We start from the raw sequence: 53586 nt of genomic DNA, 5'->3' as shown, positions 1-53586 counted from the left end.
TGACCGGTGAGCGAGTCGACGACGAGCAGGATTTCCTTGGGCGTCGCTTCGGCGGCGACCGCCTTCATCTCGTCCATCAGCTGCTGGTCGACATGCAGACGGCCCGCGGTATCGAGCATCACGACGTCGAACGACTGCAACTTGGCCGATTGCAGCGCGCGCCGCGCGATATCGACCGGCATCTGGCCCGCGACGATCGGCAGTGTGGCGACATTGATCTGCTCGCCCAGCACCTTGAGCTGTTCCTGCGCCGCCGGACGCTGCACGTCGAGCGAGGCCATCATGACCTTCTTGCCGTGCTTTTCCTTGAGCAGCTTGGCGATCTTGGCGGTGCTGGTGGTCTTGCCCGAGCCCTGCAGACCGACCATCATGATGACGGCGGGGGGCGCGACGGCGAGGTCGAGATCGCTGGCTTCGGAGCCCAGCATCTCGGTCAGCGCGTCGTTGACGATCTTGACGACCTGCTGGCCCGGCGCGACCGACTTGAGCACCGCCTGGCCGACGGCCTGTTCGGTGACAGTGTTGATGAAATCGCGGACGACCGGAAGCGCGACATCGGCCTCGAGCAGCGCGATGCGGACCTCGCGCATAGCGGCGCGGACGTCCTCTTCCTTCAGCGCGCCGCGTCCGCGCAGCCGGTCGAACACGCCGCCAAGGCGATCAGTCAGATTATCGAACATATCCGCTTCTCCTTCTGTCCGCCCAGATGGCTGCCCGCACCGGTACGATCAAGGACACCCCGGACCGCCGCACGCCAAACGCAAAAATCGCCGGTGGGCGAAACCTCGCCGACCGGCGCGCGCATGAACCGACAAGGCGGCATAAGCGGCTGAACTGGGTGCCATGAACGCAGAACCTGCGCGCAAGGCTGACGCGCCCATAGAGCAGCTTGCCTCATTTGGCAAGCCCCGACTATCGAGCGCCGAGCAACCCTGCCGCGCCGAAGCCAGCGTTAACCGGCGGTTTACCACCACATCCCGCAGATTTCCGCGCCTCACCCCCATATTGGCGGTATTCGTATAAACACTCTTTTAACGATCCTTGCTTAGGTTGCCACCATTCGACCGGACTCCACGTCTCGGTTGAGGGGAATGATTGTGCCGCATGAGACCATCGCCAATCCGGGCAACCGCCGCACCGACGATCTGAGCGGGCGCGTCACGCGCAGCCGCGATTTCGTTGCCGGCGGTATCATGACGGCGGCCATCGTCATGTTCATCGGCACGGCCGGCAGCATCATGCCCGACGCGATCCGCCACTATAACGGCGCCGCCGTCTCGCCCAACAGCATTGCGGTCAGCGCGCTGTTGCTCAACATCGCGCTGATCATCTTCGGCTGGCGGCGCTATAGCGAACTGCATCGCGAGATCGCCCATCACAAGAATGCCGAGGAACAGGCCAAGACGCTCGCTGTTACCGATCCGCTGACCGGCTGCCTCAATCGCCGCGCGATCGGCGAGGCCACGGCCAGCCTGATCGCGCAGGCCACGCGGCGCGACATGACCGTCGCGTACCTGATGCTCGATCTCGACAACTTCAAGAATATCAACGACATCCAGGGCCATGACGCGGGCGACAAGGTCTTGGTCGAGGTGGCACGGCGGCTCAAGGCGACGATGCCCCCCAACAGCCATGTCGCACGACTGGGCGGCGACGAGTTCGCCTGCACCTTCATTTTCGACGCGGACTTCCCCGAGACCGTGCAGCGCGTTGCCGAAGACCTGATCGAGCAAGTCAGCAAGCCGATCACCGGCCCCGCCAGCAGCGGCACCGCCGAACTCACCGTCACCGCCTCGATCGGCATCGCCCGCGCCGACCAGTGCGACAACAGCCTCGACGTGCTGATGCGCCGCGCCGATATCGCGATGTACGCCAGCAAGAAGCACGGACGGAACCGCTATTGCTGGTTCGATCCGCGCATGGAGAACGAGGTCCAGTTCCGCAACAAGATCGAATCGGGCATGCGCGTGGGCATCGGCCGCGGCGAGTTCGTGCCCTATTACGAACAGCAGATCGATCTCAACACCGGCACATTGATCGGTTTCGAGGTGCTGGCGCGCTGGAATTCGCCCGAGCTCGGCCAGGTCTCACCCGACATCTTCATCCCGATCGCCGAGGATACCGGCATGATCGGCGACCTTTCCGCCTGTGTCATCCGTCAGGCGATGGAAGATGCGCGCGGCTGGGACCAGAGCCTTTCGATCTCGGTCAATATCTCGCCCGTGCAGCTGCGCGATCCGTGGCTCGCGCAGAAGATCGTCAAGCTGCTGGTCGAGACGGGCTTTCCGGCCAGCCGGCTGGAAATCGAGATCACCGAAAGCTGCCTGTTCGAGAATATGGGCCTGGCGCAGTCGATCATCGGCAGCCTCAAGAACCAGGGCGTGCGCGTCGCGCTCGACGATTTCGGCACTGGCTACAGCTCGCTGGCGCATCTGCGCGCGCTGCCGTTCGACCGGATCAAGATCGACCGCAGCTTCGTCACCTCGATGAACGAGAGCAAGGAAAGCCGTGCCATCGTCCAGACCATCGCGTTGCTGGGCGAGTCCATGGGCCTGCCGATCACCGCCGAAGGCATCGAGGATGGCGACTTGATCGCGCATCTCGCCGAGATCGGCTGCGCCAAGGGCCAGGGTTTCCATTTCGGCCAGCCGCTGTCGGTCGAACAGGCACGTCGCCTGCTGGCCGAGCGCAACCTGCTCGGCCTGGGCTGGACACCCCAGCCGGCGGTCAACGCAGAGCCCGAACAGTTCACCGAACCGCAGCTGCGCGCCGCGCGCGGCGAGTGATCGCGCTTCCCTCACGGGCGCACCCGCGTTAAAGCGCCGCCATGGCGCAACACCGCTTCCACAAGATGCATGGCCTCGGCAATGACTTCGTCATTTTCGATGCCCGCGAACACGATCTCGCCCTGAGCGGCGATCAAGCGCGCGCGCTGGCCGACCGGCATCGCGGCATCGGCTGCGACCAGCTGATTGTCATGCGCCCTTCGCAGCGCGCCGATTTCTTCATGCAGATCTTCAATCAGGATGGCAGCGAGGCCGCCGCCTGTGGCAATGCCACGCGCTGCGTCGTCGCGCTGGCGGGGCGCGACGTCACGATCGAGACCGGCGCGGGTCTGCTCGGCGGGACATTGGCCGATGGTGCCGTGACCATCGACATGGGCTTGCCCGGCCTCGACTGGAACGCCATTCCGCTGGCCTATGCCATGGACACGCTGACCATGCCGGTGGGTTGGGAAGATCTGGCCGATCCGGTCGCGGTCAGCATGGGCAATCCGCACGTCATCTTCTTCGTGGCCGATACTCATGCCGTCGAGCTCGAACGGCTGGGGCCGATGATCGAGCATGACCCGCTCTTCCCCGAACGCGTCAACGTCAATGTCGCGCATCTCGCAGACGATGGCCTGCACCTGCGCGTGTGGGAACGCGGCGCAGGGCTGACCCAGGCCTGCGGCACCGGCGCATGCGCCACCGCCGTCGCCGCGATCCGGCGCAAGCTCGTGACCGGCCCGGTGCCCGTCCACCTGCCCGGCGGCACGCTGATCATCGACTGGCAGCCTGGCGGCCATGTGCAGATGACCGGCCCCACCACCCATGTCTTTACCGGCGAGATCGACCTCTGACGATCATGGCCGATACCGCCGCCCCTGTCCTTGCCGGTCCCGAGATCATCTCGATGGGCTGCCGCCTCAACATTGCCGAGGGCGAGGCGATGCGCGCGCTGCTCAACGGGCGCGACGATGTGGTGGTGATCAACAGCTGCGCGGTGACCAACGAGGCGGTGCGCCAGACCCGTCAGGCGATCCGCAAGGCGCGCAAGGCACGGCCCGATGCGCAGCTCGTGGTCACCGGATGCGCGGCCCAGACCGACCCCGCCATGTTCGCCGCCATGCCCGAGGTCGACCGGGTGCTGGGGAATGTGGAGAAGCTTTCGTCCGGCAAATATCCCCTTCCGTTTGTCCCGAGCGAAGTCGAGGGACGTACACGCGAGGGCAGCGAAACGTCCCTCGACTTCGCTCGGGAACTCGGAGTTGTTGGCGATCGCGTGAAGGTCTCCGACATCATGTCGGTGCGCCAGACCGCGCCGCACATGGTCACCAGCTTTGCCGAACATGCCCGCGCATTCGTGGAGGTGCAGAACGGGTGCGACCATCGCTGCACCTTCTGCATCATCCCCTATGGCCGCGGGAACAGCCGATCGGTGCCCGCAGGGGCCGTCGTCGATGCGGTGCGCGCGCTGGTCGAACGCGGCTATGCCGAGGTGGTGCTGACCGGGGTAGACGTGACCAGCTATGGCCCCGACCTTCCCGGATCGCCGAGCCTCGGGCTCCTGGTCGAACGCGTGCTGAAGCTCGTGCCCGAATTGAAGCGCCTGCGCCTCTCCTCGCTCGACGGGGTGGAGGTCGACGACCGGCTGTTCGAGCTGATCACCGGTGAGCCGCGGGTGATGCCGCATGTCCACCTGTCGCTGCAATCGGGCGACGACATGATCCTCAAGCGCATGAAGCGCCGCCACAGCCGTGCGCAGGCGATCGCGCTGGTCGAACGGATGAAGGCCAGGCGGCCCGAGATCGCCATCGGCGCGGATCTGATCGCGGGCTTCCCGACCGAGGATGAGGCGATGCACGCGAACAACCTCTCGATCCTCGAGGCGTGCGATGTCGTGCACGGCCATATCTTCCCCTTTTCCCCGCGCGCGGGCACGCCTGCCGCACGGATGCCGCAGCTTGATCGCGCGCTGGTCAAGGCGCGCGCCGCCGAGATGCGCGCCGCCGCCCAGGCGCGCGCCGCGCGCTGGCGCGCCGCGCTGGTCGGATCCCGGCAACAGCTTCTGGTCGAGCGCGACGGGCGCACCGGCCATGGCGAGAATTTCGTGCGCATCACTTTGCCCGCACCCGATCCTTCCCATATCGGGCGGATCGTGCCAGTGGCGATCACGGGACAGAGCGGCGACATGCTGACAGCGGAGATTGAAACATGAGCGAGGGCAGCTGGAGCGAGCGCCTGCTGGGCGGCTTTCGCAAGACGTCCGACAAGCTGACCCAGAACCTGACGGGTCTGGTCACCAAATCGCGGCTCGACGAGGACCAGCTCGACGAGATCGAGGAAGCGCTGATCGTCAGCGATCTGGGACCGCAGATGGCGGGCAAGGTGCGCGCGCGGCTTTCCGAAGGCCGGTTCGAGCGCGGGCTCGACGAGGACGGCCTGCGCGAGATCGTCGGCGAGGAAATCGCCAAGTCGCTGCGCACCGTGGCTGAGCCGCTCGACATCATCGCCTTTCCGCGCCCGCAGGTCATATTGGTGATCGGCGTCAACGGATCGGGCAAGACCACCACGATCGCCAAGCTCGCGCATCTGTTCCAGGAACAGGATTATGGCGTGATGCTGGCGGCGGGCGATACCTTCCGCGCCGCCGCGATCGGCCAGCTCAAGGTCTGGGCCGAGCGGCTGGGCATCCCGATCGTCAGCGGCAAGGAAGGCGGCGATGCGGCGGGCATCGTGTTCGATGCGGTCAAGCAGGCGACCGCCACCGGCATCGACGTGCTGATCGTCGACACCGCAGGCCGATTGCAGAACAAGCGCGAGCTGATGGACGAACTCGCCAAGATTCGCCGCGTGCTCGGCCGCCTCAACCCCGAAGCGCCGCACGACGTCGTGTTGGTGCTCGATGCAACCAACGGGCAGAACGCCCTGTCGCAGATCGAGACCTTCAAGGAGGTCGCGGGCGTTACCGGTCTCGTGATGACCAAACTCGATGGCACCGCGCGCGGCGGCATATTGGTGGCGGCGGCCGAGAAATTCGGCCTGCCGATCCACGCGATAGGCGTGGGCGAGACGATCGACGACCTGCGTCCGTTCGATCCCGAATATCTGGCGCATGTCATCGCCGGAGGCACCAAGTGAGCGAGGAAATGCCGCAGACCGCAGCCGCCCAGGCCGTGGCCGCGCCGAAGAAGAAATCCGAAGGCAGCCTGTTGCCGCTGCTGCTCGATTTCGGCCCGCTGCTGATCTTCTTCGCGGTGTTCAAGCTGACCCAGAGCGACGGCGCGGCGCTCGCCAGCACGCGCGCGGCGATCAACGGCACGCTCGCATTCATGGTCGCGATCCTCGTCGCGGTGGCAGTGTCCAAATGGCGGCTGGGCCGCGTCTCGCCGATGCTGTGGCTCAGCGCCGTGCTGGTCGTCGGCTTCGGCGCGCTGACGGTCTATTTCAACGACGAACGCTTCATCCAGATCAAGCCGACGATCATCTATTCGGGCTTTGCCGCGCTGCTGCTCGGCGGCTGGATGATGGGCAAACCGCTGCTGCGCTATCTGCTGCAAGCGGCGTATGACGGGCTGGACGAGACCGGCTGGCTCAAGCTCTCGCGCAACTGGGGGCTGTTCTTCGTGGTGATGGCGCTGATCAACGAGGGACTGCGCCAGTTCCTGACCTTCGAGACCTGGCTGACGGTCAAGGTCTGGGGCGTCACCGCATTGTCCTTCCTCTTCGCGATGAGCCAGATCCCGATGCTGATGAAGCACGGCCTGGCGCTTGAAGGTGCTGAAGCGAAAGATTAGAAGAGCGCGCTGCTGCCTCGGAACAACAAGGAATCGCAAGCCGGTCCGATGATCGGTGCAATGCGATCATGCTGGAATGATGAGGATGGCCAACAAGCTCTTGATATTTGCATCCCTCTTGGTCGTGTGTGTGCCGACACCGGGTTGGGCATCGCCCAAAGTCGATCGCGGCAACGGCTTTTTCTTCAACAAGCCCGGAGCAACTGCCGAACTTGCGACGCGCGAAACCGAAAGCTGTCGGAAGCTGGCGAGCGGCGCCGAATCGCAGATCAACACCATCGATGTCCTGGCCGGAGGCCTTGCCGCAGTCTTTGGCGGTGCTCTGGCCGATGGCGACCAGAAGCGGATCAACACGGAGAACTGCATGCTGATCCGCGGCTGGAACCTCTATGCGATGACGCGCGAGGAGGGCCGGGCGTGGAAGGCCTTGCCACAGGCTGAGCGCAACGCTGAGCTCGCCATTCTTGTCGGCGCCGAAAAGCCGACGCGCGGCAGTCTGCTGCGCACCTGGCACAACGACTATGCGGAGCCGGCGCTATGGCAAAAGAACTGATTGCCCTGATCGGCCTTGTGCTGGCCGGACCGGCCATGGCGCAACTGACCGAGCAGGTGGATTTGAAGAAACTCGAACGACCGGTCCCCGCAGCCAATGAGGCCATGATCGTGCTGCGTCCCCATGCGCCGGGCATGGTGGGCGACAACCGCATCCTGTTCTACCGCTATGACCCGGCCACCAGGAAGGTCGCGCTGGACGCGCAGGGCCAGCCGGTCGGCACCAAGATCACGTACAGCTATACGGTGTTCGGCGGAAAGAAGGGCGAAAAGGCGCTGCGCGTGGCGATTGTTCCCGCGGGCGATTACGTGCTGGCAGGCCGGACGTTCAACATGACCTATACCGACGTCTTCTGTCTTGGCGCGCCGCACTTTCGCGTCGAGCCGGGAAGCGTCACCTATATCGGCGACTTCGAGATGCTCGCGCTCGAGAAGATGGCGGACGGAGAACGGCGCAATGCCATGCGTTTTTCGTCTGACCTGGAATCGACCCGCCAGCAATTGGCCACATCCTATCCCGGATTATCTGGACGGCTCGAAAGCTGGCAACCGACAAACGGCTCGACCTTCCAGTGCCTGGGTGATGAGTTCGTAGCCTACAATGTCCCGGAAAGCGGCAAGCCCTGAAACGAAAAGCGGGGCCGCGACATCATCGTAGCCCCGCTCAATTCCCGGCCTGGCTTGCGGTCGATGAAGCAAGCCAGGCCATGACATCTGGGTTATCAACCTTCCTGGTCAGCCCTTTCAGTACCCTTGCCGTCGAGATTCTGCGCGACGAATTCCCAGTTGATCGCCTTGTCGAGCACCGTCGACAGGTAATCCGGGCGGGCGTTGCGATAGTCGATATAATAGGCGTGTTCCCACACATCGAGCGTCAGCAGCGGCTTCATGCCGTCGTGCGCGACCGGCGAGTCCGCGTCGTGCAGCGAGGTGATTTCCAGCTTGTCGCCGTTGAGCACCAGCCAGGCCCAGCCGCTGCCGAAATGGCCGACGGCTTCGGCCTTCAGCTTGTCCTTGAAATCGGCGACCGAGCCGAAATCGGCCTTGATGCGCTCTTCGAGCGAGCCGGGGATCGACTGGCCTTCGGGGCTGAGGCAGTGCCAGAAGAAGGTGTGGTTCCAGATCTGCGCGGCGTTGTTGAACAGGCCCTTGTTGCCCTTTTCCTTCGCGGCGACGATCACCTTGGAGAGGCTCGCGCCTTCCAGGTCGGTGCCCTTCACCATGTCGTTCGCCTTGCCGACATAGGCATTGTGATGCTTGCCGTGGTGATAGTCGAAGGTTTCCGCCGACATCACGTCGCCAAAGGCGGTCTTGTCAAAGGGGAGCGGGGGAAGCACGAAAGCCATGGGTCATCTCCTGTTTTGGAAAAGCGTTGGAACGATTGCCGCAACGCATATGGGCAATTGCGTAGCCGGGTAAAGGGCCAATGCGCGGGGTTGCCGCAATTACGGGAAGCACCTCATTCGGTTGCGATCCGCCAGGGAGGATAGCGCCGGTTCTCGCCGCCGAAATAGAGGCACAGCACATTACCCGCCGGGTCGCTCAGCCGCGCCTCGCGCCATCCCCAGCTCTCGTCGATTGGGTCTTGATCAATGGCGAAGCCTTCCGAGGCGAGCGCCGCGACGCGCGCGTCGAGATCGGCGCATTCGAGATAGACCATCGCACCGCCGACCGCCTCGCCGACATGGATCGAGAGCGTCGCGCCGTTGTCCGCCTCGAACCGGGCATAGCCATTGTCCGGACTGTCGACGATCTGGGTGAGACCCAGCGCGCGGTAGAAGGTGACCGAGGCGGCATAATCGGTCGCGCCCAGCGTCACCTGGTTGAGATGCCAGCCGGGGGCAAGCGCATCGTTGCGCACGCGCTGGTGCCCCATCGGGCCGTTGCTGGCGACCAGCCCCGGCGCATCGCGCAGCGCCAGCCGCACGAACCGGCGCGCGCGCTCGATCGCGGCTTCCATCGGCACGCCCTGCCCCAGCAGCGTCGCGATCGCAATGGAGAGCGTGCAACCGGTGCCATGGCTGTGCGGGCTGTCGATCCGCGGATCGCTCCAGCGCGCGACCTCGCCCTCGCGCGTCACCAGCCGGTCGGTGACGGTATCGCCCCCCGCATGGCCGCCCTTGACCAGCAGCGCGGGCGCAAGTTCCAGCACCGCCGCCTCGCCGCCCAGCGCCTCGAGCTCGGGCAGGTTCGGCGTGACGAGCGTGGCGCAGGCCATCAGCCGCCTGAACGCCGTAATGGTGGCTTCGTCCGCCAGCACCGCCCCGCTAGAGGCGATCATCACCGGATCAAAGATGACAGGAATGCCGGGATGCGCGACAAGCCAGTCGGCGAGTGCCTCGGCGATCGCGGGCGAGCCCAGCATGCCGATCTTGATCGCATCGAGCCCGAAATCGCGCGCCACCGCGTCGATCTGCGCGATGACCATGGCGGTCTCGAGCACCTGCACCGCATCGACCCCGCGCGAATTCTGCGCGGTGATCGCGGTGATCGCGGTCATCGCATGGCCGCCCAGCATGGTGATGGTCTTGATATCCGCCTGAATGCCCGCGCCGCCACCGGAATCGGAGCCTGCGATGGTCAGGATGCGCGCTTGATCAGTCATATACCTACATCCGTTTGTCCCGAGCGAAGTCGAGGGACCCAGCACGACCCTTTACGATCACGTCCCTCGACTACGCTCGGGACAAACGGAAGGGGTGTGCAGGGCAAGCTCACCCATGCTGCGTGAATTTCCGCACGGTCGAGCCGGGGAATTTCTCGAGCAGCTTCCTGGACCGTACCGGGCGGTCGACCAGCTCGCCGCCGCAATTGGGGCAGCGGTCGTCAAGCTCCTCCGCGCATTCGGCGCAGAAGGTGCATTCGAACGAGCAGATGAATGCGCCGGGGTCCTGCGCAGGCGTATCCGCGCCGCAGCGTTCGCAATCGGGGCGCATTTCCAGCATCAGAGCGCCACCTCCGCCACGACTGCGCAGATGCGGTCGACCACCGCCTCGACCTGCGCGGCATCGTCGCCTTCGGCCATCACGCGGATGACGGGCTCGGTGCCAGAGGGCCGGATCACCAGCCGCCCCTTGCCCCGCAGTTCCTCATCGGCATCGGCAATGACCTTCTGCACCTTGGGGTTTTCGAGCGGCTTGCCGCCCGAGAAGCGCACATTCTTGAGCAGCTGCGGCACCGGATCGAACAGATGGAGCAGCTCGCTCGCGGGCTTGCCCTCGCGTACCAGCTCGGCCAGCACCTGCAGCGCGGCGACCGTGCCATCGCCGGTGGTGGCATGGTCGGTCAGGATCATGTGCCCCGATTGTTCGCCGCCGACATTGTAACCGCCCGCGCGCATCGCGCCGAGCACATAGCGGTCGCCCACCTTGGTGCGGACGAGTTCGAGCCCCTGGCCCTTGAGATAGCGTTCCAGCCCCAGGTTCGACATCACCGTCGCGACCACGCCGCCGCCGCGCAGCCGCCCTTGGCGCGCCCAGCTGCCGCCGATCAGCGCCATGATCTGGTCGCCATCGACGATGGTGCCTTTCTCGTCGACCACGATCAGCCGGTCGGCATCGCCATCGAGCGCGATGCCGATATCCGCGCCCGAGGCAACGACCCGCTCCTGCATCGCCTCGACATGGGTGGAACCGACGCGGTCGTTGATGTTGAGCCCGTTGGGATTGACGCCGATCGCGATCACCTCCGCGCCCAGTTCCCAGAAGGCCGAGGGCGCGACCTGATAGGCGGCGCCATGCGCGCAATCGACGACGATCTTGAGGCCGTCCAGGCGCACCTGATCGGGCAGCGAGGCCTTGACCGCGTGGATATAGCGGCCGCGCGCATCCTCGATCCGGCGGGCGCGGCCGATCGCTTCGGAGGCGGCGAGCTGCGGATTGCCCGCTTCGAGCATCGCCTCGATCTGCATCTCGTCCTCGTCGGAGAGCTTGAAGCCATCGGGGCCGAACAGCTTTATGCCATTATCCTGGAACGGGTTGTGGCTGGCCGAGATCATCACGCCAAGGTCCGCGCGCATCGATCGGGTGAGCAATGCGACCGCAGGGGTCGGCATCGGGCCCACCAGCACCACATCCATGCCGACGCTGGTAAAGCCCGCGACCAGCGCATTTTCCATCATGTAACCCGAAAGCCGGGTATCCTTGCCGATGACGACGCGGTGCTTGTGGCTGCCGCGCAGGAAATGCGCGCCTGCGGCCTGGCCTACCGCCATCGCCATGGCTGCGGTCATGAAACCCTGATTGGTGCGTCCCCTGATACCGTCGGTGCCGAAAAACTTGCGTGTCACGCGTGAACCCCTGCCTGGTTTTTTCGCGGCTTAGCGGATTGGGCCGGGACTTGCCAACTCTGTCGCCAGCGGTCATGTCAAATCCCGTCATGCTGGACCCGTTCCAGCATCCATCGTGCCCCCGCAGCCGAAGCCGCGAGAGGCGAAATGGGCCCGGATTCAAGTTCAGGGTGACGGATCGCGCAATCCGTGTTCATAAGAAATCAGGATCGCAAACCAAACAGAATCATGAAGATACAAGGGCCCTGACTGAATGCTGAAAACCCTTCTGGTCCTGGGCGCTCTCGCCATCGGCATTGCGCTGGGGATGGCGATCGGCGGCAACGCGCCGGGCCTCGTCAACGGCGCGGATGTGGTCGGATCGCTGTGGCTGCGCGGTCTGCAGATGACGGTGGTGCCGCTGGTCGTCACGCTGCTGGTTACCGGCATCCTTCGCACCGCGCAGATGGCAAGCGCCGGTCGGCTCACGGTGCGCGCGATCGCGACGATGATCGCGCTGCTCTGGGCCTCGGCCGCGATGGCGGCGATCGTGACGCCGGCACTGCTTACCGCCTTTCCGCTGCCCGAGGCCGCGCGCGCCGCGCTAAGAGGTGCGCTCGCCACCGCCCAGCCGACCGGCGAGGTGCCCCCTTTCACCGAGTTCCTGCGCGCGCTGGTGCCGACCAATCCGGTCGCCGCTGCCGCCAATGACGCGATCCTGCCGCTCATCATCTTCACCCTCGCCTTCGCCTTCGCGCTCACCCGGCTCTCGCCCGATCAGCGCGCACCGGTACAGGGCCTGTTCGCCGCGATTGCCGATGCGATGATCATCCTGATCGGCTGGGTGCTCGCGCTCGCGCCGATCGGAGTGTTCGCGCTCGGGCTGGTGGTCGGATCGCGCGCGGGTGTCGCCGCGTTCGGCGCGCTCGGCCATTATGTGCTGGTCGTGACCAGCGTCGGCGGCGTGGTGTGGATTTCGGGCTTTGCCCTCGCCTGGATTGGCGGGCGTACGGGTCCGCTCACCTTCCTGCGCGCCTCGATCCCTGCCCAGGCCGTGGCGATCTCGACGCAATCCTCGCTCGCCTCGCTGCCCGCGATGCTGACCGGCGTGCGTGCGCTCGGCGTCGGCGAACGCACTGCCGATGTCGTGCTGCCGATCGCGGTCGCGCTGTTCCGCGCCACGGGTCCGTGCATGAACCTGGCCGTCGCCATCTATGTCGCGCATCTGATGGGCGTGGAGCTCGGCCCCGTGGCCCTGGCCGCCGGCGTCGCCGCCGCCGCGATCACGACCATGGGCGCGGTGTCGCTGCCCGGTTCGATCAGCTTCATCAGTTCGATCGCCCCGATCTGTATTGCCATGGGTGTGCCCGTCGAACCGCTGGCACTTTTGTTGGCGATCGAAGTCTTCCCCGATATCATGCGAACCTTGAGTAATGTAACCATGGACATGGCGGTCACGACGACTATTGCCCGCGCCGAAGGAGACAAGGAATGATCTATCGCAAACTGGGCGGGCTGCAGGTTTCGGCGCTGGGCCTGGGCTGCATGCCGATGGCGGGCATCGGCGCGGCGATGTACGGCAAGGCAGATCATCGCGAGTCCATCGCCACGCTCGAACGCGCGATCGAACTGGGCGTTACCTTTTTCGACACGGCCGAAGTCTATGGCCCCTATGTCAACGAGGAACTGCTGGGACAGGCTATCCGCGGACGCCGCGATCGGCTGGTGATTGCCACCAAGTTCGGCTTCCGGATCGAGGATGGCGGCTATCGCGGCGTCGATTCGAGCCCGGAGAATGTGCGCCGCGCCTGCGAGGGTTCGTTGAAGCGCCTCGGCATCGATACGATCGACCTGTACTACCAGCACCGCGTCGACCCCAATGTGCCGATCGAGGAGACGATCGGGGCGATGTCGCGGCTCGTCGAAGAAGGCAAGGTGCGCTATCTCGGTCTGTCGGAGGCAGGCGCCGACACCATCCGCCGCGCCGACGCCACGCACCCGATCACCGCGCTGCAAAGCGAATATTCGCTCTGGGAGCGCGGGGTGGAGGAGGAGATCCTGCCGCTGTGCCAGGATCTCGGCATCGGCTTCGTCCCCTACAGCCCGCTGGGCCGCGGCTTCCTGACCGGCCTGATCAGCCAGCGTTCGGATCTGCCCGAAGGCGATTACCGGCTCAACGATCCGCGCTATTCGGAAGAGAATTTCGCGATCAACATGGGCGTGGTCGATGTGGTAGAACAGATCGCGGTCGCGCACCGGGTATCGCCCGCGCAGATCGCTCTCGCCTGGCTGCTTGCGCAGGGCGAGGACATCGTGCCGATCCCGGGGTCGAAGCGCCGTGCAACACTCGAGGATTCGATGGCCGCGGTGAACGTGTCGTTGAGCGCCGCCGATCTCGACGCACTCGATGCCGCCGCGCCGCCGGGGTCGACCGCAGGCCAGCGTTATGGCGAAATGGGCATGAAGATGGTCCGGCTCTGAGCCCATTCGCGCGCGGGATCGGTCGATGGAGGCACCGGACAGTCCGCCGCCAGATTCGGAAACCCGCGATCGTGCATCGTCCGGTCCGCCCGGAGAGACCGCCGCCGTCAAGCTGTCTTGGATGCAAGTGGCTCTGATGGTGGCAGGACTGGCCGGGCTGGGCGCGATAGAGCTCGCGCTGTACCTGCATTTCTCGGACGTGACCGGCTGGCCGGAAGCCTATGGCATCGAATGCCGCCGCAAATGCTGGGGAACCTATCTGTTCCACAGCCCCCGGTTGCTGTTGCATAACGATCTGAACGAGATCGCGCTGTTCGCGGTGCTATGGGCAGTGGTCTGGGTGCCAGCCCTTGTGCTGTTTCCCATCAGCAAGCAGCTTCGCGCTCGCAAACGACTGAACTAGAGCACCTTCCGTCGCGTCCGCCGGACGATTGTCGCGATGTTACAAAACGAATTCCGAAACGCCATCAATCTGTAATTGTTGCGACGCACAAAAGACGCCGCTCGGATGCAGAGGGCGCGCATTCCACTCAATCTGAGGACATGCGCAATGCCCCGTTTCCCCCTTCGCGTCTCGATGCTCTCGCTCGCCATCGCCCTGTCGGCCAGCCCTGCCCTCGCCCAGGATCAGGCCGATGCCGAGAGCGGCAGCGACAACACCATCATCGTCACCGCGCAGAAGCGCGAGCAGTCGATCCAGGACGTGCCGCTGACCGTCTCTGCCATCAACGGCGAGCAAATGGACAAGATCGGCATCGACGAGTTCGACGAACTGTCCGCCTATATTCCCGGCCTCAACATCCAGGAGCAGAGCGCGAACAATCCGGGGTTCGTCATCCGCGGCATCACCTCTGATTCGGGCAGCGCGCAGATCGCGCCGCGCGTGACCATCTATCTCAACGGCATCGACGTCTCGCGCTCGCGCGGATCGTATTTCGACCTATTCGACATTGACCGGGTCGAGGTGGTGAAGGGCCCGCAGGCGACGCTGTTCGGCACCGCCGCGACGATCGGCGCGATCTCGGTGATCACCGCCAAGCCCGAGCCGGGCTTTTCGGCCGACCTGCGCGGCAGCTACGGCAATTTCAACCTTTATGAGGGCCGCGCGATGATCAATGTCGGCAACGACAGGATCGCCGGGCGCATCGCCGCATCGTACAAGAAGCGCGACGGCTATGTCCGCAACATCGCGGGCGAGCCCGGCACCACCTCGGCGCGCACCACGGCGAACAACCAGGCGGACCTGAACGGCATCGACCAGTTCGCCATTCGCGGATCGCTGCGCATCTGGCCGACCGCCGAGAGCACGATGGACTTCGTGTTCAACTACGAGCAGCAGCGCAACCCCGGCACCGCGTTTAAGTCCGGTTCGATCGCGCCCACCGGCGGCACCACCAGCCCGTTCACCTTCGCCGAACTGGGCGGCGCGCCCGCCGATCTCAGCCGAGCGATCCTGGGCCTGCCCAAGCTGGGTCTGAACCGCGAGGTCTATGATGCCAGCGTGACCTTCCAGACCCCGATGGGCGGCGGATGGTCGCTGACCTCGATCACCGGCTATCGCAAGTTCGACAGCCTCGAGACCTTCGATGCCGACGGCACCGCGCTGTTCTTTCTGGAATTTGCCGAGGACGCACAGGGCGAACAGATGAGCCACGAGACCCGCTTCGCCTATGACAGCGACCGGCTGCGCGGCTTTTTCGGCTTCAACGTGTTTCATGAAGAGGGCACGCAGGCCGTGCCGTTCCTGACCGATGAAGGCACCTATATCAGCTGCGCGCCGTTCCCTGCCTTTGCGCCGGTGCGCAACAACGTCGCTGCAGCGCTCGGCGTGCTCGGCGCCTCGACTTGCGCCGCGCTCAACAGCCCGAATCCGGCGCGCAATGCCACCGCGATCCTGACGCGCGGCGCGGCGACGGTGCTGCCCTATAGCAGCACCTTCACCAATGGCGGCAAGAACACGGTCTATTCGGCCTTTGCCGATCTGACCTTCGACATTTCCGACCGGTTCGAACTGTCGGCGGGCGTGCGCTATCTCTACGAGGAGCGCGCGTCGACCTATACGGCCGTGCAGCCCGGCAGCCAGATCTTCGCCTCATTGGGTGTGCGCGGCGTCTCGCTGCTCGGCGCGGTCGACACCGCAGGCCAGGTGTTCCGCGTCCGCGACAATTTCGATGCGTGGCTGCCGCGCTTCAATGCCCTGTATCGGGTCACCGACCAGGTCAACGTCTACGCCACCATCTCCAAGGGTCGCCGCTCGCCGGTGCTGAACCTCAGCGCCAGCGCGACGGCGGCTGGGCCGGTGCCCAATTTCACGCTCGTGGCAGAAGAAAAGATCTGGAACTACGAGGGCGGCGTCAAGGCGACGTTCGGTGGGTTCTCGGGCTCGATCGGCGCCTTCTACCAGGATTATTCCAACTTCCAGACCAGCTTCTTCAACCAGCAGGGCCAGACCGTGCCGGTCAACGCGGGCAATGCCGGCAATTTCGGCGTGGAAGTCGAAGGCGCGCTGCGGATCGGCGACAACGTCCGCCTGTTCGCCAACTATGCCTATATTGATGCCAAGATCGAATCGCCCAATCCGGCGTTCCAGGACAATCGGTTCCGCCTGCAATCCAAGCACAAGGCGGCCGCGGGCATCGACGTGACGCTGCCGGTGGGCGACAGCGCCGAGCTGTTCTTCTTCCCGACGGTGACCTATTCGAGCAAGCAGTTCTTCGAAATCCCGAACAGCGAGCGGCTGAGCGAGAACGGCTATCTGCTGATCAACGCGCGCGCAGGCGTCCGCTTCGACGAGGGCCGCTACGAAATCACCGCCTTTGCCCGCAACCTCACCAACGAGGATTATCTGATCGACGCGGGCAATACCGGCGGCGCATTCGGCACCGCGACCTTCATCGCGGGCGAACCGCGCCTCTACGGCGTTCAGGTCGCGGCGAAATTCTGACATCGAGACGCATGAAAAACCCTCCCCCTCGATGGGGGAGGGTTGGGTGGGGGTGATCTTCAGGGATCGCGCGCGGGTTTCGAGTTTGCGCTGCTAGCACTCGGCCGCACCCCTCACCCCCTCGCGCACACGCGAGCTTAGAGGTTACGCCTGCAGCACTTCGATCCCGCCCATATAGGGCAGCAGCGCCTCAGGCACGCGCACCGAGCCATCAGCCTGCTGATAATTCTCGACGATCGCCACCAGCGTTCGCCCGATCGCCAGTGCCGAACCGTTGAGCGTATGGACGAACTCGGTGCCCTTCTCGCCCTCGGGGCGGTAGCGGGTGTTCATCCGCCGCGCCTGATAGTCGCCGCAGTTCGAGATGCTGGCGATCTCGCGATAGGCATTCTGTCCCGGCAGCCAGACTTCCAGATCATAGGTCTTGCGGCTCGCCTGGCCCATATCGCCTGCGCACAGCAGCATCTTGCGGTACGGCAGCCCCAGCGCCTGCAGGATGGCCTCGGACGCGGCACACATGCGCTCGTGCTCGGCCTCGGACTGGTCGGGCGCGGCGATGGTGACCAGCTCGACCTTCTCGAACTGGTGCTGGCGGATGAGGCCGCGCGTATCACGCCCGGCAGAGCCCGCCTCGGAGCGGAAGCAGGGTGTCAGCGCGGTCAGCCGGATCGGCAGCTCGGCTGCGGTCAGGATCTGCTCGCGCACGCTGTTGGTCAGGCTGACCTCGGAGGTCGAGATCAGCCAGCGGCCGTCGGTGGTCTGGAACAGGTCCTCGGCGAACTTGGGCAGCTGGCCCACACCGAACACGGCCTCGTCACGCACCAGATAGGGTGTCGCACACTCGGCATAGCCACGCGCCACCTGGGCATCGAGCATGAACTGGCCGAGCGCCCGGTTGAGTCGCGCGATGCCTCCGCGCAGGAAGGTGAAGCGCGCGCCGGAAATCTTCGCGGCCGTCTCGAAATCCATGCCAAGTGCGGGGCCGATATCGGCATGTTCCTTCGGCTCGAAATCGAACTGCGGCTGATCGCCCCAGCGGACAAGCTCGACATTGCCGGTCTCGTCCGCACCATCGGGCACATCGGCAGCGGGCAGGTTGGGAAGCGCGGCGAGCCGCTCGGCCAGCGCGGCATCGCCTGCGCGTGCCTGTTCCTCGAGCTCGCTCAGCCGGGTCTTGAGCTCTGCCACCTCGGCTTTCAGCGCATCGGCCTTTTCGGCATCCTTCTGCGCCATCGCCTGGCCGATCAGCTTCGACGCCTCGTTGCGCCGCGCCTGCGCCGCCTGCGATTCGTTCAGCGCCTCGCGCCGCTTCGCATCGAGCGCGATGATCTCGGCCGCCACTGGCTGCTGCCCCTTGCGGACCAGTGCTGCGTCAAAGGCTTCGGGGTTTTCGCGGATGAATTTGATGTCGTGCATGGGCTGAGCCTATGCCCTGCCCGCCCGCCCCGATGCAATCCGCAATCGTGCGCCTTTCCATGCAAAAAGGGCGACCCCGGTTGGGATCGCCCTTTCCGCTAACGGTCGATGGCGGGCAGCGGTGACGGTCGCTGCCGGGCCGATCAGGCCGCGTTGCGCTTTGCGTCTTCCTTGCGCTTGGCGAAGCGGCGACGCGCTGCCAGTGCAACCGCACCTGCACCGAAGAGCAGGATGGCCGGCGGCGCGGGCACATCGGTGCCGCCATCGGGCGGCGGCGGACCACCGCTCGAACCCGAAGAGGTGCTCGACGAGGAGGAAGACGAAGACGACGAACTGGAGCTCGACGAACCCGAGGAGCCGGTGCTGCCGCTCGATCCGGTCGAGGTGCTGGTGCCGCCAAAGCTCGACGAGGTGCTGCTCGATGTGGCGCCCGACGAGGTGCTGGACGAGGTCGAGCTGCTGGACGACGAGGACGAACCGCTCGAACCGCTCGAGCCCGAGGACCCGGTCGAACCGCTCGATCCAGTCGAACCCGACGATCCGGTGGACCCTGTCGAACCGCTCGAACCCGAAGAACCGCTGCTGGTCGACGAGCTGGAAGAGCTGCTCGACGACGACGAGGACGAGCCGCTGGAACCCGAGGAACCGCTCGAGCCAGACGAACCCGACGAGCCCGAAGAACCGCTCGAGCCGGAAGAGCCGCTCGAACCGCCAGGCTTGCCCGGGTGACCGGGCTTGCCGGGATAGCCGGGCTTGTCGCCGCCCGAAGAGGACGAACTCGACGAGGAGGAACTGGAAGAGGAAGAGCTCGACGAGGAAGAGGACGACGAGGAGCTGGACGAGCTGACATTGCCCGAAGACGAGGAAACGTTGCCCGAGGACGTGCTGACGCCGCCCGTCGAGGTCGAAACGCCACCGGTCGAGGTCGAGACGCCGCCCGTGGAAGTCGAAACGCCGCCGGTCGAGGTCGAGATACCACCCGTCGAGATGTTGCCCGACGAGGTGCTGGTCGATCCGCCCGTGCTGGTGAAACCACCGGTCGAGGTGCTGGTCGATCCGCCGGTGCTGGTGAAGCCGCCGGTCGAAGTGCTGGTCGATCCGGTCGACGAGATCACGACGCTGCCGCCGCCACCGCCGCCGCCACCAAAGAAGCCGCCGAAGAAACCGCCGCCAAAGCCACCGCCGAAACCGCCGAGGCCGCCACCGACGACCACGGGGAAACCGCCACCGCCGCCCGAGAAGCCGCCCGAATCCTGCTGCGGATAGGCCGGCAGCGGCAGCGGGATCGGCGCCTGCTGCGTCGTCACGGTCACGACCTGCGGCGTGGCCTGGACCGGGGTGCGGGCAACCATGCGGCGCGCGCGCTTGACCTTGCGGACCGGTGCCTTGGCAATCTGGCGACCGCGAATCGGCTTGGTCGTCTTCGTCTGGCGATACTGCTTGACCTGGGCAGGCGGGGTGTCGGCGACATGGACAGCGCCACCACCGATGATCGCTCCGCCGCAAGTGCAGGCACACAGTTTTGCCAAGGCCATCCGTACAGACATTGTGTTTTCTCTCTCAGACCTGGGGCCATTCCGGGGCCCGTGGAGCAAGAACCAGGGCCGGGGTCAGCGTCCCGATATGCAATGCAAGCCAGAACAAAGCGTTAATCTCAATGGTGTTAACCTTGATTTGACAAGCTGCGCGACAAAAATCTGCGGCATTGCCGGGCACAGTGGGCCTGCTGTCCCGATTTGAAACCGAAAAACCGGACAAAATTAACCGATGCTATCTACCACGGCGCCTGGCAGGGCCGGATTTGGGATTGACGGTACGGCCTGCACCGATGTGTCCGAAAAAGCGTCGATTAGTCCCTGATTCTAAGGTTTTTGCCGCTTGTATGGCCCCAAGCCGGTGGCTATAGGCCGCTGCAACCAAAGGCCGACGGGACGTGCCTGATCTGGGCGCGGAGCGGCGGTGCTGCAAACACCACCGGGAGCATTCAATGGCGTCCATCTCCACGGCTATCGATGACATCGATGTGCTGGCCAAGGCGCGCAGGAACATCGCGGGCGATTATTTTCCATCGCCCGACGAGGAATACATGTCCCCGCGCCAGCTGGAATATTTCCGTACGCTTTTGCAGGAATGGAAGCGGTCCATCCTGGCCGCGTCCAAGGACACGCTGCAGCAGCTGCAGGACGGCCCGATGCGCGAGCCCGATCTTAACGATCGCGCGTCGAGCGAGACCGACTGGGGCATCGAACTGCGCACCCGCGACCGGCAGCGCAAGCTCATCGCCAAGATCGATTCCGCGCTGCGCCGGATCGACGAGGGCGAATATGGCTATTGCGAGGTCACAGGCGAGCCGATCGGTCTGGGCCGACTGGTCGCCCGCCCCATCGCGACGATGACGGTCGAGGCGCAGGAAGCGCATGAACGCCGTGAGAAAATCTCTCGCGACGACTGACGTCCGGCCCGCCCTGGCAGCCACCGGTTAACCAATTGGCGACACTCTTGGCGCTATAAGAGAGGCGTGCATCACTTCCCTCCATATTGGGGGGAACTGCCTCTCTTGCCACGCTGGAAGCCAGACCGATGAATATGCCTGTCAGCCCGAAATCTCTCGATGTTCAGGAGAGCCGTGCGAGAGACAGCTTGTTCCTGCTCGCCGAACTCACGCTGGAAGACAGCGGCGAGCGCCACAAGGTCAAGGTGCGCAATCTTTCCAGCGGCGGCATGATGGTCGAATCCGAGCTCGAGGTGACCCAGGGCCAGCGCATCGTCGTCGAACTGCGCAATATCGGCCATGTTCGCGGGCAGATTGCCTGGGTGCGCAGCGAGAAATTCGGCGTCGCCTTCGATCGCCAGATCAATCCCAAGCTCGCCCGCAAGCCGGTGGGCACCACGCAGGAAACGCCGCGCTTCCTGCGGGTGCTTGATGCGTATAGCCCGTCCTATCCGCGTCAGCGCTGACGCCGGGGGCCCCTCTCCTTACCCATCATTTGCCGCGCTCGGCAGCTCGCTATTCTGCGCGCCGATGCTCTGCGGGGCCAGCCGCTGATTGGCCGGGCTGCCGGTGAACGCGATCGGATGACGCAGCGTGCGATAGGGCCCGATATGCGGCGCTGCCATGTCCATGAAGAAGCCGGTGGCCTTGAGATGCGGATCGTCAGGCACCTTCTCGATCGGGTTGAACCGCATTGCCGGAATGTCTTCCTTGTCGAGCAGTTCGACCCATTCGTCGGTGGTCTTTGTCGCGGCGACTTCCTCGATGATCGCATAGAGGTCGCCTGTATGCTTGGTGCGCTCCTCATAGGTTGAAAAGCGCGGATCTTCGAACACGCCCGGTCGCCCCCCGATCTCGAAGAACCGTGCCCATTGCCGGTCGACATAGGGGACGATGGCGATGAAGCCGTCCTTGGTCGGATAGGGCCTGCGCCGCGGGTTGATCGACCGGGTATAGCCGAACTTGCCATCGCCGGGGAAAGTCTGGCCGTACAGGTTCTCCACCATGTTGAAGAAGGTGAAGCATTCGAACATCGGGACCGACACGAACTGCCCCTCGCCCGTACGCTGACGGTGCACCACCGCAGCGAGCGTCGCGATCGTGGCGAACAGCCCCACCGTCTTGTCCGCGACCAGCGACGGGGTGTAACTCGGCGGACCGTCCGACCGCTTGGCATAGAGATCGGCCCAGCCCGATGCCGCCTGGACCAGATCGTCATAGGCCTGGCGCTTGCCATAGGGGCCATCGGCGCCATAGCCGCAGCAATGGATGTAGATGATGTTCGGGTTGATCGCCTTGACCGATTCATAATCGAGCCCGAGCCGCGCCATCCCCGCCATGCGAACATTGTGGAAAAACACGTCCGCCTCGCGCAGCAGCGTCTCGAGCTGTGCCTTGCCCAGTTCTTCGCGCCCATCGATCGTCACCGATTTCTTGTTGCGGTTGAGCGCCATGAAGATCGGCCCCAGATCGCCGGTCGGCGACGATCCGGCATAGCGCATCATGTCGCCGGCATGGGTGCCGCCCTTGTTCTCGACCTTGATCACGTTCGCGCCCATATCGGCCAGCATCATCGTCGCCAGCGGACCCATGACCACGCTCGACATGTCCAGCACGCGCACCCCTGCAAGCGGCCCGGTCGCCGCAACATCGCCTATCGTCCAGATTGCTTCAGCCACTTGGGCATTCCTCCTTGCTGATTACTGTCATTTCGCCTGTCACTTTAGGGGCACATAGGTCGTAAAATCGTTCAAAATTGGGACCAAATCCTCGGAAATGCGCCATTTCGGTCCGACTTGCCCGTTGCGAATAACACCATTGTGGAGCTAATGTCCGCCGCGCCGGAAGGGGTGTTTCGGTTTCGCACGACGAGTCGCATCCGTTCCCGTTGGGGGCTTTATGATACTGGGACTTTTTGAGAGCGCTGAACAGCGCAGCAAGGACGCGCGCGACCTGGACAATATGTTCAAGCGCTATGGCGATGATATCCTGAACGTGCTGCAGGCACGCGCTGACGATACCAAGCTGCGCGACCGTGACCGCAAGCACTGGGCGCGCCTGCTGCGCAAGGCCAAGTCGCGTTTCGGCTGAGGCCGGCAGGCCAGGGCTCATCGCATCATCGCCTTTGGTCGAAGCGACGACCCACCATCGCGCTGGCGATATTGACCTTCTGGATATCGATAGCACCTCCGGCAATGCCCCAGCCCCAGGCGTCGCGCATGCGGCGTTCCATGGGATATTGGGTGGAATAGCCATAGCCGCCCATCAGCTGGACGGCATTGCCGGTGACCGAGCGCGCGATCTGGTTGGCAAAGCACTTGGCCGATGAGCTGTCGAGGATCGAGGGCAGACCCTGGTCCGAATTGGCCGCCGCGCGCCAGATCAGCAACCTGGCCGCCTCGACCTCGATCTGCATTTCAGCGAGCTTCATCTGCACCGCCTGGAAATCGACCAGCGGCTTGCCGAACTGCTGCCGGTCCTGGACATAGCCAAGCACGTCCTCCAGCGCACCCGAGGCCTGGCCCAGCGCCATGGTAGCATTGCCGCAACGCTCCAGGTCGAACGCCTCCATCAGCTTGGCAAAACCGCCTGCCGGGACGACGATATTCCCTTCGGGCACGACGCAATCGTCGAACATCAGATCGGCCGAGGGCACGCCGCGAAAGCCCATCAGCGTCTCGGGTTGGCCGAAGCTGAGGCCGGGCGTGCCCTTTTCCACCAGCACCGCGCCGATGCCCTTGGCGCCCGGCGCGTCGGAAAGGCGGGTATAGACCAGATAGGCGTCCGAATGCCCACCGCCTGAGCACCAGCGCTTGGTGCCGTTGATGGTCACCTTGCCATCGGCGATCACGCCGCGCGTGGAGAGGTCGGTGAGCGCGGTGCCCGCCGCCGGTTCGGACATCGATACGGCGACGATCATCTCGCCCGCGCAGACCTGCGGCACGATCCGCTGCTTCAGCGCATCGGGAGCGAAATGCTGGATCGCCCGAACGGGTCCGACACAGGCTTCGAATACGGGAAACGCGACGGCGGAACTAACCTTGGCCAGCTCTTCCAGCACGATCAGTGCGTCCAGATTGGTGAGCCCCAGACCACCCAGCGCTTCGGGCGTGTTGATGCCCAGCAGGCCCATTTCGGCATAGCGGCGCACCATGTCGCGCGGGACCGGGCGGTTGTCGCGCTCCAGCTCGGCGGCCAGCGGCACCAGCTCGGCCTGCGCGAACCGCCGCACCGTCTCGCGCAGCGCGACCTGCTCGTCCGAAAGGCTGAAATCCATCTCCACACCCCGTGTTAATCGTCCGGTTAACAACGGGATGCGGGAGAAAAGAGCCCGCGTCAATGCCCAGTTCTGTCAGGCAGCGATGCGGGGCTGGTCGCGGTCAGTCGCCGGTCAGGATGCGATCGACCAACTGCTTCACCGTTGGCACGAAGCCGTTCGAATAGAACGGATCGGTGCCGAAATTATAGGCGGCGTGCCCTGCGAACATCAGGTTCTTGTCCGGGTCGTCGCCATGCGCGATGTTCTGCAGCGCCTTCTGGATGCAGAAGCTGCGCGGATCGGCGAGATAACCGGTCGAGTTGTTATCATGGTCCTTCCACGACGAGAACGCGCAATGCGACAGACAGCCCATGCAATCGGTCTGGTCCTTGCGGATTTCGGCGCGTTCGTGCGGAGTGACGAAGATCAGCGTGTTGTCCGGCGTCTTGAGCGCGGTGGTAAAGCCTTGTGCATCCCAGCGGCGCGCGCGATCAAGATCAGCAGGCGCCACCCAGAAATTCTTGCCCTTCACTCCACAATCGAGCTGTGCGGTATGTTCGCCCGCCATTTCGGTGGAGAACGGAATCTGCCGTTCGGACCGGGCCTCGAGCGACTTGAGGAACGGGTTGCGCACCGCGCTCGAGTAAAAGCCGGTCGGGCTGAACCGCTGCAGCAGCACATCGCCTTCCTGGATCTTGGTCAGCTCGTCCTTCCACTTCTGCGGGATCGGGCTTTCCTGCGTCAGCAGCGGACGGGTGCCGTACTGGAACGCGATCTGGCCGAGTTCGGGATTGTCGATCCAGTGCTCCCAGTCGCGCAGATACCATACGCCGCCCGCCATGATGATCGGGACATCGTCCGAAATGCCTTCGGCGCGCATCGTGTCGCGCAGCGCCTTGACGCGCGGATAGGGGTCCTGCGGCTGGCGCGGATCTTCGGCATTGGAAAGGCCGTTATGCCCTCCCGCAAGCCAGGGGTCCTCATAGACCACCGCAGCCATCAGCTCGCTGACCTTGTGATAGGCGCGCTTCCACAGCGCACGGAAGGCCCGGGCCGAGCTGATGATCGGCAGGTAGTTGACGTTATACTGCGCAGCGATCTCGGACAGCTTGTAGGGCATGCCCGCACCGCAGGTGACGCCCGCGACCATGCCGCGCGTGCGCTCGAGGATGCCGTGCAGGATCTGCTGCGCGCCGCCCATTTCCCACAGCACGTTGATGTTGATCGCGCCCTGGCCGCCGGCGATCTCGAACGCGCGCTTGACCTGCGCGACACCGCCCTCGATGCCGTAGCGGATCAGCTCCTGGTGCCGTTCGGCGCGGGTGCGTCCGTGATATATCTGCGGGATGACATTGCCGTTTTCGTCATAGCTGTCGGCATTGACCGCCGACACCGTACCAATGCCGCCCGCTGCGGCCCAGGCGCCCGAACTGGCGTGATTGGTGGCGGAAACCCCCTTGCCGCCCTCGATCAACGGCCAGACCTCGCGTCCGCCATAGATGATCGGCTTCAAACCCTTGAACACGTATCCGCTCCCACTTTGCCCCATGCCGGTATAGGCATGCTGCGCACAAAAAGACCAATGAAAAACCGATGAATGCCGCTGCCGGTTACCTCTCAAGACCCGGGCTGATCGCAACCCCTGATCCTGCCCGGCTCCAGTGCCGGGCCAACCGCTTCGAACCGCGCGAAATAACCCGCGATGTCGGGCTTTTCGATGAACTCGACCAACTTGTAGCCCACCGCCTCGAACTCGCAGAACAAGAGCTTGGGCGGAATGCCGTGCCGGTTGGTCGGTCGGTCGACGTCGACCACGATCACCTGCCCGCCCTTTTTGAGCGCCGGCCGCAACCGCCAGATGAACGCATAGGGTTCGGTCACCTCATGATACATATGGACCATGAAGATGCGGTCGAAGCTGTTCTCGGGCAGGCGCGGATCGTCGATATCGCCGGGCTTGATCGAGACATTGTCGAGCCGCTCGCGCTCGACGCGCATGCCCAGCCGCTTGAGCGCCGCATCGTCGATATCCTGCGCCAGCACGCGGCCCTCAGCTCCCACGCGCTCGGCTAGGCGCACGGTATAATAGCCGTTGCCCGCGCCGATATCGGCCACGGTCATGCCCGGCGTGATCCCGGCCAGGTCCATGACCTTGGTCGCCTCGTTGCGGTCGTCGCGGGCTTCCTCGTTCGAGAATTCGTTGCTGACCACGCCCGCCACCGGGCGATCGGCGCGCGGGAAGGTACGCGCGGTCTCGGGTCGGTCGCTTTCGTCGCTGGCGGCCGGCTGACAGGCGGCGAGCACCGCCGTTGCCAGCAGCAACCACGCAAACCGACCCGGACGGTCAGTCGACATCTTCGACATCGACTTTCTCGCCGGTGACCTTCTGCGACAGTGCGGCCGCCATGAACGGATCGATCGCACCGTCGAGCACGTCGCCCGGCGAGGTCGAGGTCACGCCGGTGCGCAGGTCCTTGACCAGCTGATAGGGCTGGAGCACGTACGAGCGGATCTGGTGCCCCCAGCCGATCTCGGTCTTGGCGGCATATTCGCCCGAAGCCTCGGCCTCGCGCTTCTGCATTTCCGCCTCGTACATCCGCGCCTTGAGCATGTTCATCGCGGTGGCGCGGTTCTTGTGCTGCGACCGGTCATTCTGGCTGGCGACGATGATGCCCGAGGGAATGTGCGTGATGCGCACCGCGGAGTCGGTGGTGTTGACGTGCTGACCGCCCGCACCCGAGGCGCGATAGGTGTCGATCTTGAGATCGCTCTCCTTGATGTCGATCTCGAAGCTGTCGTCGATCACCGGATAGACCCAGACGCTCGAGAAGCTGGTATGCCGCCGCGCCGAGCTGTCATAGGGCGAGATGCGCACCAGCCGGTGCACGCCGCTTTCGGTCTTGGCCCAGCCATAGGCATTCTCGCCCTTGATGAGCAGCGTCGCGGACTTGATGCCCGCCTGTTCGCCCGCGTGATAATCGACCAGCTCGACCTTGTAGCCGCGCCGCTCGGCCCAGCGCGAATACATGCGCTGCAACATCTCGGCCCAGTCCTGGCTCTCGGTGCCGCCGGCCCCGGCATGGACTTCGAGATAGGTGTCGTAGCTGTCCGCCTCGCCCGCGAGCAGCGCCTGAACCTTGTCGCGCTCAGCGCGCTCGGAAAGCGCCTTCAGCGTCGCCAGCCCCTCGGCCACGGTCTCGTCATCGCCCTCGGCCTCGCCCAGTTCGACGAATTCGATCGCATCGGCCATTTCCTGGCTGATCTCGTCGACCGTGCCGATCGCCTGTTCCAGCCGCCGCCGCTCGCGCATCACCTCTTCTGCCGATTTGGGATCGTTCCACAGCGTCGGGTCCTCGACGCGCGCGTTGAGCTCGTCGAGGCGACGCAACGCGCGGTCCCAGTCCAGGAACTTGCGGACCAGCGCCAACGCGGCGTTGATGCTATCGATATGGGCCTGCCCTTCGGCACGCATGGGGGTCACTCCTGATTAAATCGTGCCGCGCTCTAGCCTATCGCCCGGCAATCGCAAAGCCCTGCGGATATGGTGATTGAACTTGGCCAGCGATAGCCTAGATTCGCAGGATGCACGGCACCCCCGGTCCGGTCACCATCGATCTCAACATGCTGATGCGGGCCTATGCCATCGGCATCTTCCCCATGGCCGATGCGCGCGACGATGTCGATGTCTTCTGGGTCGAGCCCGAAATGCGCGCAATCCTGCCGCTCGACGGCTTCCGCTTTTCCACCTCGCTGCGCAAGGCGGTGCGACAGGACCGGTTCACTGTCACCTGCAACCGCGCCTTTGCCAAGGTCATCGCGATGTGCGCCGAGTCAGCCCAGGGCCGCGAGCAGACCTGGATCAATCGCACCATCGAGGCGAGTTTCATCGCGCTGCACAATCAGGGACGCGCGCACAGCGTGGAATGCTGGCGCGAGGGCGAGCTGGTCGGCGGGCTCTACGGGGTAGAGATCGGCCGCGCGTTCTGCGGCGAGAGCATGTTCAGCCGCGCGACCGATGCCAGCAAGGTCGCGCTCGCCTGGCTGGTCGCGGCGATGCGCAAGGGCGGGCTGACATTGCTCGACTGCCAGTTCATCACCCCGCATCTCGCCTCGATGGGCGCGATCGAGCTGCCCCAGGGCGAGTATCTCAAGCTGCTGAACGAGGCGATCTGCGATTCGCCCTATGCGCCGCCGCGGGTACAACGGCCGCATCCGGTGATGCCGGGGCTTTATTCGGTATCAGTCGAGGGGGTCGCCGGGCCTGGCGCCGAATCGGGGCTGGTCGCGGGGTTTTCGGCACTGGCCGGAGCCGATGCGGTTGGCGCAGCCGACGAACCGCCCTTACCGGCTTCCTCGACCGGCGCATCTTCACCCGGATATTCCATCGCGCACTTCTTGACCCAGACGTCGTAGATCGGGTGCTCGACGACGTTGAGCGAGGGCGATTCCTTGAACACCCAGCCAGAGAACACGCGCTTCCACACCGGATCGGACGAGCGCGTGGCGCGCTCCTGAACCAGCAGCTGCACGAACGCGCCGGTTTCGGGCACCTGTTCCCAGGGCGCGGTGCGCTCGCAGGCCGAGAGGCGGACGATCGCATTGCCGACACGGCGCGATTCGCCCGGCTTCATTTCCAGATCGCGGGTTTCGCCGTTGCGCTTGTTGAGCAGCGCGATGGTCGCGACGCGCTGCGCCATGGGCGTAGCCTCGCCTGCCGCAGCCGCCTGGACCGGCGGCGGGGTGGAGGGGCGAAGCGCAACCTTCTTGGGGGCGGACTGCTGTCCGGACCTGAACAGCTGGTCGCCGAACTGCATCCAGCCATAGACGCCTGCCCCTGCGAGCGCGGCGACGACGATGAGAATGGCGAGGATTCGCCCGCGCGTCACGCCTCAGGCGTCCACGCTTCATAATCGCCGGTGGCAGCGGCGCGAACGCCGCCACGTTCCAGCGCGCCGGCAGGGCGATAAGCGGAAGGCGTGCCGGTCAGGTTGGGAACATAGTCCTTTTCCCAGATCCGCGGCGGCGGCAGATGGCTTTCGGGGATCGCATCATAGCTGTGATGCAGCCAGCCGTGCCATTCAGACGGAACGCGGCTCGCGTCGTTGGCGCCCTTGTACAGCACCCAGCGGCGCTCCTTCTGGCCCTTTTTGGGCTTGGAGCGGAAATAGGTGTTGCCCTGATGGTCTTCGCCGACCTTCTCACCGTTCAGCGCGCTGAACAGATGCGTTCCGACGGTCGCCCCGTCCCACCAGGTGAAGATTTTTGCCAATAGTCCCATGAGCGCCCGCTTAATGCCAAGCGACCGAAAGGGGAAGATGCTTTTGCACCGAAAAGACCGGGCAACACGCCTTTGCCGCTGCAGATAAAGGTGAAGCGGGATGGCAGGGCCATCCCGCTTCTATCCGTAGGTGCGACCCGTCAGGATAAGGTGACCAGGGCATTGCGGCCCCGGCAATCAGGTTCAGCCAGCCAGCGCCATCTGCTTGTCGGAAACAAGCCGGTGCATCGCCTTTTGCAGCTTCTCGAAGGCGCGCACCTCGATCTGGCGCACGCGCTCGCGGCTAACATTATAGACCTGGCTCAGCTCTTCCAGCGTCTTGGGGTCATCGACCAGACGCCGCTCGTTGAGAATGTGCCGCTCGCGCTCATTGAGCGATTCCATCGCTTCGCCGAGTAGCTTGTGGCGAATTTCGGCCTCCTGCGCATCGGCGACCGCAACATCCTGCAACGGTGCATCGTCGGTCAGCCAATCCATCCACTGACCGTCACCATCCTCGCGCACCGAAACGTTGAGCGAAGCATCGCCGCCCATCGCCATGCGGCGGTTCATGTTGACGACTTCGGTCTCCGACACGCCCAGCTTGGTCGCGATCGCCTTGACATCGTCGGGATGCAGATCGCCATCCTCGAACGCGCGCAGGTTGTTCTTCATCCGGCGAAGGTTGAAGAACAGCTTTTTCTGCGCGGCGGTGGTGCCCATCTTCACGAGGCTCCAGCTGCGCAGGATATATTCCTGGATCGACGCCTTGATCCACCACATCGCATAGGTGGCCAGGCGGAAGCCGCGATCGGGCTCGAATTTCTTCACGCCCTGCATCAGACCGATATTGCCTTCGGAAATCAGCTCGCTCACCGGCAGGCCATAGCCGCGATAGCCCATCGCGATCTTCGCCACGAGGCGCAGATGCGAGGTAACCAGCTGGGCAGCGGCCTCGGGATCCTGATGTTCCTGATAGCGCTTGGCCAGCATATATTCCTGCTCGGGCTTGAGCAGGGGATATTTGCGGATTTCGGTGAGGTAACGGTTCAGGCTGGCCTCTCCGCCAAGGGCGGGGATGGTGGCCGGGACACTACGGATCTCGCTCATTTTTTCCCTTTCTGCCAATCCGTTATGCGGGCCTCAATGGAGCGCCCGTCATGGGGATCGCATTTCGACTTGCAACCTAAACACGCAATCTATCCAAAAGTTCCGCCATGTCGGCCGGAATCGGACTAAAAAAGTCGCATTCAGATCCAGTCACCGGATGTATAAAGCCCAGCCGCTGGGCATGCAATGCCTGACGCCGGAAATCCGCCGCCCTGAGCAGATCGCGTAACGGCTTTGGTGGCCGGGAATAAAGCGGATCGCCGAGCAGCGCATGGCCGATGCTGGCCATGTGCACGCGCACCTGGTGTGTCCGCCCGGTCTCCAGCCGGCACTCGATCCGGGTCGCGTCCCTGAGCCGCTCCTCGGTGCTATAGTGGGTGACGGCATGCTTGCCCTTCCCCTCACCCACCAGCGCCATCTTCTTGCGGTCATGGTCGCTGCGGCCGATATTGCCGCGCACCGTACCATTGGCCGGATTGGGCCGCCCCTGCACGACCGCGACATAGCGCCGGTTGATCGAATGTTCGGCAAATTGTGCGGCAAGACCCAGATGCGCGGAATCGGTCTTGGCGACGACGAGCAGCCCTGAGGTATCCTTGTCGATCCGATGGACGATGCCTGGCCGCGCCACACCACCGATGCCCGAAAGCTGGCCCCGGCAGTGGTGCAGCAGCGCATTGACCAGTGTCCCATCGGCATGCCCCGCTGCCGGGTGCACCACCAGCCCCGCAGGCTTGTCGACCACCAGCAGATGCTCGTCCTCGAACACGATGTCGAGCGCGATGGCCTGCGCCTCGGCGTCGAGCGGCTGGGCCTGCGGCAGCGCGATCGCATAGGCCATGCCCGTGGCCAGCTTGACAGATGGCCGGTTGGCGATCCTGCCGCCCAGCGTCACCGCGCCTTCCAGGATCAGCGCCTTGATCCGCTCGCGCGACAGGTCGAGTTCGGCCTGGGCCAGCCCCGCATCGATGCGCAGACCTGCCGCGCTTTCGGGAATCGTGCCGGTCCTGACCTCGCCTGCCGAACTGGTACTGGATTGCCGGTCATTCATCGCTATCCTCTGGCCGATGCCGGTCCTGCTTTCAAGCGCGCTCCACCACCAGCTGCTGGCCGAGGCCGCAGCGGCATTCCCGCACGAATGCTGCGGACTGCTGTTCGGTTCACCTGATCGGATCGACGCGGCGCAGCCTTGCGCCAATGTCGCTGATGATCCGGCGCGCACCTTCGAAATCGATCCCGCAGCGCTGATCGCGGCCGAGCGGGTAGCACGCAGCGGCGGGAAACGCCTTGTGGGATATTATCATTCGCATCCCAATGGCCGCGCCGAGCCATCGCCGCGCGACGCCAGCGATGCCGCGCGCGACGACCGACTGTGGCTGATCGTTGCCGGCGACGGGATCACCGCCTGGCAAGCCTCAGCGCATGGGGCGCTGCACGGCGTGTTTGATCCCGTCGAAATCCTGCTGCCCGCCTCATGACCGGCTCGGTTGGACGTCCGCGTTACACGATGCTGCATTAAGGCTTGAACCCATGCGGCATTTTCGCCACATCGACCGCAAGCGGAATTGCCCCGTTATTTGCCCTTTTCTTTCCGATTATCGCCACAAGGCCAGCATCCCACCATGCCCAGCACCGCAGACATGAACGAAACCGAACTCGCCAGCCTGTTGTGCTCGCGACTGTGCCATGACCTGCTCAGCCCGATCGGCGCGATGAACAATGGCCTGGAACTGCTCGCCGACGAGACCGACCCGGAGATGCGCGCCCGATGCATCGAGTTGCTGAGCGACAGCGCACGCGCCTCTGCTAACAAGCTCAAGTTCTTCCGCCTCGCCTTTGGCGCAGCGGGAGGTTTTGGCGATAAGGTCGATGTCAGCGAGCCGCGCCAGCTGATCGAGGGCCTGGTCGCCGACAAGCCGCGTGTCGAGATGCAATGGCACGTGCCCAGCGCCATGCTCGCCAAGCCCGCGGTCAAGGTGCTCCTCAACCTCGCGCTGATCGGGCTCGATGGTCTGGTGCGCGGCGGGCAACTGATCATCGCGGCGGAAGAACAGGACGGCACGTGCGAAATCGCGGTCAACGCAACCGGCCCCAAGGTGGTGATCGATGAATCGCTGGTGGCAGCCTTGCAGGGCGATATCGGCGGCGCGGTGCTGAGCCCGCGCACCGCACCCGCGTTCATGATCGAGCGGATTGCCCGGTCGCATGGTGGCACCATCCAGCTTGCCGCTGCGCCGGAATCGCTGGTCATCGGCGCGATGCTGCGCGTCTGAGCCTTGAGCCCGGGTCGCACCGCAACCTGATCTTAACCATATTCGGCGCAAACCGTCCGCCAGCGCTTGCGGACGGTGACGATGGACGACCTAATTCAGGAATTTATTGCTGAGACCCGCGAAACGCTGGACGCGCTTGCCAGCGAGCTGGTGCTGTGGGAGCAGAACCCGCGCGACAGCGAGCGGCTCGATGCGATCTTCCGCTTCGTCCACACCGTCAAAGGCAGCTGCGGCTTTCTCAACCTTCCCCGTTTCGAGCGGCTGAGTCACGCGGCAGAGGACGTGCTGGCACAGGTGCGCGATGGCCGGCGCGATGCCTCGGCGCAACTGGTCGACGCGGTGCTCGCGGTGATCGACCAGATCGGCGAGCTGATCGTTGTCATGGAAACCGGCGAGGCGCTGCCCGACAGCACCGATGCCGACCTGATTGCTGCGCTCAACCGCGACATCGCTCCGCCCATGCCCGATCCGGACGTCGAGGACGTCGCCTTGCCATCGGAAACGGACCAGGCGCGCAGGCAGGCGGTTGTTCGGTCGATCCGCGTTCCGCTGGAGCTGATCGATCATCTGATGAACGGCGTGTCGGACATGGTGCTGGCGCGCAACGAAGTCGCCCGCTGCCTGCGCGACGAGCAGAACGGCACCACGCTGGAAAACGCTTTCGAGCGCCTCTCCGCCTGCATCGCCGACATGCGCGACGCCATCGGCCAGACGCGGATGCAGCGGATCGAGCGCATCTTTTCTCCGCTGCCCCGGCTGGTGCGCGATCTGTGCGCAGACCTCGGCAAGCAGGTCGATCTGCGCACATCTGGCAGCAATGTGGAGCTCGATCGCGAGATGATCGAGATGATCCGCGACCCGCTCACCCATATCATCCGCAACGCGATCGACCATGGCATCGAAACGCCCGCCGCGCGGCGGATTGTCGGCAAGCCCGAAACCGGGCGGCTGAGCATTGCCGCGCGCCAGTCGGGCAACCAGATCCTGATCGAGATCAGCGATGACGGCCGCGGAATCGATACCGAAAAGCTCGTTGCCCGCGCGCTGGCTGCGCGCATCCGCAATCCGTCCGAAGTCACGGGCCTTAGCGAACGCGCCCGGCTCGAACTGATCTTCGCGCCTGGGCTTTCCACCGCCGACCATGTCAGCGCCATTTCCGGGCGCGGCGTAGGCATGGACGTCGTCCGATCCAATATCGAGCGGATCGGCGGCTCGATCGATCTGGAAAACCAGCCGGGCCGGGGTCTTCGCGTGATCCTGCGCGTCCCGCTGACGCTCACGATCATTCCGTGTCTGACGGTGCGGGCCGGTGGGCAGGAATTCGCGATGCCGCGATCGGCGATCCGCGAGATCCTGTTCGACAGCAACAGCCAGGTGCGCATCCAGCAGGTCGGTGGCTGCGACCTTGCCTATCTTCGCGGCGAATGCCTGCCCTATGTTGCGCTGGAAACGCTGCTGGGACTGGATGTCGATCCGGAGCCGCAAGCGCGGCACCGCACGATCATTTCGGTCAACGCCGCATCGGACCTGCGCTATGCGCTGTCGGTCGAGGCGGTGATCGACCACGAGGAACTTGTGGTCCGTCCCGGCGCGCCCGTCATCATGGCCGATGGCCTCTACGCGGGCACCACCCTGCCCGACAATGGGCGGCCGATGCTGCTGCTCGACCCGCTGGGTCTGGCGCATCGCGCCCGCCTGAACGAAATGCCCAAGCCCGCGCAGGCCCTCGAGGAAGAGGAAGGCACATCACCGAAGATCGACGGCGGTTCGGCCTTGTTGTTCAAGGAACTAAGCGGCGAGTTGCGGTTGATCGCGCTGGCCGCGGTCGAGCGGGTCGAGGATGTCGACAGCACCCGGCTCGCCATGGCGGCAGGCCAGATGCGGCTGAGCATCGATGGCGAAAGCCGTGCCGTGATCGGCCTTTCGGCACGTCCCGAGGCCCCCTTCACCAAGTTGCTGCACCTCACCGATGGCCGCGTTCATGCGCTTTATGCCGTCGATGATGTCATCGATATCGTGCGGCTGCCCTCGCATGTCGAACCGGCGCCGCAGCCGGGCCTGATCGGCGGGGTCGCGCTGATCGGCGATCTGCAGCTCGAGGTGCTCGACGTGCACTGGATCTTCAGCATGCTGCCGGGCGCGGCCCCCGCCACCGACCGGCCCGTCTGCCGCCTGATCGGCGAGGACGATGCCTGGACGCGCAGCATTCTGGCACCGCTTGTGGCCGCGGCCGGCTATAACCCGGTCGTGGCGCGGCCCGGCGATGCGATTGACGGCGATGCCGCGATCAGCATCATCGTCGGCGACCTTCCCGTCGCCCCGTCCGCCGTCGGCGGTCAGGTCATCCGCCTGAGCGATACTCTGGCCTCCGCCAGCGCCGATGCGGACACCATCTACCGCTATGACCGCGCCGGCCTGCTGGGCCGCCTGATCGCGGGCCAGCAGAGGCAAAGCGCATGAAGGACCTCTTTCTCATCGCCATCATCGCGGGCGAGACGGTCGCATTCCCGTCCGAGCGGATCGACAGCGTCGTCAAGGTGCGCGAGTCGGTCCCGGTGCCGTCGGCCGCGCCGTTCATCTCGGGCCTGTTCGCGCTGCGCAGCCGGGTGCTGACGCTCATCGACTGCCAGTATTTCGTCACCGGCGAACCTGCCGAACTGATCCCCGGTCAACCCGCCATCGTGGTCAATATCGGCGGGTGCAGCTATGGCCTGCTGGTCGATGACGTGCTCGACGTCGTGCCGATCCGCACGGCGCCGCTGCCGCTTCCCAGCCAGCTGCCCGCAGGCTGGAGCGAAATCGGGCGCTCGCTGCTCGAGCATGAGAGCGAAACCCTGTTGCTCATCGATCCCGATTACATGGTCAATCCCGCCATGCGCCGCGCCGCCTGACCCGAAGCGGTGCATCCAAAATTCGAAAGCCTTTTCGCGCCGTTAAGCTGCTGCTTACCAATGGGCCATACATTCATCCGCAGCGCATGTGCCGCAGGGAGGCCGCTTTGATGAAAACGTGTCTGGTCGTCGATGACAGCAAGGTGATCCGCAAGGTTGCGCGGCACATTCTGGAAACGCTGGATTTTGCCGTGTCCGAAGCCGCCGATGGCAGCGAGGCGCTCGACCATTGCGGCAAATCGATGCCCGATGTCGTCCTGCTCGACTGGAACATGCCGGTCATGGGCGGCATGGAATTTCTCTGCGCGCTGCGCAAGGAAGAGGGCGGACAGCATCCCAAGGTCGTGTTCTGCACCACCGAGAACGGCCGGGGCCATATTCAGGCGGCCATCGAGGCGGGTGCCGACGAATATGTGATGAAGCCGTTCGATCGAGAGACGCTCCACAGCAAGCTGCAAATCGTCGGCTGCGCCTGAACCGCAGCGGAAGGAAAGCGGCCATGCCGGGGGCGGGACAGCAGGCGACAGCCCGAGCGGGATTTCACCGGGCGATGCCGCACGGTGCGCAAAGCCGCGTGCTGATCGTCGACGACAGCCTGGTCACCCGGTCGATCATCCAGCGCATCGTCGAATCGCTGTCGGGCTTCGAAGTGGCAGCGAGCGTGCCGTCGGCCGAAGCAGCGCTCGACTTTCTGACGCAGCACGGCGTCGACATCATCATCCTCGATATCGAGATGCCGAACCGTGACGGGCTCGACGCGCTGCCCGATCTGCTGCAGCGCAGTCAGCAGGCCTGTATCCTGGTGCTTTCGTCGCATTGCGGCGATGGCGCGCCGGCCAGCATTCGCGCGCTTGCGCTGGGTGCCAGCGACACCTTGTCCAAGCCCGACCGGCAATTCTACTCGCGCGAGTTCGTGGCCGCGCTGCACCAGCGCCTGCAACTGCTCGCCGATGGTCGCCGCTCCCGGCATGATCCGGTGCCGGTCGTGCTCGCCCGCCCCGCGCTCACTTTGTGTCCGCTGCAGTGTATCGCGATCGGTTCGTCCACCGGCGGCATTCCGGCCATCCACCAGCTGCTCACCGCGCTCGACCCGCGCGTCGATGCGCCGATCCTGATCACCCAGCACCTGCCGACCGATTTCATGCCGCATTTCGTGCGGCATATCGACGAACTGAAGCTGCGCCCGGTCAGCATGGCGGTTCAGGGCGCAAGGCTGCAGCGCGGCCATATCTACTGCGCGCCCGGCGATGCGCATCTGGGTCTGGAGAGAGCCGACGGCCAGGTGCGGATCAATCTGCTGCCCGACTGGCCCGCCAGCGCCTACAAGCCATCGGTCGATCCGATGATGCAGGCGGTGGCACGCTGGTTCGGCGCGAGCGGCGCCGGGGTGATGCTGAGCGGCATGGGATCGGACGGACTGGCAGGCGCACGTGCGCTCGCCGAACAGGGGGCTCCCGTTTACGTGCAGGATATAGAAACGAGTACCGTCTGGGGCATGCCCGGCAGCGTCGCGCGCGCAGGCCTGGCCAGCGTGATCCTGCCGCCCGCCGGGATAGCCGGGTTCATTGCCGATTGCTGGCTGGAGAGCGCAACATGATTCATGCCCAGCCCGCAGCCGATGCTACGCGCATCCTTGCCGGACTTCTGGAGACGCGGACCGGCCAGCAGATTGCGCCCAGCCGCTACTGGCGGATCCAGACCGCGCTCGCGCCGCTGCTCAAGCACCATGCCATTCCCGATCTCGACGCGCTCGTCGCGGTGCTCTCCGATCCCGAGAACGAGCGGCTGCTGCAGGAATCGCTCGAACTGATGCTCAACAACGAGAGCTTCTTCTTCCGCGACATCGCGCTGTTCGCGACACTGCGCAGCGAAGCCCTTCCCCAGCTGCGCGAGCGTCGCGCCGCGCGCAAGTCGCTGCGCATCTGGTGCGCGGGCTGTTCGACGGGACAGGAAGCCTATTCGGTCGCGATGCTGATCGATACCGACCGCGAGCTCTGGGATGGCTGGAACATCGAGATCGTCGGCACCGACATTTCCGCCTCGGTGATCGCCAAGGCAAGATCGGGCCGCTATACCCAGTTCGAAATCCAGCGCGGCCTATCGGTCGATTACATGCTGCGCTATTTCACCCAGGACGGCGAAGATTGGGTGATCGATCCGCGGCTGCAGCAGATGGTGCGCTTTCAGGAGGACAACATCCTCAAGCCTCGCACCGAAAAGGGCCGGTTCGACATCATCCTGTGCCGCAATGTGCTGATGTATTTTGCCCCCGAAACGCGCTCGATCGCCTATGCCAAGCTCGAACAGACGCTCGAGGACGACGGCCTGCTGATGCTGGGCGCTGCAGAAACGGTGATGGACCAGACCGCGCTGTTTTCCAGCGCGCGCGAGATGCGCGGGCTGCATTGCAAGGCGGTGCCGGGCCGCACCGGCCTGTCGGCGCTGCCCCCACCGCTCGCCTGATCGTTCGCAAGCGCAGCAAAATGCTGTTCTAGCCGGGCATTTGCCCTATGCCTGCGCGCATGCAGCCCGATTCGCACCTCCAGGACCTGCCCGAACGCGGCTTTGGCCGGCTCGACTGGGCCGTGGCGGTGATGATGATGCTGCTCTGGGGCTTCAACATCATCGCGATGAAATCGGCGGTAGACAGCGCAGGCGCCTTGCCCGGCGCGTTCCTGCGCCAGGCGATCGTCGCCCTCGTCTGCCTGCCGTTCCTGCGCATCGTGCCAGGGCGGATGAAGCTTATCGCGACGCTCGGCGTGCTCAGCGGCGGGCTGTTCTATGTCGCGGTCGGCCTGTCGCTCAAGGTCAGCAACAATGTCAGCGCGCTGGCGATTGCGGGTCAGCTCGGCGTGCCCTTCTCGCTGATTCTCGCGGTCATCTTCCTCAAGGAAAAGATCGGCATTCCGCGCCTGATCGGCATCGTGCTGGCGCTGTTCGGGGTGATGCTGCTGGTGTTCGATCCGGCGGCGGGCAAGGAACTGCCCGCGATCGCGATCTCCGCTGTCGGCAGCCTCATCTGGGCCACCGCGACGCTGATCCAGCGCAATCTGGGCGGTATCGGGGTGCTCAACATCAGCGGCTGGCTCGGGCTGATCGGCTCGCTCGTCATCCTGCCCTTTGCGCTGCTGCTCGAGCCCAATGGCATGGCCAAGCTGCCGCACCTCACCGCAGAAACCTATGCCTGGACCGCCTATGCCGCGATCGGGTCGAGCATCGGCGGTCATGGCGCAATGGTCTGGCTGCTGCAGCGGCACAGCGTCTCGACCGTGAGCCCGCTCACCATCCCCACCCCGGTCATTTCGGTCGCCTTTGCCACCTGGTGGTTCGGAACGCCGCTGACCTGGCTGATGATCGCGGGCGGATTGATCGCGCTCGTGGGCGTCTCTATCGTGGCCGTCCGCAATGCCCAGAAGGCACGCGAGCTCGCCAAGGCGCGGCTGATGAAGGAAGGGACCAGATCTTGATCGACACCCCGTCGCCGAATTTCGACGAGCGCAAGCTGCCGATCACCATGCTGGTGCTGCACTATACCGGGATGCAGGATGCGCCCTCGGCGATCGAATGGCTCGCCAATCCCGCGTCCAAGGTCTCCGCCCATTATGTCGTGACCGAGGACGGCCAGATCATCCGCATGGTCGACGAGGCTGACCGCGCCTGGCACGCGGGCCGTTCGCACTGGCGCGGGATCACCGATGTGAACAGCGCCAGCATCGGCATAGAGATCGTCAATCCCGGCCATGAATTCGGCTATCGGCCCTTTCCCGAAGAGCAGATGTCGGCGCTGATCCCGCTGGTCGCGGACATTGTCGACCGGTATAATATCCCGCGCGCCAATGTCGTCGGGCACAGCGACATCGCGCCTGCGCGCAAGCAGGACCCGGGCGAGCTGTTCGACTGGCAGCGGCTCGCGCGCGTGCGGCTGGCGCTACCGATCCCCGAGGGGCGGCTGGTCGATCCCTATTGGAGCGACGGCGCGTTCATGCTCGCGCTCGAGCGCTTCGGCTATGACATTTCCGACGGCAGGGCTGCGACCACCGCCTTCCAGCGCCGCTGGCGTCCGGGCACCATTACCGGCGAGATCGACGGCGAGTGCCGCGCGATCCTGTTCGCGCTGCTGCTCGACCGCGACGCCGGGCGCACGCGCTGATTGCGCTTCGCTCCGTTCCGCGCTAGGCCGCGCGCAGCCAGAGGGTCGGGCAGCCGCGGGTCATGCAAATGGCGCGAGGAAAGTCCGGGCTCCACGAAACAGGGATGCCGGGTAACGCCCGGCGGGGGAGACCCCAGGGACAGTGCAACAGAAAGCAGGTTGCCACAGGCTTCGGCCCGGTAACATTGAAAGGGTGCGGTAAGAGCGCACCGCGCGGCCGGCAACGGTTCGCGGCACGGTAAACCCCATCCGGAGCAAGACCGAATAGGGGCGGATTTGGCGATACGGTTTCCGCTTGCGGAGGCGCGTCCCAGGGGAGTTTCGGCCCCTTGCCGCCCGGGTTGGTTGCTTGAGCGGTGCAGCAATGCCCCGCCTAGAGGAATGGCTGCCCATGACCGGCAACGGTCAGGACAGAACCCGGCTTACAGACCCTCTGGCGATTTTCTGTAATTGCATGCGTATGGCGGATCAGGCGCACCGGATGCGGCGCTTCCGGGGCGGCGGTCCGCTCAGATCGAGGCGAGCACCAGCTTCGACGGCACCGAATAGTCGATCGCGGCCGGCGACTGTTCCAGCTCGTTCAGGTCACACTGCGCAAAATCCTGCGCCGCATCGCCACCGGCATAAGCCGTGGAGCCGAGCACGAACGTCGCCATCATCGCGATGGAGAGCATGGCTGCGAACATCAACTGGCGGCTCATTGGTGGCACTTCCCTGAAACGTCTTCAATTGCAATCTATGCTGCGAATGCGAGATAGATAGCAGGCAAGAGGTTTCAAGACCCTTAGCGTTCGACGAACGACATGGGGGAGCGATGAAGGGGCGGGCGCCGTTGCGCAATTGTCGCGCCGGCTGTAGTTTTCCTCCAGATCAGGGGGATCGCCATGGGGAAGCCTAAGTCGCTGGGTCACTTTCTGCTCGCCGGGGCAGCTCTGGCGCTGGTGGCCTTGGCGCCCTCATTAGCCTCCGCACAGACGCCTGCGGCCAAAATCGGCGCGGGGCGCAAGGAATGCGGCGCGGCTGCGCAGACGCAGCGGGTCGCGTTGCTCATCGGCAATGGCGGCTATGACGGGGCGGACTGGGATGGCCTGGCCAACGCACCCAATGATGTCGAGCGGCTGTGCGGCGTTTTCGCGAAAGCGGGGTTCCGGGTGATCCGGCTGGTCGACGTCGATGCTGTAACAGCGCGCAGGGCGGTCGAGGAATTCGCCACGCTCTCCGCCGCCGCTGACACCGCGCTGATCTATTATGCCGGTCATGGCTTCGAATTTGGCGGCGAGAACTATCTCGTCCCGGTCGATGCGCCGCGCCTCGCCAGCAAGAACGGCCTGGCCGAGCATTTCCTGCCACTCGATGCGCTGATGGGCGCGGCAAGAGCGAAGAGGTTCAACCTGTTCTTCCTCGATGCCTGCCGCTCCTTCGATGCGGTGGTCGAACTGACCGATCTCGACCCGGGCGGACGTGATGGCGCGGTGAGCACCATCGGCCTGCCGCGCGGCGGCAAGGGCGTGGTTTTCTATTCGACGGTCAAGGGCAGCCCAGCGCTGGACGACGCCCCGCCCGAGGCCGACGCGATCAGCCCATTCGCCGCCGCGATCGCCAAGTACAGCGCCACTCCGGGGCTGGAGCTCGACCAGTATCTCAAGATCGTCGCGCGCGATGTCGAGGAACGGACGCGCCCGGTCATCGATCCGGCACAATACCCGGTGCGCTACGGGCAGTTCCGCGAGGATTTCTTCCTGATGCCGCTGGAAGCAGGCAGCCCGGACGATTCCGTCGCCTCGCCCGGAGCCCCCGCCCCGCAGCGCCCGCGTGCCCGGACAGGCGCGATCCGCAGCGCACCGGGAGCCTTGCTCATGGCAATGCCGCAGACCGTCAATCTGCTCGCCGGATACACGCTCGACCGACTGGGCACCGAGGACGAACCTTATCTCGTCGCCGATCTGCTGACCAAGGCGAGCGTCCCTGCGCTGGTCAGTGCGGCGCAGGCAAACAACGATCCGGTCGCACAGTATCTGCTCGGCTATATGTTCGAGTTTGGCGTCGGGGTGCCCAGGGATCTCGCCGCTGCACGTACATGGCTGGAGCGATCGGCAGCGCAAGGACACCCGGCGGGCGAACTGGAGCTGGGCTATTATCTTCGCGCCCACGCGCCCGAAGAGGCTGCGCGCGCCCGCGAGCTTTACGAAATGGCGGCAGCGCAGGATTACGCCAAGGCCAAATCGCATCTCGGCGACTTGCTCATCGTCGAGTCACGCGGCGAGCGCGATCCCGTCAAGGTCGCCGCGCTCAAAGAACGAGCACGCAGCCTGTTCCAGCAGGCGGCGGACAAGGGACATCCGTTCGCGATGTTCGCTCTGGGCGCGCATATCGGTGATGCGGCCACAGCTTCCGCCATGCTCGATGCCCTTGCCGCCAAGGGCAATCGCGAGGGCGACCATTGGCTGTGCGAACTGGCCTATTTTCGCAATGACCTGGCAAGTGCCGATGCCGTGCGCCATTGCATGCGCGGCGCGAGCGGGGGCTTTGCCGGATCGCAATTTCTTCAAGCGCGACGCTATGCCGACGGTCTTGGTGTGCCCCGATCGCCGCGAGAAGCCGATTACTGGGCAAGGCTTGCCCTTTCGCACAAGGAACTGGACCCCGGCAGGCGCGCCGTGCTGGCGAGCATCGTTCTCCCCGAACGCGCAACCCCCTAGCCCTTCCCCGCTCGCACCGCTACATGCCGCACATGGCAGGCAGACGATCCACCGACTGGGGTTTTCCGCGATGGCGGGGCTATGGCGCTTCCCGCGAAGCGCAGCAGGTGCGGATGTGCGATCGGCATGGGTGCGATCAGCCGGGCAATTGCCCTGCGCCCAAATCGCCCAACAGCCGCGACCGCTGGTATTTCTGCGAACGCCACGCTGCCGAATATAACCAGGGCTGGGACTATTTCGCGGGCCTCGACAAGGAAGAGGCTGCGGCGCGCGCTGCCGAGGAACAGCGCGACAATTCGGGCTATCGCGAATCCGCTTTCCACGGCTGGACGGGCTCTGGCGACGGATCGCGCAGCCGCGACGAAATGCGCGCGCTCGACGTGCTCGAATGCGATGTGCATGCCGAGTTCGAAGAGGTGAAAAAGGCCTATCGTCGTCTCGCCAAGGCCAATCATCCCGATACCAACCAGGGCGACAAGGAAGCCGCCGCGCGCTTTCAGGCGATCCAGGCGGCCTATGCGGTGCTGCGCAGCGCCGAAGAGCGAAAGACCTGGAAGGGCGTGTAATCGCGCGCCCGCGTTCCTATCTGCCCCCCATGAAAACCGAAATCCGAGCCAACTGGTCGCATGCGCTGCTGGTGTGCAAGAAATGCCAGAAACGCGCCAAGGCCAGCTTCGGTCCCGAGGGCGACCGCTCGCTCGCCAAGGCGCTCAAGCGCCGCCTGCCCGCGGGCAAGGGCCGCAAAGCGCGGCTCGGCGTGGTCGAGGTGCCTTGCCTCGACATCTGCCCGAAAAAGGGCGTGGTGCTGATCGACACCCGCCATCCCGATCGCTGGCAGATCGTGCGTGAGAATGCCGATATCGATAGGCTCGCCGAAGACCTCAGCGCATAGCAAAAGGCCCCTCCCGTTGCCGGGAGAGGCCCTGCATCACCAGGGTAGTGGTGAAATCAGCGGCAGCGAACGTTGCCGCGGTCGATCTCGCGACCGATCGCTGCGCCGCCCAGGCCGCCGATCACGGCACCGAGGGTCTTGTCGCCGCGGCCTGCAATCGCGTTACCGGCCAGGGCGCCGACGCCTGCACCGACCAGAAGACCGGTCGTGCCATTGTCACGGCGGCAATAATAGCGACCGTCATTGCCGCGCCAGTAGCGGTTGCGGGCTTCGCGGCGGCCGTCACGACGACCCTCGCGATAGGCGCGGCGTTCGTCGCGACGCTGGAATTCGGCGGCATCCTGCGAATAGAAATTGGTCGAGACCGGCAGGGCGACCGGAGCAGCCGGCGCGGGGTTCAGAAACGCAGCGGCACTGGCAAGGGCAAGGTTCAACATGGTCTTTCTCCACAATTGGCTCCGGACGTTTGGCCCGGCTCGAACCTAACAACATTCATCCTCAAAGGCAGTTTCATGAACGGGAAACAACAAGCGCGATTCCGGTCTTTTCGCCGACGAAACGAGCCATTTCAGCGATGAACCGTGAAAACTCTTGCAACGAAGTGCTGTCTTATCCATATAAGACACATGCTGAACATCCTCTCCATCATCATCGGCCTTGTGGCACTTCTGCTGGCCATCCCCGCTTTCCTGCCACTGCTTGGCGCGCTCAACTGGCTGATCGTTCCGATCGCGCTGGTCGGCGTGCTGCTGGGCTTCCTGTCGAGCAGCAACACGGGTCGCAACCTGTGCCTGATCGTGCTGGTGGTCTGCATTATCCGGCTATCGCTGGGCGGCGGCATCCTCTAACGCGCCGCCATGAGCGGTGAAGCCAAGCGACTGAACGGCCTGCCCGAGGCGGTGGGCGCCTATACCATCTGGGGCTTCATGCCGCTGTTCTTTAAGCAGCTGCAGGGGATTTCCCCAGTGGAAATCGTCGCGCACCGCGTGATGTGGTCGGTATTGCTGGTGCTTGCCATCCTGTGGGCGCGCAGGTCGCTGCACGAATTCCTGACCGCCATCCGCGACCCGCGCACCCGCCGCTTCATGATCGCCAGCACCACGCTGATCGCGGCCAACTGGCTGATCTATATCTGGGCCATCACCAACCAGCATATTCTGGCGGGAAGCCTGGGCTATTACATCAACCCGCTGATCAATGTCGCACTGGGCGTGCTGTTCTTCAGCGAACGGATGAACCGAACCCAGCTGATCGCGATCACGCTGGCGGCGGCAGGCGTGCTGGTGCTGGCGAGCGAATCGCTCGCCTCGATCTGGATCAGCCTCTCGCTCGCGGGATCGTTCGGCCTGTATGGCATGGTACGCAAGATGGCGCCGGTCGGCTCGCTGCCGGGCCTCGCCTGCGAGACGGTGCTGCTGCTACCCTTTGCGATCGGTTATGCCCTTTGGGCCCATCTCTATGACCCGACACCGGGCTTCGGCTATTCGCCCTATACCGACGCGTTCCTGATCGCGGGCGGCGCGATCACCACCATTCCGCTGCTGCTGTTCGCGAGTGCCGCGCGCAAGATGCCGTTGTCGACCCTGGGCTTCGTCCAGTTCATCGGCCCGACGATCCAGTTCATGCTCGGCGTATTCGTCTATGACGAGCCGTTCACACGGGCGCACGCGATCTGCTTTGCGCTGATCTGGAGCGCGGTCGCGGTATTCTGTCTGGACGGGGTGCGTCGATCATGGGCGGCGCGGGTGGCTCAGCAAGCGGCCTGACCGTCATTCCCGCGAACGCGGGAATCCCGCTCAGACTTCGCGGCCGGTAAGGAAGCGGGACCCCCGCTTTCGCGGGGGTGACGTGGAAAAAGATCAGCGAACCAAGGCTCAGCCCGCTGAAACCAGGCCCTTTTCCTGCATCAGCGTCTGCAGTTCACCGGCTTCGAACATTTCCATCATGATGTCCGATCCGCCGATGAACTCGCCCTTCACATAGAGCTGGGGAATGGTGGGCCAGTCGGAGAATTCCTTGATGCCCTGGCGAACTTCCATATCCTGGAGCACGTCGACGCTCTCGTAATCCACCCCCAGATGGTCAAGAATGGCAACGGCGCGGCTGGAAAAGCCGCATTGCGGGAAGAGCGGCGTGCCCTTCATGAACAGAAGGACGTCGTTCGCTTTCACGATCTCGGCGATACGGGCCTGTGCGGTGTCGGTCATCGGGATGCTTCCTTGAATATGCAGATGACAATTAGCTGGGAAGCGCGGTGGTCAGTTGCAAGGCGTGGAGCTCACCGCCCATGCGCCCGCCGAGCGCGGCATAGACCGCGCGCGTGCGGGCAAGCCGCGTCATCGGGCGGAAGCTCTCCGCCACGACATGGGCGGCATAATGGTCGCCATCGCCCGCAAGATCGGTGATCGTGACCTCGGCATCGGGGATGCCCGCCTTGATCAGCGCCTCGATATCGGCAGCGGCCATCGGCATGGCTCAGTTCGCCTCTTCGATGAACTGGCGACGCGCTTCGGCCATCTTGGCTTCCAGCGCGGTGCGCACGCCCAGCTCGTCGATATCGACGCCAGCCGACACGAGATCGCCCAGCAGCTTGCGGATCACGTCCTCGTCGCCCGCTTCCTCGAAATCGGCCTGAACGACCGACTTGGCATAGGCCTCGGTCTCTTCCGGGGTAAGGCCCATCTGCTGCGCGGCCCAATGCCCGACCAGGCGGTTGCGGCGGGCAGTGATGCGGAACTGGAGGTCCTCGTCGGCGGCAAATTTGGCTTCGAATGCGCGTTCGCGATCATTGAAACTGGTCATGTCGATCCCTTGTTGATCATGCAGGTCTGACGCTAGCGCATAGGCCGAGCCAGGCGCAGCGGCAAGCGCCAAACCGCATGATTCCGCTGGTTACATCGTCACGACAAGCTTGCCGATTGCCTCGCGATTTTCAAGCTTCGCGATGGCCTTGGGCGCGTCGGCAAAGCTGAAGCTTTCCGAAATGCGCGGGGAGATCTTGCCCGCAGCCCACAGATCGAACAGCTCGGAGATATTGGCGGCATTGCGCTTAGGCTCGCGCGCGGCGAACGCACCCCAGAACACGCCGCAGACATCGCAGCTCTTCAGCAGCGTGAGGTTGAGCGGCAGCTTGGCGATCCCTGCAGGGAAACCGACGACGAGAAAGCGCCCCTCCCAGGCCATGGCGCGCACCGCCGGTTCGGAATAGTCGCCGCCGACCGCGTCATAGACGATGTCCGCGCCATTGGGACCGACGGCCTGCTTGAACGCATCGGCCAGGGCCTTGGACTGCGCCTTGTCAAAAGGCTGGCGTTCGTAGACCACGGTCTCGTCCGCGCCCGCCTCGCGCGCAGCCTTGGCCTTGTCCTCGCTCGACACCGCCGCGACGACACGTGCGCCATAGGCCTTGCCGAGTTCGACCGCTGCCAGGCCGACACCGCCTGCCGCACCCAGCACCAGCAGCGTATCGCCCGGCTTGATGTGCCCGCGATCCTTGAGCGCGTGGATCGAGGTGCCATAGGTCATCAGCAGCGATGCGCCCTGTTCGAAGCTGAACTGGTCGGGGAGCTTATAGGCTCCGGCGGCCGGAACCGCCTTTTTCTCGACCAGCCCGCCAAAGCCGGTGCCCGCGATCACGCGGTCGCCCACCGCCCAGCCGGTGACGCCCTCGCCCACCGCCTCGACGATGCCGGCAATCTCGCTGCCAGGCGCAAACGGGCGCTGGGGCTTGAGCTGATACATGTCCTTGATGATCAGCGCGTCGGGGAAGTTGATCGAGCAGGCCTTGACGGCGACCAGCAGCTCACCAGGGCCGGCCACCGGCGCGTCGACCTCGGTCATTTCCAGCGTTTCGGGGCCGCCTGCGGCGTTCGACAAAAGGGCTTTCATCTTAGGGCTCTCTCCAGTTGTTTGTGATTATTCCCCGTCACCCCCACGCAGGCGGGGGTCCCGCTTTATCCAATGCTCGGCGCGGAAGCGGGATTCCCGCGTTCGCGGGAATGACGAATTCATGCAGCTGCAGGCACCAGCCAGGGCTTTTCGCTCGCCAGCTTCGCCTCATAGGCGCTGATCGCGTCGGTCTTGGCCAGCGTCAGGCCGATCTCGTCCAGCCCCTGCATCAGGCAGGTCTTGCGGAACGGGTCGATCTCGAAGCTGAAACGGTCCTGAAACGGCGTGGTGACGGTCTGGCTTTCCAGATCGATATGGATCGGATCGGTCGCAGCGACCTCCATCAGCCGGTCGACCGCGTCCTGCGGCAGCACCACGGTGAGGATGCCGTTCTTGAACGCATTGCTCGAGAAGATATCCGAAAAGCTCGGCGCGATCACGGCGGTGATGCCAAGGTCGGCCAGCGCCCAGGCGGCATGTTCGCGGCTCGATCCGCAGCCGAAATTGTCGCCCGCGATCAGGATCGGCGCGCCGGCAAATTCAGGATCGTCGAACACATTGCCGGGCTCGGCCCGTACCGTCTCGAACGCTCCCTTGCCGAGCCCTTCGCGGCTGATGGTCTTCAGCCACTGCGCCGGGATGATGATATCGGTATCGACATTCTTGCGGCCGAAGGGGATGGCCCGGCCTTCCACACGATCAATCGGTTGCATGGGGTCCCTCGGTCGCTTCGGCACCGGGCTCTTCGGGCTTGGGAGCCGCGCCGGTCTTAGGCTTGGTGAACTGCTTGCCGACATAGAGCAATGCCGCTGCCAGCGCCGCCGATCCCACCGCCGCGCCTGCCATGGCGCCGCTGGACCAGCCGTTCTTCTTGTCCTTGGTCACTATCCTACTCCGCTGCCTGGGGAAATGCCGGCAATTTCTTGATGTCTGCCGGTTCGTGCTGAATGATCACTGTCGCACCCAGATTGTCGGCCAGTTTCTTGAACCGGTCAAGCGAAGCGAGCGTTTCAGCCCGATCGTAATTGAAGGTGGGCACGCCGTTGCTCTTATAGTTTTCGCTGAAATGCGCGAGATCGCCGGTGAGCAGCACCGGCTTTCTCTTCAGGCGCACCAGCAGCCCATTATGCCCCGGCGTGTGCCCAGGCAGCCGCAGCATTGTGACCGAGCCGTCGCCGAACACGTCCTTGTCGTTCGCCACCGCCTCGACCTTGCTGCCGCCCTTGATCCACGCCTCGAACGGCTTGGGGTCGGCGCCATAGGTAACGGGATCGGTGGTCACCACCTGCCAGTCGTTCTTGCCGACGAGCAGCGTCGCACCGGGAAAATCGGCGAGCTGACCGATATGGTCGAAATGATAATGGCTGACCGCGACATATTTGATCGAGGCGGGATCGACATTCAACGTCGCCAGCTGTTCCTTGATCGTAAGGGTCACGGTCGCGTCCATCGCGGCCTTGCTGTCGAGCGGCTTGCCCTTCATCGCGGCGGGCAGCCCCGTATCCCAGAGCATGTAGTCGCTGCCATGCTGGATCAGATAGCAGCTGCTCGCGAGCTGCTTCGACTTGCCGGTATAGGCCTTCGTATCCGAAAAGGCGTTGAGGTCATTGGCCGCGACCGTGCCACAATCGAGCCGCCACAACTTGACCTCGGCCTGCTGCGCAATTGCAGGACTGGAGGCGAGGCCGATCGAAATAGCCATAAGGCTCAACAATTTGCGCATATCATCTTGCTCCTGTCGTCAATAAGCCGCGCCGCAAGTCTCCGCATGTTGCGCGGATTTGGCAACGAGCTGCGATCACACCAGTTCGCGCACGTCCGCAAGACGACCGGTCACCGCAGCTGCTGCCGCCATGGCGGGGCTGACCAGATGCGTGCGGGCGCCCGGCCCCTGGCGGCCGACGAAATTGCGGTTGGACGTCGAGGCGCAGCGTTCGCCGCTCGGCACCTTGTCCGGGTTCATGCCGAGGCATGCCGAGCAGCCCGGCTCGCGCCACTCGAATCCCGCCTCGATGAAGATACGGTCGAGCCCCTCTTCTTCGGCTTGGCGCTTGACCAGGCCCGATCCGGGCACGACCAGCGCCGACTTGATGCCAGGCGCATTGCGGCGGCCCTTCAGCACTTCGGCGGCGGCGCGCAGATCCTCGATGCGGCTGTTGGTGCAGCTGCCGATGAAGATATGCTCGACCGGTACTTCGCTCAGCGGCGTACCCGCAGTGAGCCCCATATAATCGAGCGATTTCTGCGCCGCGGCGCGCTTCGAAGCATCGGCGAAGCTTTCGGGATCGGGGATGACGCCGGTGATCGGCACGACATCCTCCGGGCTCGTGCCCCAGGTGACCGAGGGCGCGACATCGGCGGCGTTGATGACGACCGACTTGTCGAACACCGCGCCGTCATCGGTGTGCAGCGTGCGCCAATAGGCGACCGCCGCGTCCCAATCGGCCCCCTTGGGCGCCATCGGACGGCCCTTGAGATAGGCGAAGGTGGTGTCGTCTGGCGCGATCAGCCCGGCGCGCGCGCCTGCCTCGATCGACATGTTCGATATCGTCAGACGCCCCTCGATCGACATCTGCTCGAAAACCTTGCCGCGATATTCGACGACATGGCCGGTGCCGCCCGCCGCGCCGATCTTGCCGATAATGTGCAGGATCAGGTCCTTGGGACTGACACCTGCTGGCAAGTCTCCCTCGACGCGGATTTCCATCGATTTCGAGCGCTTGAGCTGCAGTGTCTGCGTCGCCAGCACGTGCTCGACCTCGGAGGTGCCGATGCCGAACGCCAGCGCGCCGAGCGCGCCGTGCGCGGCGGTATGGCTGTCGCCGCAGACCATGGTGCAGCCGGGCAGCGTGAAGCCCTGTTCCGGCCCGATGACATGGACGATGCCCTGACGGATATCGGTGGCGCTGATATAGGGCACGCCGAACGCGGGCGCGTTGCGTTCCAGCGCCTCGAGCTGCGCGCGGCTTTCGGGATCGGCAATCGGGATGCGGTTGCCCTGGGCGTCGACGCGCGCGGTGGTGGGCACATTATGGTCGGGCACGGCGAGCGTCAGATCGGGCCGGCGCACCTTGCGCCCGGCCATGCGCAGTCCCTCGAACGCCTGCGGGCTAGTCACTTCGTGCACGAGATGGCGGTCGATGAAGATGATCGCGGTGCCATCGTCGCGCTGATCGACGACATGCGCGTCCCAGATTTTCTCGTACAGCGTTTTTGCCTGAGCCATCGTGCAGATTACCCCTTCAAACCGGTCTTCGCTGGTCGCTTGGCAGAACCCTTCCCCCAAATCCAGCGCGGATTTGGTTGCCGTTGCAACCGGGACAATATGCCCTCTTCAATCGGGGGGCGAATGCGCCTATTCTTGGCGTTATGCAGGTCCTGATCAACTTCGGCATCGTAATAGCCTCTGTCGCGTTCATGGAATTCGTGGCGTGGTGGAGCCACAAATATGTGATGCACGGCTGGGGCTGGGGCTGGCACCGCGACCATCACGAGCCGCACAACAACACGTTCGAGAAGAACGACCTCTACGCGATCGTCGGCTCGGCGATCTCGATCAGCCTGTTCGTCATCGGGGCCTGGCTTTGGGAACCGGCGACCTGGATGGGCGTGGGCGTGATGATCTATGGCATCATCTACACGCTGATCCATGACGGGCTGGTGCATCAGCGCTATTTCCGCTGGGTGCCCAAGAGCGGCTATGCCAAGCGCCTCGTCCAGGCGCACAAGCTGCACCACGCGACCATCGGCAAGGAGGGCGGCGTGAGCTTCGGCTTCATCGTCGCCGAGGACCCGGTGAAGCTGAAGCAGGAGCTCAAGCGCCAGCGCGAGGCAGGGATTGCCGTCGTGCGGGACTCGGTCGGCGCAAGCTGAACATGGCAAAACGGGCCTGACGGCTTTTCGACCATCAGACCCGCTTTCTGTCCATCCGCCCCCGTAAAGGGGACGTGGCGATTACAGCCGCTCGATCTTGCGCGCGGCTTCGTCGAGGATTTCGGCGACCTGGTGCTTGAACTCGGTATCCACCTCGCCGCTGGCGAGACGGTGCGCCATCGCGGCCATCAGATTGCCGACCGCACGGCCGATCTGCGGGCCGCCGGCGCGCTGTTCGCGCTCCTCGCCCGCTTCCGTCAATCGGGCGATCAGCGCATCGGCCTCGTCCCGCTTTTCCGCCAGCTCCGCGACGCCCGCATCGGTGATGCGGAACGCCTTGCGCGATCCTTCCGTCTCCGCCGAAGCGATCAGGCCCGTATCCTCCAGCAGGCTGAGCGTGGGATAGACCACGCCGGGGCTTGGGGCATATTGGCCGCCGGTCATCTCCTCGATCGCCTTGATCAGGTCATAGCCGTGGCGCGGTTCCTTCTCAATCAGGGCCAGCAGCACGAGCCGCAATTCGCCGCCATCGAACATCCGCCGACGCCCGCGCGGTCCACGACCGCCGCCACCACGTCCGCCCCGGCCACCGCCTTCGAAGCTGAAATTGCCAAAATCCCAGTCGCCACCCCAGCCGCGGCCACCAGGGCCAAAGCTCATGGCGATAAAGGGCTTCATGCGGCCTTCCCAGCCGCCGCGCGGGCCACCGCCCATTCTGAAACGCATAGTCATATCGATTCTTACTCCTGTGTATCTCGATGGGTCTAAGATATATCTTTATGCATCTTCGTCAAGAGGCGAAATGCGACGACCTGCCCTTTCGCGATTTTGCGCGAGCGGCTAGCGTGCTCCCGATGAGCGACCTGTTCGACACCCTTCCCGCCGACAGCCAGGCTGACCCTGCGCCTGGCCCCGATGCGCCGCTGGCGGACCGGCTGCGGCCGCGATCGCTGGACGAGATCATCGGCCAGGATCATCTCACCGGACCGGAGGGCGCGATCGGGCGGATGGTCGCGGCGGGCAAGCTGTCCTCGATGATCCTCTGGGGTCCGCCCGGCACCGGCAAGACCAGCATGGCGCGGCTGCTGGGCGAGGCAACGGGGATGCGCTTCGTCGCGATCTCTGCCGTGTTCTCGGGCGTCGCCGACCTCAAGAAAGCCTTTGCAGATGCCGAAAGGATGGCGGGCGCGGGCCAGCGCACCCTGCTGTTCGTGGACGAGATCCACCGCTTCAACCGCGCGCAGCAAGACGGGTTCCTGCCCTTTGTCGAGCGCGGCACGGTGGTGCTGGTGGGGGCCACGACCGAAAACCCCTCGTTCGAACTCAACGCCGCCTTGCTCAGCCGCAGCCAGGTCCTGATCCTGCGGCGGCTCGACGAGGCGGCGCTGGCCGAGCTGATCGCGCGCGCCGAGCGGCTGACAGGCAAGACGCTGCCGCTGACCGAGGATGCCCGCGCCGCGCTGATCGCCTCGGCCGATGGCGATGGCCGCTTCCTGCTCAACCAGGTCGAGACCTTGCTGTCGATCCAGGTCGATGCCCGGCTCGACCCGGCGGAGCTGGCGGCGTTGCTGCACCGCCGGATGCCGGTCTATGACAAGGACCGCGAGGGGCATTACAATCTCATCTCCGCGCTGCACAAGGCGATGCGCGGCTCCGATCCGCAGGCCGCGCTCTATTATCTCGCGCGAATGCTGGTGGCGGGCGAGGAGCCGCTCTACGTCCTGCGCCGGATCACGCGCTTTGCCAGCGAGGATATCGGTATGGCCGATCCGCAGGCGCTGGTGCAGTGCCTTACCGCCAAGGACGCCTATGCATTCCTGGGCTCTCCCGAAGGCGAGCTGGCAATCGTCCAGGCCTGCCTCTATTGCGCGACTGCGCCCAAGTCGAACGCCGCCTATGCCGCGCAACAGGCCGCGTGGAAGGCCGCCAAGGCCACCGGATCACTGATGCCGCCGCCCAATATCCTCAACGCGCCGACGAAGCTGATGAAGGATATCGGCTATGGCCAAGGCTATGCCTATGACCATGACGCGCAGGACGGATTTTCCGGCGCGAACTACTGGCCCGAAGAGATGGAACCGCAAGCCTTCTACCAACCGGTGGAACGCGGCTATGAAGCCCGCATCGCCGAACGCATGCGGGTGTGGGAGGACTTGCGGAAGCAGCGGGGTTAGGCGGCCTGGGCGAAGCTACGCCGAATCTGGTCGGCAGCGGCCACTGCATCCACCATATTCCGATAGGTCTGGCCGCTTCGGGCCAGCAGCTCCCCCTCTTCGCCGTAAAACAGCCAGCACCAGTTCTGCTCGCCTCGATCAACGAATTTGAATCCGGGGCTATTCGATTGCAGATCAGCAGGCGTCAGAGCGAATGTATCTTCATCGGCAGCGATAGCCGCATCGATCTCGCTATCTGTCATGGCACCGACACGCGCCCAGTCTGACCGGGCTGCCTCATTCCCCGTGGCCGAAACGCGATCTGAAAACCTCTCGCTCATATCTGCTCGCTCGCCTGGCACTGATCAGCCTGATTGCACCGCTACGAACGGTATATACCACGGCAATGATCCTGTCGTCACCCCGAGAGA

Annotated in this window: 60 protein-coding genes, 1 other RNA gene and 1 pseudogene (2 of these 62 only partly in view); 34 read left to right on the top strand and 28 right to left on the bottom strand. The window is 64.6% G+C overall.

Features of this window, described 5'->3' with window-relative positions:
- A protein-coding gene (gene ffh / locus FG486_RS10975; RefSeq protein WP_181267518.1) for a signal recognition particle protein crosses the window boundary here: on the bottom strand, positions 1–680 show its 5' portion. The gene continues 829 nt to the left of window position 1, outside the view; 680 of the gene's 1509 nt are visible here — the first part of the coding sequence; the start codon lies at positions 678–680; the stop codon falls past the left edge of the window.
- Positions 681–1097: 417 nt separating this feature from the next.
- Between ffh and FG486_RS10970 the strand changes: the two genes are divergently transcribed.
- The 7 genes from FG486_RS10970 to FG486_RS10940 all read left to right on the top strand — a co-directional run bounded on the left by FG486_RS10970 (position 1098) and on the right by FG486_RS10940 (position 7738).
- Positions 1098–2786: an EAL domain-containing protein gene (locus FG486_RS10970; protein WP_181267517.1), complete on the top strand. Its 1689-nt coding sequence runs from the start codon at positions 1098–1100 to the stop codon at positions 2784–2786.
- A 41-nt stretch (positions 2787–2827) separates the two neighbouring features.
- Positions 2828–3622: a diaminopimelate epimerase gene (gene dapF, locus FG486_RS10965; RefSeq protein ID WP_181267516.1), complete on the top strand. Its 795-nt coding sequence runs from the start codon at positions 2828–2830 to the stop codon at positions 3620–3622.
- 5 nt (positions 3623–3627) lie between these two features.
- Positions 3628–4980 (top strand): tRNA (N(6)-L-threonylcarbamoyladenosine(37)-C(2))-methylthiotransferase MtaB, encoded by a 1353-nt coding sequence (mtaB, locus tag FG486_RS10960; RefSeq protein WP_181267515.1) that lies wholly within the window; start codon positions 3628–3630, stop codon positions 4978–4980.
- Positions 4977–5903, top strand: coding sequence for a signal recognition particle-docking protein FtsY (gene ftsY, locus FG486_RS10955; RefSeq protein WP_023836455.1), 927 nt, complete (start codon positions 4977–4979; stop codon positions 5901–5903). The genes mtaB and ftsY overlap by 4 nt, the downstream gene beginning before the upstream one ends.
- Positions 5904–5911: 8 nt before the next feature.
- Positions 5912–6559 carry an inner membrane-spanning protein YciB gene (locus tag FG486_RS10950; protein ID WP_181267514.1) on the top strand — a complete coding sequence of 216 codons (648 nt, stop codon included), beginning with the start codon at positions 5912–5914 and terminating at the stop codon, positions 6557–6559.
- An 85-nt stretch (positions 6560–6644) separates the two neighbouring features.
- Positions 6645–7112: a hypothetical protein gene (locus tag FG486_RS10945; protein WP_181267513.1), complete on the top strand. Its 468-nt coding sequence runs from the start codon at positions 6645–6647 to the stop codon at positions 7110–7112.
- The gene (locus FG486_RS10940) at positions 7097–7738 is read left to right on the top strand and encodes a hypothetical protein (protein WP_181267512.1); all 642 of its coding nucleotides are present in this window, start codon (positions 7097–7099) and stop codon (positions 7736–7738) included. Before FG486_RS10945 ends, FG486_RS10940 begins: the two co-directional genes overlap by 16 nt.
- 95 nt (positions 7739–7833) lie before the next feature.
- Here FG486_RS10940 and FG486_RS10935 read toward each other — a convergent pair whose 3' ends face one another.
- From FG486_RS10935 to glmM, 4 genes are all read right to left on the bottom strand, one after another.
- Positions 7834–8457, bottom strand: coding sequence for a superoxide dismutase (locus FG486_RS10935; RefSeq protein ID WP_181267511.1), 624 nt, complete (start codon positions 8455–8457; stop codon positions 7834–7836).
- 113 nt (positions 8458–8570) lie between these two features.
- Positions 8571–9716, bottom strand: coding sequence for a bifunctional hydroxymethylpyrimidine kinase/phosphomethylpyrimidine kinase (gene thiD / locus FG486_RS10930; RefSeq protein WP_181267510.1), 1146 nt, complete (start codon positions 9714–9716; stop codon positions 8571–8573).
- A 109-nt stretch (positions 9717–9825) separates the two neighbouring features.
- Positions 9826–10056, bottom strand: a complete 231-nt coding sequence (locus FG486_RS10925) for a DUF1272 domain-containing protein (protein ID WP_066281529.1) — start codon at positions 10054–10056, stop codon at positions 9826–9828.
- Positions 10056–11399: a phosphoglucosamine mutase gene (gene glmM, locus FG486_RS10920; protein ID WP_060977146.1), complete on the bottom strand. Its 1344-nt coding sequence runs from the start codon at positions 11397–11399 to the stop codon at positions 10056–10058. The genes FG486_RS10925 and glmM overlap by 1 nt, the downstream gene beginning before the upstream one ends.
- Positions 11400–11652: 253 nt before the next feature.
- On the opposite strand from glmM, the gene FG486_RS10915 reads away from it, so the two are divergent.
- From FG486_RS10915 to FG486_RS10900, 4 genes are all read left to right on the top strand, one after another.
- Complete coding sequence (locus FG486_RS10915; RefSeq protein WP_066281523.1) at positions 11653–12873, top strand: dicarboxylate/amino acid:cation symporter; 1221 nt, start codon at positions 11653–11655, stop codon at positions 12871–12873.
- Positions 12870–13859 carry an aldo/keto reductase gene (locus FG486_RS10910; RefSeq protein WP_181267509.1) on the top strand — a complete coding sequence of 330 codons (990 nt, stop codon included), beginning with the start codon at positions 12870–12872 and terminating at the stop codon, positions 13857–13859. The genes FG486_RS10915 and FG486_RS10910 overlap by 4 nt, the downstream gene beginning before the upstream one ends.
- Positions 13860–13884: 25 nt before the next feature.
- Positions 13885–14262, top strand: a complete 378-nt coding sequence (locus FG486_RS10905; RefSeq protein WP_181267508.1) for a hypothetical protein — start codon at positions 13885–13887, stop codon at positions 14260–14262.
- A gap of 147 nt (positions 14263–14409) precedes the next feature.
- Positions 14410–16803, top strand: a complete 2394-nt coding sequence (locus tag FG486_RS10900) for a TonB-dependent receptor (RefSeq protein ID WP_241695694.1) — start codon at positions 14410–14412, stop codon at positions 16801–16803.
- Between the two features lie 144 nt (positions 16804–16947).
- Here FG486_RS10900 and serS read toward each other — a convergent pair whose 3' ends face one another.
- A complete protein-coding gene (gene serS / locus FG486_RS10895; RefSeq protein ID WP_181267507.1) occupies positions 16948–18219 on the bottom strand; it encodes a serine--tRNA ligase in 1272 nt (423 codons plus the stop codon).
- A 231-nt stretch (positions 18220–18450) separates the two neighbouring features.
- Between serS and FG486_RS10890 the strand changes: the two genes are divergently transcribed.
- The 4 genes from FG486_RS10890 to FG486_RS10875 all read left to right on the top strand — a co-directional run bounded on the left by FG486_RS10890 (position 18451) and on the right by FG486_RS10875 (position 21177).
- A complete protein-coding gene (locus FG486_RS10890) occupies positions 18451–18948 on the top strand; it encodes a hypothetical protein (RefSeq protein ID WP_181267506.1) in 498 nt (165 codons plus the stop codon).
- A 24-nt stretch (positions 18949–18972) separates the two neighbouring features.
- Positions 18973–19485, top strand: coding sequence for a ribosomal eL19 family protein (locus FG486_RS10885; RefSeq protein ID WP_181267505.1), 513 nt, complete (start codon positions 18973–18975; stop codon positions 19483–19485).
- 721 nt (positions 19486–20206) lie between these two features.
- On the top strand, positions 20207–20671 hold the full coding sequence (gene dksA, locus FG486_RS10880) for an RNA polymerase-binding protein DksA (RefSeq protein WP_171007712.1): 465 nt from the start codon (positions 20207–20209) through the stop codon (positions 20669–20671).
- Between the two features lie 128 nt (positions 20672–20799).
- Entirely contained in the window at positions 20800–21177 is a 378-nt protein-coding gene (locus FG486_RS10875; protein WP_231750060.1) for a PilZ domain-containing protein, read from the top strand.
- Between the two features lie 18 nt (positions 21178–21195).
- On the opposite strand, the gene FG486_RS10870 is transcribed toward FG486_RS10875, so the two are convergent.
- On the bottom strand, positions 21196–22389 hold the full coding sequence (locus FG486_RS10870) for a CaiB/BaiF CoA transferase family protein (RefSeq protein WP_181267504.1): 1194 nt from the start codon (positions 22387–22389) through the stop codon (positions 21196–21198).
- Positions 22390–22609: 220 nt separating this feature from the next.
- On the opposite strand from FG486_RS10870, the gene FG486_RS10865 reads away from it, so the two are divergent.
- Positions 22610–22801: a hypothetical protein gene (locus FG486_RS10865; protein ID WP_060977153.1), complete on the top strand. Its 192-nt coding sequence runs from the start codon at positions 22610–22612 to the stop codon at positions 22799–22801.
- Between the two features lie 25 nt (positions 22802–22826).
- On the opposite strand, the gene FG486_RS10860 is transcribed toward FG486_RS10865, so the two are convergent.
- The 4 genes from FG486_RS10860 to prfB all read right to left on the bottom strand — a co-directional run bounded on the left by FG486_RS10860 (position 22827) and on the right by prfB (position 27441).
- Positions 22827–23987, bottom strand: coding sequence for an acyl-CoA dehydrogenase family protein (locus FG486_RS10860; RefSeq protein ID WP_181267503.1), 1161 nt, complete (start codon positions 23985–23987; stop codon positions 22827–22829).
- A gap of 103 nt (positions 23988–24090) precedes the next feature.
- The gene (locus FG486_RS10855) at positions 24091–25494 is read right to left on the bottom strand and encodes a nitronate monooxygenase (protein ID WP_181267502.1); all 1404 of its coding nucleotides are present in this window, start codon (positions 25492–25494) and stop codon (positions 24091–24093) included.
- A gap of 92 nt (positions 25495–25586) precedes the next feature.
- A complete protein-coding gene (locus FG486_RS10850) occupies positions 25587–26324 on the bottom strand; it encodes a class I SAM-dependent methyltransferase (protein WP_181267501.1) in 738 nt (245 codons plus the stop codon).
- Positions 26314–27441: a peptide chain release factor 2 gene (gene prfB, locus FG486_RS10845; protein WP_181267500.1), complete on the bottom strand. Its 1128-nt coding sequence runs from the start codon at positions 27439–27441 to the stop codon at positions 26314–26316. The genes FG486_RS10850 and prfB overlap by 11 nt, the downstream gene beginning before the upstream one ends.
- 110 nt (positions 27442–27551) lie before the next feature.
- On the opposite strand from prfB, the gene aat reads away from it, so the two are divergent.
- Positions 27552–28382, top strand: coding sequence for a leucyl/phenylalanyl-tRNA--protein transferase (aat, locus tag FG486_RS10840; protein ID WP_181267499.1), 831 nt, complete (start codon positions 27552–27554; stop codon positions 28380–28382).
- 35 nt (positions 28383–28417) lie between these two features.
- On the opposite strand, the pseudogene FG486_RS18180 reads toward aat, so the two are convergent.
- The 4 genes and pseudogenes from FG486_RS18180 to FG486_RS10820 all read right to left on the bottom strand — a co-directional run.
- Positions 28418–28600 (bottom strand): annotated as a pseudogene (locus FG486_RS18180) (DUF2155 domain-containing protein); the annotation flags it as partial.
- 251 nt (positions 28601–28851) lie between these two features.
- Positions 28852–29247 (bottom strand): NADH:ubiquinone oxidoreductase subunit NDUFA12, encoded by a 396-nt coding sequence (locus FG486_RS10830; RefSeq protein WP_023836434.1) that lies wholly within the window; start codon positions 29245–29247, stop codon positions 28852–28854.
- A gap of 183 nt (positions 29248–29430) precedes the next feature.
- Positions 29431–30336, bottom strand: coding sequence for an RNA polymerase sigma factor RpoH (gene rpoH / locus FG486_RS10825; protein WP_181267498.1), 906 nt, complete (start codon positions 30334–30336; stop codon positions 29431–29433).
- 76 nt (positions 30337–30412) lie between these two features.
- A complete protein-coding gene (locus FG486_RS10820; protein ID WP_181267497.1) occupies positions 30413–31387 on the bottom strand; it encodes an RluA family pseudouridine synthase in 975 nt (324 codons plus the stop codon).
- 16 nt (positions 31388–31403) lie between these two features.
- Between FG486_RS10820 and FG486_RS10815 the strand changes: the two genes are divergently transcribed.
- The 10 genes from FG486_RS10815 to rnpB all read left to right on the top strand — a co-directional run bounded on the left by FG486_RS10815 (position 31404) and on the right by rnpB (position 40091).
- The gene (locus FG486_RS10815; RefSeq protein WP_181267496.1) at positions 31404–31814 is read left to right on the top strand and encodes a M67 family metallopeptidase; all 411 of its coding nucleotides are present in this window, start codon (positions 31404–31406) and stop codon (positions 31812–31814) included.
- A 144-nt stretch (positions 31815–31958) separates the two neighbouring features.
- Positions 31959–32609: a histidine phosphotransferase family protein gene (locus FG486_RS10810; RefSeq protein WP_181267495.1), complete on the top strand. Its 651-nt coding sequence runs from the start codon at positions 31959–31961 to the stop codon at positions 32607–32609.
- Positions 32610–32690: 81 nt separating this feature from the next.
- Positions 32691–35069 carry a chemotaxis protein CheA gene (locus tag FG486_RS10805; protein WP_181267494.1) on the top strand — a complete coding sequence of 793 codons (2379 nt, stop codon included), beginning with the start codon at positions 32691–32693 and terminating at the stop codon, positions 35067–35069.
- Positions 35066–35500, top strand: a complete 435-nt coding sequence (locus tag FG486_RS10800; RefSeq protein ID WP_066278332.1) for a chemotaxis protein CheW — start codon at positions 35066–35068, stop codon at positions 35498–35500. The genes FG486_RS10805 and FG486_RS10800 overlap by 4 nt, the downstream gene beginning before the upstream one ends.
- Positions 35501–35610: 110 nt before the next feature.
- Positions 35611–35976, top strand: coding sequence for a response regulator (locus tag FG486_RS10795; RefSeq protein ID WP_181267493.1), 366 nt, complete (start codon positions 35611–35613; stop codon positions 35974–35976).
- A 23-nt stretch (positions 35977–35999) separates the two neighbouring features.
- Positions 36000–37097 carry a chemotaxis protein CheB gene (locus FG486_RS10790; RefSeq protein ID WP_137775314.1) on the top strand — a complete coding sequence of 366 codons (1098 nt, stop codon included), beginning with the start codon at positions 36000–36002 and terminating at the stop codon, positions 37095–37097.
- The gene (locus FG486_RS10785) at positions 37094–37963 is read left to right on the top strand and encodes a CheR family methyltransferase (protein ID WP_066278339.1); all 870 of its coding nucleotides are present in this window, start codon (positions 37094–37096) and stop codon (positions 37961–37963) included. The genes FG486_RS10790 and FG486_RS10785 overlap by 4 nt, the downstream gene beginning before the upstream one ends.
- A gap of 47 nt (positions 37964–38010) precedes the next feature.
- Positions 38011–38967, top strand: coding sequence for a DMT family transporter (locus FG486_RS10780; RefSeq protein ID WP_241695693.1), 957 nt, complete (start codon positions 38011–38013; stop codon positions 38965–38967).
- Between the two features lie 47 nt (positions 38968–39014).
- Entirely contained in the window at positions 39015–39650 is a 636-nt protein-coding gene (locus tag FG486_RS10775; RefSeq protein ID WP_241695782.1) for an N-acetylmuramoyl-L-alanine amidase, read from the top strand.
- 37 nt (positions 39651–39687) lie between these two features.
- Positions 39688–40091: RNase P RNA component class A (gene rnpB / locus FG486_RS10770), an RNA gene on the top strand.
- A 68-nt stretch (positions 40092–40159) separates the two neighbouring features.
- Here rnpB and FG486_RS10765 read toward each other — a convergent pair.
- Positions 40160–40351: a hypothetical protein gene (locus tag FG486_RS10765; protein ID WP_066279566.1), complete on the bottom strand. Its 192-nt coding sequence runs from the start codon at positions 40349–40351 to the stop codon at positions 40160–40162.
- 183 nt (positions 40352–40534) lie between these two features.
- Between FG486_RS10765 and FG486_RS10760 the strand changes: the two genes are divergently transcribed.
- Genes FG486_RS10760 through FG486_RS10750 form a run of 3 tightly spaced genes read left to right on the top strand, consistent with a single transcriptional unit; the run spans position 40535 to position 43241 of the window.
- Positions 40535–42349 carry a caspase family protein gene (locus FG486_RS10760; RefSeq protein WP_181267491.1) on the top strand — a complete coding sequence of 605 codons (1815 nt, stop codon included), beginning with the start codon at positions 40535–40537 and terminating at the stop codon, positions 42347–42349.
- Between the two features lie 32 nt (positions 42350–42381).
- Complete coding sequence (locus FG486_RS10755) at positions 42382–42915, top strand: J domain-containing protein (protein ID WP_066279570.1); 534 nt, start codon at positions 42382–42384, stop codon at positions 42913–42915.
- 29 nt (positions 42916–42944) lie between these two features.
- On the top strand, positions 42945–43241 hold the full coding sequence (locus tag FG486_RS10750) for a (2Fe-2S) ferredoxin domain-containing protein (protein WP_181267490.1): 297 nt from the start codon (positions 42945–42947) through the stop codon (positions 43239–43241).
- Positions 43242–43297: 56 nt separating this feature from the next.
- On the opposite strand, the gene FG486_RS10745 is transcribed toward FG486_RS10750, so the two are convergent.
- On the bottom strand, positions 43298–43678 hold the full coding sequence (locus tag FG486_RS10745) for a glycine zipper 2TM domain-containing protein (RefSeq protein ID WP_181267489.1): 381 nt from the start codon (positions 43676–43678) through the stop codon (positions 43298–43300).
- A 189-nt stretch (positions 43679–43867) separates the two neighbouring features.
- On the opposite strand from FG486_RS10745, the gene FG486_RS10740 reads away from it, so the two are divergent.
- Both FG486_RS10740 and rarD read left to right on the top strand, forming a co-directional pair.
- Positions 43868–44089, top strand: a complete 222-nt coding sequence (locus FG486_RS10740) for a hypothetical protein (RefSeq protein ID WP_060977173.1) — start codon at positions 43868–43870, stop codon at positions 44087–44089.
- A 9-nt stretch (positions 44090–44098) separates the two neighbouring features.
- Entirely contained in the window at positions 44099–45007 is a 909-nt protein-coding gene (gene rarD, locus FG486_RS10735) for an EamA family transporter RarD (protein ID WP_181267488.1), read from the top strand.
- A gap of 108 nt (positions 45008–45115) precedes the next feature.
- Here rarD and grxD read toward each other — a convergent pair whose 3' ends face one another.
- The 8 genes from grxD to leuC form a co-directional block, all read right to left on the bottom strand.
- Positions 45116–45448 (bottom strand): Grx4 family monothiol glutaredoxin, encoded by a 333-nt coding sequence (grxD, locus tag FG486_RS10730; protein WP_060977175.1) that lies wholly within the window; start codon positions 45446–45448, stop codon positions 45116–45118.
- Between the two features lie 31 nt (positions 45449–45479).
- The gene (locus FG486_RS10725; RefSeq protein ID WP_023836414.1) at positions 45480–45713 is read right to left on the bottom strand and encodes a BolA/IbaG family iron-sulfur metabolism protein; all 234 of its coding nucleotides are present in this window, start codon (positions 45711–45713) and stop codon (positions 45480–45482) included.
- A 3-nt stretch (positions 45714–45716) separates the two neighbouring features.
- Positions 45717–46043, bottom strand: a complete 327-nt coding sequence (locus tag FG486_RS10720) for a DUF1476 domain-containing protein (protein WP_060977285.1) — start codon at positions 46041–46043, stop codon at positions 45717–45719.
- A 90-nt stretch (positions 46044–46133) separates the two neighbouring features.
- Positions 46134–47129 (bottom strand): NADPH:quinone oxidoreductase family protein, encoded by a 996-nt coding sequence (locus FG486_RS10715; RefSeq protein ID WP_181267487.1) that lies wholly within the window; start codon positions 47127–47129, stop codon positions 46134–46136.
- 119 nt (positions 47130–47248) lie between these two features.
- Positions 47249–47842 carry a 3-isopropylmalate dehydratase small subunit gene (gene leuD / locus FG486_RS10710; protein WP_181267486.1) on the bottom strand — a complete coding sequence of 198 codons (594 nt, stop codon included), beginning with the start codon at positions 47840–47842 and terminating at the stop codon, positions 47249–47251.
- Complete coding sequence (locus tag FG486_RS10705; protein WP_060977178.1) at positions 47829–48014, bottom strand: hypothetical protein; 186 nt, start codon at positions 48012–48014, stop codon at positions 47829–47831. The genes leuD and FG486_RS10705 overlap by 14 nt, the downstream gene beginning before the upstream one ends.
- Before the next feature lie 4 nt (positions 48015–48018).
- Positions 48019–48852: an N-acyl homoserine lactonase family protein gene (locus FG486_RS10700; protein WP_181267485.1), complete on the bottom strand. Its 834-nt coding sequence runs from the start codon at positions 48850–48852 to the stop codon at positions 48019–48021.
- A gap of 75 nt (positions 48853–48927) precedes the next feature.
- Positions 48928–50355: a 3-isopropylmalate dehydratase large subunit gene (gene leuC, locus FG486_RS10695; RefSeq protein ID WP_181267484.1), complete on the bottom strand. Its 1428-nt coding sequence runs from the start codon at positions 50353–50355 to the stop codon at positions 48928–48930.
- A 143-nt stretch (positions 50356–50498) separates the two neighbouring features.
- Here leuC and FG486_RS10690 point away from each other — a divergent pair, with 143 nt between their 5' ends.
- Positions 50499–51002 carry a sterol desaturase family protein gene (locus FG486_RS10690; RefSeq protein ID WP_181267483.1) on the top strand — a complete coding sequence of 168 codons (504 nt, stop codon included), beginning with the start codon at positions 50499–50501 and terminating at the stop codon, positions 51000–51002.
- 81 nt (positions 51003–51083) lie between these two features.
- Here the strand turns inward: FG486_RS10690 and FG486_RS10685 are convergent, their stop codons facing one another.
- Positions 51084–51728 carry a PadR family transcriptional regulator gene (locus FG486_RS10685; RefSeq protein ID WP_066279615.1) on the bottom strand — a complete coding sequence of 215 codons (645 nt, stop codon included), beginning with the start codon at positions 51726–51728 and terminating at the stop codon, positions 51084–51086.
- Positions 51729–51856: 128 nt separating this feature from the next.
- On the opposite strand from FG486_RS10685, the gene FG486_RS10680 reads away from it, so the two are divergent.
- Positions 51857–53176 (top strand): replication-associated recombination protein A, encoded by a 1320-nt coding sequence (locus FG486_RS10680; RefSeq protein ID WP_181267972.1) that lies wholly within the window; start codon positions 51857–51859, stop codon positions 53174–53176.
- Here FG486_RS10680 and FG486_RS10675 read toward each other — a convergent pair.
- Together FG486_RS10675 and FG486_RS10670 are read right to left on the bottom strand one after the other, a co-directional pair.
- Entirely contained in the window at positions 53173–53418 is a 246-nt protein-coding gene (locus tag FG486_RS10675; RefSeq protein WP_181267482.1) for a hypothetical protein, read from the bottom strand. The two genes, FG486_RS10680 and FG486_RS10675, sit on opposite strands and share 4 nt — an antisense overlap.
- Before the next feature lie 34 nt (positions 53419–53452).
- A protein-coding gene (locus tag FG486_RS10670) for a BrnT family toxin (RefSeq protein WP_181267481.1) crosses the window boundary here: on the bottom strand, positions 53453–53586 show its final stretch. It continues 154 nt past the right edge of the window; 134 of the gene's 288 nt are visible here — the last part of the coding sequence; its start codon lies off the right edge, out of view; it ends in the stop codon at positions 53453–53455.

The sequence above is a fragment of the Blastomonas ursincola genome (genome assembly GCF_013607875.1).
Classification (GTDB): domain Bacteria; phylum Pseudomonadota; class Alphaproteobacteria; order Sphingomonadales; family Sphingomonadaceae; genus Blastomonas; species Blastomonas ursincola.
The sequence above is the reverse complement of the archived record's forward strand: the minus strand, read 5'-3'. Positions and strand labels throughout refer to the sequence as shown.

What these genes read in the sequence shown, in the direction of transcription:
- dapF (WP_181267516.1), top strand. Translation starts at nt 2,828, where the DNA reads ATGGCGCAACACCGCTTCCACAAGATGCATGGCCTCGGCAATGACTTC.
- mtaB (WP_181267515.1), top strand. Translation starts at nt 3,628, where the DNA reads ATGGCCGATACCGCCGCCCCTGTCCTTGCCGGTCCCGAGATCATCTCG.
- ftsY (WP_023836455.1), top strand. Translation starts at nt 4,977, where the DNA reads ATGAGCGAGGGCAGCTGGAGCGAGCGCCTGCTGGGCGGCTTTCGCAAG.
- FG486_RS10950 (WP_181267514.1), top strand. Translation starts at nt 5,912, where the DNA reads ATGCCGCAGACCGCAGCCGCCCAGGCCGTGGCCGCGCCGAAGAAGAAA.
- FG486_RS10945 (WP_181267513.1), top strand. Translation starts at nt 6,645, where the DNA reads ATGGCCAACAAGCTCTTGATATTTGCATCCCTCTTGGTCGTGTGTGTG.
- FG486_RS10940 (WP_181267512.1), top strand. Translation starts at nt 7,097, where the DNA reads ATGGCAAAAGAACTGATTGCCCTGATCGGCCTTGTGCTGGCCGGACCG.
- FG486_RS10935 (WP_181267511.1), bottom strand. Translation starts at nt 8,457, where the DNA reads ATGGCTTTCGTGCTTCCCCCGCTCCCCTTTGACAAGACCGCCTTTGGC.
- thiD (WP_181267510.1), bottom strand. Translation starts at nt 9,716, where the DNA reads ATGACTGATCAAGCGCGCATCCTGACCATCGCAGGCTCCGATTCCGGT.
- FG486_RS10925 (WP_066281529.1), bottom strand. Translation starts at nt 10,056, where the DNA reads ATGCTGGAAATGCGCCCCGATTGCGAACGCTGCGGCGCGGATACGCCT.
- FG486_RS10915 (WP_066281523.1), top strand. Translation starts at nt 11,653, where the DNA reads ATGCTGAAAACCCTTCTGGTCCTGGGCGCTCTCGCCATCGGCATTGCG.
- FG486_RS10910 (WP_181267509.1), top strand. Translation starts at nt 12,870, where the DNA reads ATGATCTATCGCAAACTGGGCGGGCTGCAGGTTTCGGCGCTGGGCCTG.
- FG486_RS10905 (WP_181267508.1), top strand. Translation starts at nt 13,885, where the DNA reads ATGGAGGCACCGGACAGTCCGCCGCCAGATTCGGAAACCCGCGATCGT.
- FG486_RS10900 (WP_241695694.1), top strand. Translation starts at nt 14,410, where the DNA reads ATGCCCCGTTTCCCCCTTCGCGTCTCGATGCTCTCGCTCGCCATCGCC.
- serS (WP_181267507.1), bottom strand. Translation starts at nt 18,219, where the DNA reads ATGCACGACATCAAATTCATCCGCGAAAACCCCGAAGCCTTTGACGCA.
- FG486_RS10890 (WP_181267506.1), top strand. Translation starts at nt 18,451, where the DNA reads ATGGCCGGCGGCGCGGGCACATCGGTGCCGCCATCGGGCGGCGGCGGA.
- dksA (WP_171007712.1), top strand. Translation starts at nt 20,207, where the DNA reads ATGGCGTCCATCTCCACGGCTATCGATGACATCGATGTGCTGGCCAAG.
- FG486_RS10875 (WP_231750060.1), top strand. Translation starts at nt 20,800, where the DNA reads ATGAATATGCCTGTCAGCCCGAAATCTCTCGATGTTCAGGAGAGCCGT.
- FG486_RS10865 (WP_060977153.1), top strand. Translation starts at nt 22,610, where the DNA reads ATGATACTGGGACTTTTTGAGAGCGCTGAACAGCGCAGCAAGGACGCG.
- FG486_RS10860 (WP_181267503.1), bottom strand. Translation starts at nt 23,987, where the DNA reads ATGGATTTCAGCCTTTCGGACGAGCAGGTCGCGCTGCGCGAGACGGTG.
- FG486_RS10850 (WP_181267501.1), bottom strand. Translation starts at nt 26,324, where the DNA reads ATGTCGACTGACCGTCCGGGTCGGTTTGCGTGGTTGCTGCTGGCAACG.
- prfB (WP_181267500.1), bottom strand. Translation starts at nt 27,441, where the DNA reads ATGCGTGCCGAAGGGCAGGCCCATATCGATAGCATCAACGCCGCGTTG.
- aat (WP_181267499.1), top strand. Translation starts at nt 27,552, where the DNA reads ATGCACGGCACCCCCGGTCCGGTCACCATCGATCTCAACATGCTGATG.
- FG486_RS10830 (WP_023836434.1), bottom strand. Translation starts at nt 29,247, where the DNA reads ATGGGACTATTGGCAAAAATCTTCACCTGGTGGGACGGGGCGACCGTC.
- rpoH (WP_181267498.1), bottom strand. Translation starts at nt 30,336, where the DNA reads ATGAGCGAGATCCGTAGTGTCCCGGCCACCATCCCCGCCCTTGGCGGA.
- FG486_RS10820 (WP_181267497.1), bottom strand. Translation starts at nt 31,387, where the DNA reads ATGAATGACCGGCAATCCAGTACCAGTTCGGCAGGCGAGGTCAGGACC.
- FG486_RS10815 (WP_181267496.1), top strand. Translation starts at nt 31,404, where the DNA reads ATGCCGGTCCTGCTTTCAAGCGCGCTCCACCACCAGCTGCTGGCCGAG.
- FG486_RS10810 (WP_181267495.1), top strand. Translation starts at nt 31,959, where the DNA reads ATGCCCAGCACCGCAGACATGAACGAAACCGAACTCGCCAGCCTGTTG.
- FG486_RS10805 (WP_181267494.1), top strand. Translation starts at nt 32,691, where the DNA reads ATGGACGACCTAATTCAGGAATTTATTGCTGAGACCCGCGAAACGCTG.
- FG486_RS10800 (WP_066278332.1), top strand. Translation starts at nt 35,066, where the DNA reads ATGAAGGACCTCTTTCTCATCGCCATCATCGCGGGCGAGACGGTCGCA.
- FG486_RS10795 (WP_181267493.1), top strand. Translation starts at nt 35,611, where the DNA reads ATGAAAACGTGTCTGGTCGTCGATGACAGCAAGGTGATCCGCAAGGTT.
- FG486_RS10790 (WP_137775314.1), top strand. Translation starts at nt 36,000, where the DNA reads ATGCCGGGGGCGGGACAGCAGGCGACAGCCCGAGCGGGATTTCACCGG.
- FG486_RS10785 (WP_066278339.1), top strand. Translation starts at nt 37,094, where the DNA reads ATGATTCATGCCCAGCCCGCAGCCGATGCTACGCGCATCCTTGCCGGA.
- FG486_RS10780 (WP_241695693.1), top strand. Translation starts at nt 38,011, where the DNA reads ATGCCTGCGCGCATGCAGCCCGATTCGCACCTCCAGGACCTGCCCGAA.
- FG486_RS10775 (WP_241695782.1), top strand. Translation starts at nt 39,015, where the DNA reads ATGCTGGTGCTGCACTATACCGGGATGCAGGATGCGCCCTCGGCGATC.
- FG486_RS10765 (WP_066279566.1), bottom strand. Translation starts at nt 40,351, where the DNA reads ATGAGCCGCCAGTTGATGTTCGCAGCCATGCTCTCCATCGCGATGATG.
- FG486_RS10760 (WP_181267491.1), top strand. Translation starts at nt 40,535, where the DNA reads ATGGGGAAGCCTAAGTCGCTGGGTCACTTTCTGCTCGCCGGGGCAGCT.
- FG486_RS10755 (WP_066279570.1), top strand. Translation starts at nt 42,382, where the DNA reads ATGGCAGGCAGACGATCCACCGACTGGGGTTTTCCGCGATGGCGGGGC.
- FG486_RS10750 (WP_181267490.1), top strand. Translation starts at nt 42,945, where the DNA reads ATGAAAACCGAAATCCGAGCCAACTGGTCGCATGCGCTGCTGGTGTGC.
- FG486_RS10745 (WP_181267489.1), bottom strand. Translation starts at nt 43,678, where the DNA reads ATGTTGAACCTTGCCCTTGCCAGTGCCGCTGCGTTTCTGAACCCCGCG.
- FG486_RS10740 (WP_060977173.1), top strand. Translation starts at nt 43,868, where the DNA reads ATGCTGAACATCCTCTCCATCATCATCGGCCTTGTGGCACTTCTGCTG.
- rarD (WP_181267488.1), top strand. Translation starts at nt 44,099, where the DNA reads ATGAGCGGTGAAGCCAAGCGACTGAACGGCCTGCCCGAGGCGGTGGGC.
- grxD (WP_060977175.1), bottom strand. Translation starts at nt 45,448, where the DNA reads ATGACCGACACCGCACAGGCCCGTATCGCCGAGATCGTGAAAGCGAAC.
- FG486_RS10725 (WP_023836414.1), bottom strand. Translation starts at nt 45,713, where the DNA reads ATGCCGATGGCCGCTGCCGATATCGAGGCGCTGATCAAGGCGGGCATC.
- FG486_RS10720 (WP_060977285.1), bottom strand. Translation starts at nt 46,043, where the DNA reads ATGACCAGTTTCAATGATCGCGAACGCGCATTCGAAGCCAAATTTGCC.
- FG486_RS10715 (WP_181267487.1), bottom strand. Translation starts at nt 47,129, where the DNA reads ATGAAAGCCCTTTTGTCGAACGCCGCAGGCGGCCCCGAAACGCTGGAA.
- leuD (WP_181267486.1), bottom strand. Translation starts at nt 47,842, where the DNA reads ATGCAACCGATTGATCGTGTGGAAGGCCGGGCCATCCCCTTCGGCCGC.
- FG486_RS10700 (WP_181267485.1), bottom strand. Translation starts at nt 48,852, where the DNA reads ATGCGCAAATTGTTGAGCCTTATGGCTATTTCGATCGGCCTCGCCTCC.
- leuC (WP_181267484.1), bottom strand. Translation starts at nt 50,355, where the DNA reads ATGGCTCAGGCAAAAACGCTGTACGAGAAAATCTGGGACGCGCATGTC.
- FG486_RS10690 (WP_181267483.1), top strand. Translation starts at nt 50,499, where the DNA reads ATGCAGGTCCTGATCAACTTCGGCATCGTAATAGCCTCTGTCGCGTTC.
- FG486_RS10685 (WP_066279615.1), bottom strand. Translation starts at nt 51,728, where the DNA reads ATGCGTTTCAGAATGGGCGGTGGCCCGCGCGGCGGCTGGGAAGGCCGC.
- FG486_RS10680 (WP_181267972.1), top strand. Translation starts at nt 51,857, where the DNA reads ATGAGCGACCTGTTCGACACCCTTCCCGCCGACAGCCAGGCTGACCCT.
- FG486_RS10675 (WP_181267482.1), bottom strand. Translation starts at nt 53,418, where the DNA reads ATGACAGATAGCGAGATCGATGCGGCTATCGCTGCCGATGAAGATACA.